The 54879-nt window shown below is 66.1% G+C and carries 57 protein-coding genes, 1 other RNA gene and 3 pseudogenes (1 of these 61 only partly in view); 25 read left to right on the plus strand and 36 right to left on the minus strand.

Annotation, left to right across the window (positions count from 1 at the left end; genetic code table 11):
* A pseudogene (locus AC6RV7_RS15400) lies at positions 1 to 110 on the minus strand (transposase); the annotation flags it as partial.
* On the opposite strand from AC6RV7_RS15400, the pseudogene AC6RV7_RS15405 reads away from it, so the two are divergent.
* From AC6RV7_RS15405 to AC6RV7_RS15415, 3 genes and pseudogenes are all read left to right on the plus strand, one after another.
* Positions 111 to 392, plus strand: a pseudogene (locus tag AC6RV7_RS15405) (DEAD/DEAH box helicase family protein); the annotation flags it as partial. It abuts the pseudogene before it with no gap.
* 22 nt (positions 393 to 414) lie between these two features.
* Positions 415 to 510, plus strand: a pseudogene (locus tag AC6RV7_RS15410) (TIR domain-containing protein); the annotation flags it as partial.
* Between the two features lie 113 nt (positions 511 to 623).
* Positions 624 to 1028 (plus strand): hypothetical protein, encoded by a 405-nt coding sequence (locus tag AC6RV7_RS15415; RefSeq protein ID WP_500094916.1) that lies wholly within the window; start codon positions 624 to 626, stop codon positions 1026 to 1028.
* 230 nt (positions 1029 to 1258) lie between these two features.
* Here the strand turns inward: AC6RV7_RS15415 and ssrA are convergent.
* Positions 1259 to 1613, minus strand: a transfer-messenger RNA (tmRNA) gene (gene ssrA / locus AC6RV7_RS15420).
* A 199-nt stretch (positions 1614 to 1812) separates the two neighbouring features.
* Here ssrA and AC6RV7_RS15425 point away from each other — a divergent pair.
* The 6 genes from AC6RV7_RS15425 to AC6RV7_RS15450 all read left to right on the plus strand — a co-directional run bounded on the left by AC6RV7_RS15425 (position 1813) and on the right by AC6RV7_RS15450 (position 7818).
* On the plus strand, positions 1813 to 2145 hold the full coding sequence (locus AC6RV7_RS15425) for a PadR family transcriptional regulator (RefSeq protein WP_500094917.1): 333 nt from the start codon (positions 1813 to 1815) through the stop codon (positions 2143 to 2145).
* A gap of 19 nt (positions 2146 to 2164) precedes the next feature.
* On the plus strand, positions 2165 to 3334 hold the full coding sequence (locus AC6RV7_RS15430; RefSeq protein ID WP_500094918.1) for a PspC domain-containing protein: 1170 nt from the start codon (positions 2165 to 2167) through the stop codon (positions 3332 to 3334).
* A gap of 74 nt (positions 3335 to 3408) precedes the next feature.
* The gene (locus tag AC6RV7_RS15435; protein WP_500094919.1) at positions 3409 to 4623 is read left to right on the plus strand and encodes an efflux RND transporter periplasmic adaptor subunit; all 1215 of its coding nucleotides are present in this window, start codon (positions 3409 to 3411) and stop codon (positions 4621 to 4623) included.
* A 46-nt stretch (positions 4624 to 4669) separates the two neighbouring features.
* Positions 4670 to 5368, plus strand: coding sequence for an ABC transporter ATP-binding protein (locus AC6RV7_RS15440; protein WP_500094920.1), 699 nt, complete (start codon positions 4670 to 4672; stop codon positions 5366 to 5368).
* Positions 5369 to 5464: 96 nt separating this feature from the next.
* Positions 5465 to 6616, plus strand: a complete 1152-nt coding sequence (locus AC6RV7_RS15445; RefSeq protein ID WP_500094921.1) for an ABC transporter permease — start codon at positions 5465 to 5467, stop codon at positions 6614 to 6616.
* A 2-nt stretch (positions 6617 to 6618) separates the two neighbouring features.
* Positions 6619 to 7818 (plus strand): ABC transporter permease, encoded by a 1200-nt coding sequence (locus tag AC6RV7_RS15450; RefSeq protein ID WP_500094922.1) that lies wholly within the window; start codon positions 6619 to 6621, stop codon positions 7816 to 7818.
* A 240-nt stretch (positions 7819 to 8058) separates the two neighbouring features.
* On the opposite strand, the gene AC6RV7_RS15455 is transcribed toward AC6RV7_RS15450, so the two are convergent.
* From AC6RV7_RS15455 to AC6RV7_RS15465, 3 genes are all read right to left on the minus strand, one after another.
* Positions 8059 to 9591 (minus strand): aldehyde dehydrogenase family protein, encoded by a 1533-nt coding sequence (locus AC6RV7_RS15455; RefSeq protein WP_500094923.1) that lies wholly within the window; start codon positions 9589 to 9591, stop codon positions 8059 to 8061.
* A 356-nt stretch (positions 9592 to 9947) separates the two neighbouring features.
* On the minus strand, positions 9948 to 10439 hold the full coding sequence (locus tag AC6RV7_RS15460) for a TlpA family protein disulfide reductase (protein WP_500094924.1): 492 nt from the start codon (positions 10437 to 10439) through the stop codon (positions 9948 to 9950).
* A gap of 64 nt (positions 10440 to 10503) precedes the next feature.
* A complete protein-coding gene (locus AC6RV7_RS15465) occupies positions 10504 to 10857 on the minus strand; it encodes an energy transducer TonB (RefSeq protein WP_500094925.1) in 354 nt (117 codons plus the stop codon).
* Between the two features lie 158 nt (positions 10858 to 11015).
* Here AC6RV7_RS15465 and AC6RV7_RS15470 point away from each other — a divergent pair, with 158 nt between their 5' ends.
* From AC6RV7_RS15470 to AC6RV7_RS15485, 4 genes are all read left to right on the plus strand, one after another.
* Complete coding sequence (locus AC6RV7_RS15470) at positions 11016 to 13364, plus strand: Tex family protein (protein WP_500094926.1); 2349 nt, start codon at positions 11016 to 11018, stop codon at positions 13362 to 13364.
* A gap of 82 nt (positions 13365 to 13446) precedes the next feature.
* Positions 13447 to 13770 (plus strand): hypothetical protein, encoded by a 324-nt coding sequence (locus AC6RV7_RS15475; RefSeq protein ID WP_500094927.1) that lies wholly within the window; start codon positions 13447 to 13449, stop codon positions 13768 to 13770.
* Positions 13771 to 13785: 15 nt separating this feature from the next.
* Positions 13786 to 14901, plus strand: a complete 1116-nt coding sequence (gene cax, locus AC6RV7_RS15480) for a calcium/proton exchanger (protein WP_500094928.1) — start codon at positions 13786 to 13788, stop codon at positions 14899 to 14901.
* Between the two features lie 134 nt (positions 14902 to 15035).
* Positions 15036 to 15737: a choice-of-anchor K domain-containing protein gene (locus tag AC6RV7_RS15485; RefSeq protein ID WP_500094929.1), complete on the plus strand. Its 702-nt coding sequence runs from the start codon at positions 15036 to 15038 to the stop codon at positions 15735 to 15737.
* Between the two features lie 159 nt (positions 15738 to 15896).
* Here the strand turns inward: AC6RV7_RS15485 and AC6RV7_RS15490 are convergent, their stop codons facing one another.
* The 4 genes from AC6RV7_RS15490 to AC6RV7_RS15505 form a co-directional block, all read right to left on the minus strand.
* On the minus strand, positions 15897 to 16655 hold the full coding sequence (locus AC6RV7_RS15490; protein WP_500094931.1) for a TerC family protein: 759 nt from the start codon (positions 16653 to 16655) through the stop codon (positions 15897 to 15899).
* Positions 16656 to 16738: 83 nt separating this feature from the next.
* Positions 16739 to 17701: an AEC family transporter gene (locus tag AC6RV7_RS15495; protein ID WP_500094933.1), complete on the minus strand. Its 963-nt coding sequence runs from the start codon at positions 17699 to 17701 to the stop codon at positions 16739 to 16741.
* A gap of 55 nt (positions 17702 to 17756) precedes the next feature.
* On the minus strand, positions 17757 to 19019 hold the full coding sequence (locus AC6RV7_RS15500) for a BaiN/RdsA family NAD(P)/FAD-dependent oxidoreductase (protein WP_500095653.1): 1263 nt from the start codon (positions 19017 to 19019) through the stop codon (positions 17757 to 17759).
* A 150-nt stretch (positions 19020 to 19169) separates the two neighbouring features.
* Positions 19170 to 19577, minus strand: a complete 408-nt coding sequence (locus AC6RV7_RS15505; protein ID WP_500094934.1) for a Spy/CpxP family protein refolding chaperone — start codon at positions 19575 to 19577, stop codon at positions 19170 to 19172.
* Between the two features lie 91 nt (positions 19578 to 19668).
* Here AC6RV7_RS15505 and AC6RV7_RS15510 point away from each other — a divergent pair, with 91 nt between their 5' ends.
* The 4 genes from AC6RV7_RS15510 to AC6RV7_RS15525 all read left to right on the plus strand — a co-directional run bounded on the left by AC6RV7_RS15510 (position 19669) and on the right by AC6RV7_RS15525 (position 23369).
* Positions 19669 to 20400 carry an ABC transporter ATP-binding protein gene (locus AC6RV7_RS15510; protein WP_500095654.1) on the plus strand — a complete coding sequence of 244 codons (732 nt, stop codon included), beginning with the start codon at positions 19669 to 19671 and terminating at the stop codon, positions 20398 to 20400.
* A gap of 6 nt (positions 20401 to 20406) precedes the next feature.
* Positions 20407 to 22191 (plus strand): putative ABC exporter domain-containing protein, encoded by a 1785-nt coding sequence (locus tag AC6RV7_RS15515; RefSeq protein WP_500094935.1) that lies wholly within the window; start codon positions 20407 to 20409, stop codon positions 22189 to 22191.
* The gene (locus AC6RV7_RS15520; RefSeq protein WP_500094936.1) at positions 22188 to 22559 is read left to right on the plus strand and encodes a metallopeptidase family protein; all 372 of its coding nucleotides are present in this window, start codon (positions 22188 to 22190) and stop codon (positions 22557 to 22559) included. Before AC6RV7_RS15515 ends, AC6RV7_RS15520 begins: the two co-directional genes overlap by 4 nt.
* Positions 22560 to 22691: 132 nt before the next feature.
* Complete coding sequence (locus tag AC6RV7_RS15525) at positions 22692 to 23369, plus strand: lipid-binding SYLF domain-containing protein (protein WP_500094937.1); 678 nt, start codon at positions 22692 to 22694, stop codon at positions 23367 to 23369.
* A gap of 58 nt (positions 23370 to 23427) precedes the next feature.
* Here the strand turns inward: AC6RV7_RS15525 and AC6RV7_RS15530 are convergent, their stop codons facing one another.
* Both AC6RV7_RS15530 and AC6RV7_RS15535 read right to left on the minus strand, forming a co-directional pair.
* Positions 23428 to 23928: a CinA family protein gene (locus AC6RV7_RS15530; RefSeq protein WP_500094938.1), complete on the minus strand. Its 501-nt coding sequence runs from the start codon at positions 23926 to 23928 to the stop codon at positions 23428 to 23430.
* Positions 23929 to 23952: 24 nt separating this feature from the next.
* The gene (locus AC6RV7_RS15535; protein WP_500094939.1) at positions 23953 to 24711 is read right to left on the minus strand and encodes an exodeoxyribonuclease III; all 759 of its coding nucleotides are present in this window, start codon (positions 24709 to 24711) and stop codon (positions 23953 to 23955) included.
* A 148-nt stretch (positions 24712 to 24859) separates the two neighbouring features.
* Between AC6RV7_RS15535 and AC6RV7_RS15540 the strand changes: the two genes are divergently transcribed.
* Both AC6RV7_RS15540 and AC6RV7_RS15545 read left to right on the plus strand, forming a co-directional pair.
* Positions 24860 to 26356 carry a PLP-dependent transferase gene (locus AC6RV7_RS15540; protein ID WP_500094940.1) on the plus strand — a complete coding sequence of 499 codons (1497 nt, stop codon included), beginning with the start codon at positions 24860 to 24862 and terminating at the stop codon, positions 26354 to 26356.
* 10 nt (positions 26357 to 26366) lie between these two features.
* Positions 26367 to 26672, plus strand: coding sequence for a DUF167 domain-containing protein (locus AC6RV7_RS15545; RefSeq protein ID WP_500094941.1), 306 nt, complete (start codon positions 26367 to 26369; stop codon positions 26670 to 26672).
* Between the two features lies 1 nt (position 26673).
* On the opposite strand, the gene AC6RV7_RS15550 is transcribed toward AC6RV7_RS15545, so the two are convergent.
* Complete coding sequence (locus AC6RV7_RS15550) at positions 26674 to 27996, minus strand: MATE family efflux transporter (protein ID WP_500094942.1); 1323 nt, start codon at positions 27994 to 27996, stop codon at positions 26674 to 26676.
* A 135-nt stretch (positions 27997 to 28131) separates the two neighbouring features.
* Here AC6RV7_RS15550 and AC6RV7_RS15555 point away from each other — a divergent pair, with 135 nt between their 5' ends.
* Both AC6RV7_RS15555 and AC6RV7_RS15560 read left to right on the plus strand, forming a co-directional pair.
* Positions 28132 to 29055, plus strand: a complete 924-nt coding sequence (locus tag AC6RV7_RS15555) for an EamA family transporter (protein ID WP_500094943.1) — start codon at positions 28132 to 28134, stop codon at positions 29053 to 29055.
* A gap of 5 nt (positions 29056 to 29060) precedes the next feature.
* The gene (locus tag AC6RV7_RS15560) at positions 29061 to 29372 is read left to right on the plus strand and encodes a hypothetical protein (RefSeq protein ID WP_500094944.1); all 312 of its coding nucleotides are present in this window, start codon (positions 29061 to 29063) and stop codon (positions 29370 to 29372) included.
* Positions 29373 to 29383: 11 nt separating this feature from the next.
* Here the strand turns inward: AC6RV7_RS15560 and AC6RV7_RS15565 are convergent, their stop codons facing one another.
* The 5 genes from AC6RV7_RS15565 to AC6RV7_RS15585 form a co-directional block, all read right to left on the minus strand.
* Positions 29384 to 30277, minus strand: a complete 894-nt coding sequence (locus AC6RV7_RS15565) for a hypothetical protein (protein WP_500094945.1) — start codon at positions 30275 to 30277, stop codon at positions 29384 to 29386.
* A 67-nt stretch (positions 30278 to 30344) separates the two neighbouring features.
* Positions 30345 to 30767: a YcfL family putative periplasmic lipoprotein gene (locus AC6RV7_RS15570; protein WP_500094946.1), complete on the minus strand. Its 423-nt coding sequence runs from the start codon at positions 30765 to 30767 to the stop codon at positions 30345 to 30347.
* A gap of 34 nt (positions 30768 to 30801) precedes the next feature.
* Positions 30802 to 32010 carry a COG3014 family protein gene (locus tag AC6RV7_RS15575; protein ID WP_500094947.1) on the minus strand — a complete coding sequence of 403 codons (1209 nt, stop codon included), beginning with the start codon at positions 32008 to 32010 and terminating at the stop codon, positions 30802 to 30804.
* Between the two features lie 32 nt (positions 32011 to 32042).
* Positions 32043 to 32666 carry a penicillin-binding protein activator LpoB gene (locus AC6RV7_RS15580; RefSeq protein WP_500094948.1) on the minus strand — a complete coding sequence of 208 codons (624 nt, stop codon included), beginning with the start codon at positions 32664 to 32666 and terminating at the stop codon, positions 32043 to 32045.
* Between the two features lie 56 nt (positions 32667 to 32722).
* Positions 32723 to 33373: a glycine zipper 2TM domain-containing protein gene (locus AC6RV7_RS15585; RefSeq protein ID WP_500094949.1), complete on the minus strand. Its 651-nt coding sequence runs from the start codon at positions 33371 to 33373 to the stop codon at positions 32723 to 32725.
* Positions 33374 to 33487: 114 nt separating this feature from the next.
* Here AC6RV7_RS15585 and AC6RV7_RS15590 point away from each other — a divergent pair, with 114 nt between their 5' ends.
* Positions 33488 to 33850: a flagellar motor protein MotB gene (locus AC6RV7_RS15590; RefSeq protein ID WP_500094950.1), complete on the plus strand. Its 363-nt coding sequence runs from the start codon at positions 33488 to 33490 to the stop codon at positions 33848 to 33850.
* Positions 33851 to 33971: 121 nt separating this feature from the next.
* Here AC6RV7_RS15590 and AC6RV7_RS15595 read toward each other — a convergent pair whose 3' ends face one another.
* The 5 genes from AC6RV7_RS15595 to AC6RV7_RS15615 form a co-directional block, all read right to left on the minus strand.
* The gene (locus AC6RV7_RS15595) at positions 33972 to 34580 is read right to left on the minus strand and encodes a penicillin-binding protein activator LpoB (RefSeq protein ID WP_500094951.1); all 609 of its coding nucleotides are present in this window, start codon (positions 34578 to 34580) and stop codon (positions 33972 to 33974) included.
* A 12-nt stretch (positions 34581 to 34592) separates the two neighbouring features.
* Positions 34593 to 34997, minus strand: a complete 405-nt coding sequence (locus AC6RV7_RS15600; protein ID WP_500094952.1) for a YcfL family putative periplasmic lipoprotein — start codon at positions 34995 to 34997, stop codon at positions 34593 to 34595.
* A complete protein-coding gene (locus AC6RV7_RS15605) occupies positions 34994 to 36571 on the minus strand; it encodes a COG3014 family protein (protein WP_500094953.1) in 1578 nt (525 codons plus the stop codon). The genes AC6RV7_RS15600 and AC6RV7_RS15605 overlap by 4 nt, the downstream gene beginning before the upstream one ends.
* Before the next feature lie 76 nt (positions 36572 to 36647).
* Entirely contained in the window at positions 36648 to 37541 is an 894-nt protein-coding gene (locus AC6RV7_RS15610; RefSeq protein WP_500094954.1) for a CsgG/HfaB family protein, read from the minus strand.
* Between the two features lie 37 nt (positions 37542 to 37578).
* Complete coding sequence (locus tag AC6RV7_RS15615) at positions 37579 to 38682, minus strand: PEGA domain-containing protein (RefSeq protein ID WP_500094955.1); 1104 nt, start codon at positions 38680 to 38682, stop codon at positions 37579 to 37581.
* 306 nt (positions 38683 to 38988) lie between these two features.
* Here AC6RV7_RS15615 and glpK point away from each other — a divergent pair, with 306 nt between their 5' ends.
* Entirely contained in the window at positions 38989 to 40485 is a 1497-nt protein-coding gene (gene glpK / locus AC6RV7_RS15620) for a glycerol kinase GlpK (protein WP_500094956.1), read from the plus strand.
* Positions 40486 to 40592: 107 nt separating this feature from the next.
* A complete protein-coding gene (locus AC6RV7_RS15625; protein ID WP_500094958.1) occupies positions 40593 to 42272 on the plus strand; it encodes a LysM peptidoglycan-binding domain-containing protein in 1680 nt (559 codons plus the stop codon).
* A gap of 83 nt (positions 42273 to 42355) precedes the next feature.
* Here the strand turns inward: AC6RV7_RS15625 and AC6RV7_RS15630 are convergent, their stop codons facing one another.
* Positions 42356 to 43324, minus strand: a complete 969-nt coding sequence (locus AC6RV7_RS15630) for an AEC family transporter (protein ID WP_500094959.1) — start codon at positions 43322 to 43324, stop codon at positions 42356 to 42358.
* 101 nt (positions 43325 to 43425) lie between these two features.
* Between AC6RV7_RS15630 and AC6RV7_RS15635 the strand changes: the two genes are divergently transcribed.
* The gene (locus AC6RV7_RS15635) at positions 43426 to 43959 is read left to right on the plus strand and encodes an FKBP-type peptidyl-prolyl cis-trans isomerase (protein ID WP_500094960.1); all 534 of its coding nucleotides are present in this window, start codon (positions 43426 to 43428) and stop codon (positions 43957 to 43959) included.
* Between the two features lie 138 nt (positions 43960 to 44097).
* Here the strand turns inward: AC6RV7_RS15635 and AC6RV7_RS15640 are convergent, their stop codons facing one another.
* From AC6RV7_RS15640 to AC6RV7_RS15700, 13 genes are all read right to left on the minus strand, one after another.
* Complete coding sequence (locus AC6RV7_RS15640; RefSeq protein ID WP_500094961.1) at positions 44098 to 44865, minus strand: M48 family metallopeptidase; 768 nt, start codon at positions 44863 to 44865, stop codon at positions 44098 to 44100.
* A gap of 37 nt (positions 44866 to 44902) precedes the next feature.
* Positions 44903 to 45478, minus strand: a complete 576-nt coding sequence (locus AC6RV7_RS15645) for a CDP-alcohol phosphatidyltransferase family protein (protein WP_500094962.1) — start codon at positions 45476 to 45478, stop codon at positions 44903 to 44905.
* Between the two features lie 116 nt (positions 45479 to 45594).
* The gene (locus AC6RV7_RS15650; protein ID WP_500094963.1) at positions 45595 to 46167 is read right to left on the minus strand and encodes a CDP-alcohol phosphatidyltransferase family protein; all 573 of its coding nucleotides are present in this window, start codon (positions 46165 to 46167) and stop codon (positions 45595 to 45597) included.
* Between the two features lie 39 nt (positions 46168 to 46206).
* Entirely contained in the window at positions 46207 to 46647 is a 441-nt protein-coding gene (locus AC6RV7_RS15655; protein WP_500094965.1) for a metallophosphoesterase family protein, read from the minus strand.
* 38 nt (positions 46648 to 46685) lie between these two features.
* Complete coding sequence (locus AC6RV7_RS15660) at positions 46686 to 47084, minus strand: rhodanese-like domain-containing protein (RefSeq protein ID WP_500094966.1); 399 nt, start codon at positions 47082 to 47084, stop codon at positions 46686 to 46688.
* 62 nt (positions 47085 to 47146) lie between these two features.
* On the minus strand, positions 47147 to 47545 hold the full coding sequence (locus AC6RV7_RS15665; RefSeq protein ID WP_500094967.1) for a DUF302 domain-containing protein: 399 nt from the start codon (positions 47543 to 47545) through the stop codon (positions 47147 to 47149).
* A gap of 76 nt (positions 47546 to 47621) precedes the next feature.
* Positions 47622 to 48224 carry a class I SAM-dependent methyltransferase gene (locus tag AC6RV7_RS15670; protein WP_500094968.1) on the minus strand — a complete coding sequence of 201 codons (603 nt, stop codon included), beginning with the start codon at positions 48222 to 48224 and terminating at the stop codon, positions 47622 to 47624.
* Between the two features lie 331 nt (positions 48225 to 48555).
* Positions 48556 to 48936 carry a rhodanese-like domain-containing protein gene (locus AC6RV7_RS15675; RefSeq protein ID WP_500094969.1) on the minus strand — a complete coding sequence of 127 codons (381 nt, stop codon included), beginning with the start codon at positions 48934 to 48936 and terminating at the stop codon, positions 48556 to 48558.
* Positions 48933 to 52247 (minus strand): efflux RND transporter permease subunit, encoded by a 3315-nt coding sequence (locus AC6RV7_RS15680; RefSeq protein ID WP_500094970.1) that lies wholly within the window; start codon positions 52245 to 52247, stop codon positions 48933 to 48935. Before AC6RV7_RS15680 ends, AC6RV7_RS15675 begins: the two co-directional genes overlap by 4 nt.
* Positions 52244 to 53269: an efflux RND transporter periplasmic adaptor subunit gene (locus AC6RV7_RS15685; RefSeq protein WP_500094971.1), complete on the minus strand. Its 1026-nt coding sequence runs from the start codon at positions 53267 to 53269 to the stop codon at positions 52244 to 52246. The genes AC6RV7_RS15680 and AC6RV7_RS15685 overlap by 4 nt, the downstream gene beginning before the upstream one ends.
* 17 nt (positions 53270 to 53286) lie before the next feature.
* Positions 53287 to 54591, minus strand: coding sequence for a TolC family protein (locus AC6RV7_RS15690; protein ID WP_500094972.1), 1305 nt, complete (start codon positions 54589 to 54591; stop codon positions 53287 to 53289).
* A 29-nt stretch (positions 54592 to 54620) separates the two neighbouring features.
* Positions 54621 to 54803, minus strand: a complete 183-nt coding sequence (locus tag AC6RV7_RS15695; protein ID WP_500094973.1) for a DUF6132 family protein — start codon at positions 54801 to 54803, stop codon at positions 54621 to 54623.
* 5 nt (positions 54804 to 54808) lie between these two features.
* Positions 54809 to 54879, minus strand: the end of a protein-coding gene (locus AC6RV7_RS15700) for a YgaP family membrane protein (protein WP_500094974.1). It continues 163 nt past the right edge of the window; only the last 71 of its 234 coding nucleotides appear in the window; its start codon lies beyond the right edge, outside the window; the stop codon is at positions 54809 to 54811.

Here is a 54879-nt window from a genome sequence, read left to right on the forward strand (position 1 = left end):
TTGGTCGTGTAGATCACTTTTCGGACCTCGGCCGGATACGCAAAGAACGGGATGACTTGCTCCCAGTTTCGTTGCCAGGACGGCACGATGGCCGGGTATTTTTTCGCCCACGGTTCACCAACCGCACGGTCAAAAAGAACTACGAGATTTACCTTTGCCTCTACCAAGCGGTCACTGGCACCGAGGAATGGAAACAGATCTACCGCCAGTTTCCGGCCGATTTCTTCGACCTGGTTGTCATTGATGAGTGTCACAGGGGTAGTGCGACCGAGGACTCTGCGTGGCGCGAGATTCTCGATTACTTCAACGCCGCTACCCATCTCGGCCTTACCGCAACGCCACGTGAAAAGAAACCCGAAGAAGGCGAGAAATACGTCAAGGATCCGGAGTTTAATCTGAAGTATTTCGGCAACGTTCGATGTCTTCATTTCGCACGCCAGCGAGGACAAGGACGCCTTTGTCAGGCCGCTTGCGGCTGAGCTGACAAGGTTAGGGCTTCGCGTCTGGTATCCACCGCGCAGGCATGTTTTGAGGATTTTCGAATTCGTGCCGGAATCGGGCATCCAGTCCCGGAGGTCGGGAAGGAAGAAATCTTCAGCGAGATTCAGTTCCTTCATGCCGCAATGCTCTCGGTAATTGAGGACGCAGCAAAGCTCTCACCAGGGGATCGACTGCCTTTGCGCCTGATCGTAGCCCTCTTGGAATACGGTCGCGGACAACACCCCGAAGACCCTAAAATGCGCTTCCCCCAGATCGCCCCGAACATCCACCACACATTGCGCGAGTATCTCACGGAAGCATTTCGAACTCAGCTCAACGTCACGGTGCCCGATATGCTTGAGAACGTTTGGAGCGGGGACGTGCGTGTCTATTGCCGCTCGTCATGGGAAAACCTCCAACAAGAGAACCGAAGCGGACCACGATTCGCTCTTGGTTTGCTCTGGGATACGGTCCGCTCGTGGTTTCAAATGCGCCGAGTCAAAGTCGTCACCGGCAAGGAACTGGTGGACGAAATGCTGAGGCAATAGCATGAAGGCCCGCCCTCCTGTTTGGATAATGGTGCGAGAGCCGGCGTCAGCTCTCGGCGACGCCACGATGCGCCCCTGCCATGGGGCCTAACGGGAGATCCGAAGCGGACGATGTATTTCGCGCGTGTAAGCCCCTAGTTGGCACAACGCGGAGTAAGCCCCTAGCTGTCAATTTGTGCCAAGTCAGGGCTACCCGGACAGTCCCGCTTCGCTGGCTTGCACTCGGGAAATGGTGGAGGTGAGGGGAGTTGAACCCCTGTGCCCCTGACCTTCGCACACCGCGTCTACCGTGTTTAGTGCAACTTTAAATTCGCCGAAACCAAGCCATCGCACGCGCTAAGGCTTCAGCTATTCCCCGGATGAAGATACGGCGCGCGGTCCGCGGACCGCTCCGCGCGCTATGCCTGCTGTCGACGTCGGTCACGGCTAGCAGGTGTCGCCGGACCAACGTAGCAGCCTAATTAGGCCGCCATGGGCATTTCTTCGTAGTTGCCTCTTATTGGTTTCGAAGGGGATTAACGAGAGACCTCGACTCTCGACAGGCAGCGGCGCACTCCAACCAAGGGTAGAATCCGGAACACCCCCGAAATTTTTTAGCGACCGCGCCATACCGCGCCGTCGCTCGATCGGGTCGATCGCGCATCCGAGTGCAAGCCAGTCAAAGAACGGACCGGGCACCATGCGGCCCTCGGCGAAAAACTCAAGCCGCGTCGCAGGGCATTTCAGCGCTTGACGCCTTTTACCGCAACGCTACCTTTATTTAACAAGGTAGCTTGCCTCTTCGATGAGCATCGACGAAAAATTCTCCGCGATCCGCAAAGGCCTGCTCGAGTTTCTCGTGCTCAAGATCATCGCCGCGGAAAAGGTTTACGCGGCCGACATCCTGAAGCAGCTCGCCGAAACCGAGTTCGCGACCCAAGAGGGCACCCTCTACCCTTTGCTCAGCAAGATGCGCCGCGAGGGCCTGCTGGATTACGAGTGGAAGGAATCCGAGGCCGGTCCGCCGCGAAAATATTACGAGCTCACCGCCAAAGGCCGCGACCAGCTGCGCGAAACCGCCGCGTATTGGCAGAAGATCAACAGCACCGTGAAAGGCCTCGGCCCGCGTTCCGTCTGAATTTCAGCCCCGCACCCCGATGAACAAAGTCGTCACGATTCACCTCAACGGCACCGCCTACCAGCTCGAAGAAGCGGGCTATGAAGCGTTGCACGCCTACCTCGAAACAGCCGCCCGCCACCTCGCCGCCAATCCCGACCGCGACGAGATCATCGCCGACATCGAACAGGCCATTGGCGAGAAATGCCGCGCGCGCCTGAGCGGCCATCGCACCGTCGTGCTCACGAAAGACATCGAAGCGATCATCGCCGAGATGGGTCCCGTCCACGACACGTCTCCCGCCGACGCCGGCCCGGCAAACGCCAGCGCCACCACCGGCGCGACGTCCGACGCTCCGCCGCCGGGGACCGAAGCCACTGCGGGCGTGAAGCGACTCTACCGCATCTACGACGGCGCCATGATCAGCGGCGTTTGCAACGGCATCGCCGCTTACTTCAGCGTCGACCCCACGCTCGTCCGCGCCGGCTTCGTCGTCGTGGCGGTGCTCTCGCTCTTCGTTTCCTTTGTTCCATTCTTTGCGGTCGTCCTCGCCTACCTCGCACTCGTCCTCCTCATCCCGGCCGCCAAGACCGACTCCGAGAAAGCCGCCGCGCACGGCATTCCCGCCACGGCGCAGGAATTCATCCGTCGCGCGCAGGAAGGTTACTACAACGCGACGAAAAACTTCCGCGACAAACACGTCCGCCGTGAATGGCAGCGGACGTTTCGCCGCGAGATGCGCCAATGGCGCCGGCAATTTCGTTTCACCTCACCGGTCACTACCGGCGCCGTGTCCGCGCCCGCGCCGGGCTTCTGGCTGGCAGTCGGCTTCTTCGGACTGCTCCTGTTTGCGCTCACGGTGGCCTGGCTGGTCGCCACGCTCTCGCTGCTCGTGAAGGGCAACCTCCTCGGATTCGCGTTGCCGGAGGGCATGCCGGTCTGGGTCGCCGTGCTCCTCCTGTGCGTTCTTTTCCAATGCCTGGCGTGGCCGCTGCGCGTGTCGCGTCACGCCTTGCACGCGCAAGCCGGACTTCCGTGCGGCAGCCGGCCCGGCGGACCGATCGAGATGCTGACCGGACTGCTGTTCCTCGGTTTCGGCGTGTGGCTGCTCGACCGTTATGTCCCCGGCGTCCACGAGTTTCTCGTGCAGGTGCCACCGACGCTCGAACGATTCACCGACAACGTGCAGGCATGGTGGGCGCGACGCTGACGGTTCGTCTATTGTCGCGCCCAGCTTTGGATTGAGCCGGCCCCGCAGACGCGGTTTCATGTGAGCCTCTGCCTATGAGCGCCGACCGCCCCTCGCTCGAAGGCTTGCGCATCGATCGCGCGCAAGCGACCTCCCGCCGCGTCTCCGGCAAATGGATCGTCCTGCTGATCGCGCTGGCGCTCGCCGCCGCCGCGGCGTGGTGGTGGTTCGCACGCCCCCAGCCCGTGCCCGTGCGCACCGCCGCCGCCCGCGAGATCGCCGCCGGCGACACCACCACCCTGCTCAACGCCTCCGGCTACGTCACCGCCCGCCGGCTCGCCACCGTTTCCTCCAAAATCACCGGCAAGATCGTCGAGGTGCTCGTCGAGGAGGGCACGCGCGTCGACGCCGGCCAGATTCTCGCGCGTCTCGACGCTTCGAATACGGAGGCCAGTCTGCGGCTCGCCGAAGCGCAACTCGCCGCCACGCGCACCGCGCTCGCCGAGAACGACGCCAACCTCTCCCTCGCCGAAATCGATCTCCGCCGCCAGACGGAACTCGCGGGCAACAAGATCATCAGCATCGCCGATCTCGATCGCGCCGAGTCGACTGCCCGTGCGCTCCGCGGCCGCCGCGAACGGCTCCTCGCCGAAGTCGCCGTCGCGGAACGCCAGGTCGATGTCTGGAAACAGCAGCTCGACGACACGGTCATCCGCGCGCCCTTCACCGGCGTCGTCACCTCGAAAAACGCCCAGCCCGGCGAGATGATTTCACCGATGTCCTCCGGCGGCTACACGCGCACCGGCGTCTGCACGCTCGTCGACATGAGTTCGCTCGAAATCGAGATCGATGTGAACGAGAGCTACATCAACCGCGTCGAGCCCGGGCAACCGGTCGTCGCGACGCTCGACTCCTATCCGGATTGGAAAATTCCCGCCCGGGTCATCGCGATCATCCCGACCGCCGACCGGCAGAAAGCGACCGTTCGCGTCCGCGTCGGTTTCGACCAACTCGATCCGCGCATCCTGCCCGACATGGGCGTGAAGGTCGCGTTTCAAAGCACCGGCACGGCATCGTCCACGACCGCGCGCACGGTCTCGGTTCCGCGTGCGGCCGTTCGCCTCGCCGACGGTCACGACATCGTCTTCGTCGTCCACGACGGCCGCGCCGAACGCCGCGCCGTCACCGTCGCCGCGCGCAATGCCGACGAGGTCATCGTTTCGGCCGGCTTGTCCGCCGGCGAGCGCATCGTGGTCCAGGGACCGGCCGATCTCGTCGACCGCACGCCTATCACCGACACCATGAAATAGTCCTGTCGCTCGCGGCGAACCGCCGCACCCCACCCCCTCGCCTCCCATGCCCAGCGATTCGTCACCCCTCATTCACATCGCCAACGTCGAGAAACTTTACCGGCGTGGCTCCGAGGACATCCACGTCCTTGCCGGACTCGACCTCACCGTTCACCGCGGCGAATTCCTCGCGCTCATGGGGCCGTCGGGCTCCGGCAAATCGACGCTGCTCAATCTCATCGGCGGTCTCGATCGCCCGTCGAAGGGCTCCGTCCGCGTCGGCGAGGACGACATCGACGCGCTCTCCGATCGGAAGCTCGCCGCCTGGCGCGCGCGTCATGTCGGATTCGTTTTCCAGTTCTACAACCTGATCCCCGTGATGACCGCCGAGCGCAACGTCGAGCTGCCGCTCCTGCTCACGCACCTGTCGAAAGCCGACCGCCGCGCGCACGTCGGCACCGCGCTCGGCGTCGTCGGCCTCTCCCACCGCGCCGCCCACTACCCGCGCCAGCTTTCCGGCGGCGAACAGCAGCGCGTCGGGATCGCGCGCGCGATCGTCACCGATCCGACGCTGTTGTTGTGCGACGAACCCACCGGCGACCTCGATCGCAAGTCCGGCGACGAGATCCTTGCGCTTCTCCAGGCTCTCAACCGCGAGCACGGGAAAACCATTCTCATGGTCACCCACGATCCGCACGCGTCCGCGCGCGCGAGCCGCACCGTTTATCTCAACAAGGGTCAGCTCTCGACCACCAAACCGGAGTAACGCCACGCGTTCTTCCCGCCGCAAACCGGGAGCCCCCGACCCACCCTCGGCCTTTCGCGTTTTCGTGTGCTTCGCGGTTCAGCCCCGAATCCTTCGATGAAATTCTTTCCCCTCATCTGGCGAAACCTCACGCGGAAAAAGCTCCGCACTTCGCTCACGCTGCTGACGATCATGGTGGCGTTCGTGCTCTTCGGCATCCTTTGCGCGGTGCGCGAAGCGCTTGTCGGCGGCGTCGCGCTCGCCGGCGCCGACCGGCTCATCGTCCGCCACAAGGTATCCATTATTCAAATGCTCCCGGAGAGCTACCAGGCGCGCATCGCGCGGATCCCGGGCGTTGCCGCCGTCACGCACCAGACGTGGTTCGGCGGCACGTATCAGGATCCGAAGAACTTCTTCATGCAGAACCCCGTGGAGCCGGAGGCTTTCATGGCGATGTTTCCCGAGTTCATCCTGCCGCCCGAGCAGATGAAGACATGGCTCGCCACCCGCACCGGCGCGATCGTGGGCCGCAAGACCGCAGAGCGCTTTCATTGGAAGATCGGCGACAAGATCCCGATCATGTCGCCCATCTGGCTGCGCAAAACGTGGGAATTCGATCTCGTCGGCATCTACGACGGCGCGAAGAAGGGCACCGACACGACTTCGATGTTTTTTCGCTACGACTATTTCGACGAAAGCCGGCAGGCGCAGAACTGGGGCGCCGGCCAGGTGGGCTGGTATACGATCCGCGTGAAGGATCCCGCCCAGGCCGCCGAGGTCGCGAAGCTCGTTGATCGGGAATTCGAAAACTCGCCCTACGAAACGAAGACGGAACCCGAAGGCGCGTTCGCCCAAGGCTTCGCCAACCAGATCGGCAACATCACGGCGATCGTTTCCGGGATCCTCGCCGCCGTGTTCTTCACCATCCTGCTCGTGACCGGCAGCACGATGTCGCAGGCGATCCGCGACCGCATCGGCGAACTGGGCGTGCTGAAGGCGATCGGTTTCACGAACGGCCGGCTGCTGTCGCTCGTCCTCGCCGAGTCCTGCCTCCTCACCGTGCTCGGCGGCGGGCTCGGCCTCGCGCTCGCCGCGCTCGTCACCGCCGGCGGCGATCCCACCGGCGGCATGCTGCCGATGTTCCGGCTCCCCGGCAGCGACGTGCTCGTCGGGATCTTCATCAGTCTCGCGCTCGGGCTCGTGACCGGCGCGTTGCCTGCACTTCAAGCGATGCGTCTCCGCGTCGCGGACGCGGTTCGGAGGATTTGACCATGGCCGGCCCCCTCAACTGGTTCTCGCAAATCGCCGCCGTCACCAAATTCGGGTTGATGAGCATCCCGCAACGTCGCGGCTCCGTCGCGGCCACGATCTTCGGTGTCGCCGGCGTGGTCCTCGTGTTCGTCGGCGTGCTCTCGATCGCGACGGGGTTTCGCCGCGCCATGACCGCATCCGGTTCGCCCGATGCCGTGATTATCCTGCGCAGCGGCGCCGACACCGAGATGGTGAGCGGATTCAGCCGCGAGGAAACGCGCGTCATCGCCGATGCGCCGGGACTTGCCCGCGACGCGCGCGGCCCGCTCGCGTCGGCCGAGCTCTTCGTGATCGTGAATCTCCCGAAGCGTTCGACCGGCACCGACGCGAACGTCCCGCTGCGCGGCGTCGAGGGCGCCGCGATTTCCGTCCGCGACGATCTCAAGATCACGGCCGGCCGCATGTTCGAATGGGGCAAGAACGAAGTCATCGTCGGCGTCGGCGCCGCACGCGCCTTCGACGGGCTCGAGGTCGGCGGCAGCGTCAAGGTTGGCAGCGCCCACTGGCCCGTCGTCGGCGTGTTCACCGCCAACGGCGGCGTCGCCGAGTCGGAGATCTGGACCGACGCGCGCGTCCTCCAGGATGCGTATCACCGCGGCGATTCGTTCCAGTCCGTCTATGCGCGGCTCGCCTCGCCGAATTCGTATCAGTCGTTCAAGGACGCGCTCACGACCAATCCGCGGCTCAACGTGAAAGTGGAACGCCAGTCCGAGCATTTCGCGGAGCAATCCACCGCGCTCACCACGCTGATCACGACGCTGGGATTTCTCATCGCCACGCTGATGGCGGTCGGTGCGGTCTTCGGTGCGCTGAACACGATGTATAGTGCCGTGGCGTCACGGACGCGCGAGATCGCGACACTCCGCGCGCTCGGCTTCGGCCGCGGCGCCATCCTGGTGGCGATGATGATCGAATCGCTCCTCGTCGCGCTCGTGGGCGGTGCGATCGGTGGCGCGGCGGCGTTTCTGGCGTTCAACAATTTCCACGCCGCGACCATGAACTGGCAGAGCTTCAGTCAGGTGACCTTTGCGTTTGCGGTCACGCCTGCGCTGCTCGGGCAGGGCATCGCGTGGGCCACTGCGATCGGCCTGCTCGGCGGCCTCTTCCCCGCGCTGCAAGCCGCGCGCCTGCCGATCGCCGCGGCATTGCGAGAGACGTGACGACTAGGTCGGAGAGGAAACCACGAAAAACACGAAACACACAAAAATCAATTCAAGGCCAACCCAAGGAACACACGGGCTACATTGAACTCGGACCTTCGGCGCCGACAGATTTTCCGTTACGCGTAGAACCTAGAGGATGGGTTTTGTTCTCTGTGCAATCCGTGCATTCCGTGGTCCCTGCGGGGATTGGATTTCGTGTCCTTCGTGTTTTTCCCGGTTCCTCCGTCTCCGCGCTCCTCAGCCGCCACCCCACGGGCCACCGAGCGCGTCCGCGTTTTGTGGATACTGCCGTGGTTCGTGCTGGACCGTGATCCAATGATCGGTGGTGAACGCATCGACCGCCCAGCGGCCGTTGAATCGTCCGACGCCCGAATTCTTTTCCCCGCCGAACGGGCTGAACGGCAGATCGTTCACCGGCTGGTCGTTGATGTGCGTCATGCCCGCCTGCACGCGTTGCGCGAAGCGCAGCCCGCGCGCCACGTCGCGCGTGAACACCGCGCTCGACAGGCCATATGGCGTGTCGTTCGCCAGTTGCAGCGCGTGCTCCTCGCCGTGCGCGCGAATCACCGGCGCAATCGGGCCGAAGATCTCCTCGCGCGCGAGCGGATGATCGTTGGGCACGTCCGCAAACACATGCGGCGGCAGCACCAAGCCTTCCGGATCGCCGCCGACCCGTTGGGTGAGCCCCGTGTCGCGCGCATGGCGGATTTTTTTCCACAAGCCCGCGAGCTGCGAATGATTGATGATGGGGCCGACGAGCGTTTCGGGATCGTTGGGATCGCCCACTCTCAAGGCCTTCACCCGCGCGACGAACCGTTCGAGAAACGCATCATGCACGGCGTCGTCCACGATGAAGCGGTTCGTGATCATGCAAATCTGTCCCTGATGCAGAAACTTCCCGAACAGCGCCGCGTCGACCGCGCGTTCGAGGTCTGCGTCGTCGAGCACCACGAACGGGCTGTTGCCGCCCAGCTCGAGTTCGACGCGCTTGATCAGCGGCGCCTCCATCGCGAGCCGCCCGATGCGACGGCCGACCGGCGTCGACCCGGTGAACGAAATCACGCGCGGGACGGGATGTTGCACAAAAGCGTCACCGATCTCGCTGCCGGCGCCCACGACGATGCTGACCACACCTTTCGGCAGACCAGCTTCCTCCAGCAGTTTCCCGAACAGTAAGCCGCCCGTGATCGGCGTGTCGCTCGCGGGCTTCACGACCACCGCATTGCCGACCGCGAGCGCCGGAAAGAGTGAGCGTGCCGTCAATTGCAGCGGCCAGTTCCACGGGCTGATCACGCCCACCACGCCGACGGGGCGCCGGTAAACGCGGCTCTCCTTGCCTGGCAAATCCGCCGGCACGATGCGCCCTTCAACGAGGTGCGGCAACGTCGCGGCCTCGAGCGCCACGGCGTGCACCGAGCTCCATTCGAGTGCCGCCTTGATCCGCGTGCTGCCCGCCTCGCGCACGAGCCAGTCCATGATCTCGCCACGCCGCCGCTCCATCACGTGCGCGACCTCGCGCAGCAACGTCGCGCGCTCGCCCGGTGGCCGCGCCGCCCACTCCGGCTGCACCTCCGCAGCCGTGGTGTAGGCGGCGTCGAGGTCGTCCGCATTCGCCTGCGGGATTTGAAGGATCTCGTCGCCCGTATAGGGATTCAAATCGCTCAGCGTCCGCTGGCTGCTCCCGCGTTGCCAAAGCCCGCCAATGAATTGCTGGTCGAGGTGCGTGTAAGGATCGGCCGTGCCGACCTCGGCATGCGTCAAAGTTTGCATCGCACAACCTACGCGCGATTGCGCCGCCTTCCATCGAGCGCCTCGCGACCCCGCGGGTAGTGAAACCGGTTGCGGCGCCCTGGGGTAAACGCCCTGCGGTCAGGGACCTTCAGCGCCGTTAAGATGGGAAATCACGAAATACACGAAAGACACGAAATCCAATCTGTGTCAGGACCACGGATTGCACAGAATGCACAGAGAAGAAAAACCGGCCTTTAGGATCTACGCACTGCGCAAAAGCTGCCGCGCGCGCCGAGACCTGATCTCCGTGTGTTCCGAATCTTTCCGTAGGTAGATCCGGATTCGTTTTCGTGTGTTTCGTGTCTTTCGTGGTTTCCATCCCGGAACGTCGGCGCTCACCACTTGCGCGACGCGTCGTCGACCATCTGTTGCAGCATCTCGAAACGCACTTCGCCGTAATTGAGCGCGTAGCGCTGCTTGCCGTCGCGGAAAACCCACGTCGTCGGCACCCAGCCCACCGGCAGGTCGAGCAAGCGGCTCAACTGCTCGCCTTTGCGGCGCGACGGATTCGGGTGCGTCATCGCGATGAAGTTCGGCTGACCGCCGAGTTTTCCCGCGGCGAGCTTCGGCGCGGGATCGAGCCCGCCGTGCCAGATGTTGAGAAACACGACGGTCACGTTCGAGTTGTCGGCGACAAACTTCGCCCAGCCGTCCGGCCGCATCTCGCGCTGACAATTCGGACACCACGGCGCCCAGAAATGCACCACCGTGACTTGCGGACGCTGCACGAGCTCCCGCACTTCGCGCTCGAACGTTTCCTCGGCCGGCGTGGCCGCCCATGCCACCACTCCGGAAAAAGCCAGCAACAGTGAAACCAAAATCTTCATACGTCCGGAGCATAGGCGTCTTGCGCCTCAGCGCCAGTCCGCCGCTCCGGACGATGACAAGAAATCAGGCGCCGCTCGCGAAACGAATCGGCACCGTGATCTGCACCTTCACGGCCGCGCCATCTTTTTGCGCGGGCTTGAATTTCCATTTCGCCACGGCCGCGAGCGCCGGCTGCTCGAATTCCTCGCGGCTCGATTTCGTGATGCTCTGCTCCACGACCTCGCCGTTTTCGTCGACGACGACCGTCACCATCACGAGACCCGAAATGCCCTCGCGTTCCATGGCCGCCGGATACACCGGAGCGACCGCCTTGATCGGAACCGGCGGGTCGTCGAATTTTGCCGTTCCCGCCAGGAGCGAGGAACCGCTGATCACCAGGAGGCCCACGAGGGCGCGCAAAAGCGTGCGGAGTTGCATAAGGATGGTGCGACCCGGGGGCCGCGCCTCCGCTTACGGCACGTGGCGGCGGCACTTGAGCTGACGGGCGCGCTTATCAAGGCGGCTTCACCACACATTTACTTTCGCTTTCAACTTGCTCGTTTCGTCCACGCGATTGCTATCGGCGATTCTTTCAAATGGCCCTACCCAATCCGGATCACGTCCTGCGCCTGTCGCAGGAATTGAACGTCAAGGTTTTCCAGGTCGCCGCCACGGCGCAGCTCCTCGCCGAGGGCGCCACGGTGCCGTTCATCGCCCGCTACCGCAAGGAAGTCACCGGCGAGCTCGACGAGGTCCAGGTGCTCGCGATCCGCGACCGCCTCGAGCAACTCAACGCCATCGACGAACGCCGCGCCGCGATCGTCGCTTCGCTGAAGGAACGCAACCTTTTGACCCCGGAGCTGGAAAAGGCGCTCGCCGCCGCCGACAGCCTCACCGCGCTCGAGGACATTTACCTGCCCTTCCGCCCGAAAAAGCGCACCCGCGCCACCATCGCGAAGGAAAAAGGCCTGGAGCCGCTCGCCGACCTCATCTTCGCGCAGGATCCGGCGACCGACGCCCGCGCCGCCGCCGAAGCGTATGTCGGTCGTGAATACGTCGCGGACGACGGCAAGAACCAGAAGTCGAAGATCGAGTCTGCCGACGAGGCCCTCGCCGGCGCCCGCGATATCATCGCCGAGCGCATCAGCGACGACAAGGACGCCCGCGCCCGGCTGCGCGCCCGTTATCAGAGCGACGCAATCGTTTCGTCCAAGGTGCTCATCGGCAAGGACGCCGTGCCCGAGGCCGCCAAGTTCAAGGACTACTTCGAGTGGAGCGAGCCGCTCGCCAAGGCTCCCTCGCACCGCATCCTCGCGATGCGCCGCGGCGAGAAGGAATCGTTCCTGATGATGCGCATCACGCTGCCCGACGAAGCGCTCGCCATCGCGGAGATCGCGCCGTTGTTCGTCAAGGCGGCGCCGGGCGCGCAGGCCTCGTCCTGCGCCGCGCAGGTCAATCTCGCCGTCACCGACGCCTGCAAGCGCCTGCTCTGCCCCGCGATGGAAACCGAGATGCGCCTCGATTCCAAAAAGCGCGCCGACGAGGCGGCGATCAAGGTCTTCTCCGACAACGCCCGCGAGCTCCTCCTCGCCCCGCCCCTCGGCCAAAAGGCCGTGATGGCGATCGACCCCGGCTTCCGCACCGGCTGCAAGGTCGTCCTCCTCGACCGCCAGGGAAAGCTGCTCCACAACGACGTCGTTTATCCAGACCGCCACGAGGAGGAAGCGAAGGGCAAGCTCGCCGGCTTCGTGCAGTTCTTCAACGTCGAGGCGATCGCCATCGGCAACGGCACCGCCGGCCGCGAAACGGAAGCCTTCATCCGCAAGCTCGGCCTGCCCACCACGATTCCGATCGTGATGGTCAACGAATCCGGCGCGTCGATCTACTCCGCGAGCGAGGTCGCCCGCGAGGAGTTCCCCGACCACGACCTCACCGTCCGCGGCGCCGTATCCATCGGCCGGAGACTGATGGACCCGCTCGCCGAGCTCGTGAAGCTCGATCCGAAATCCATCGGCGTCGGCCAGTATCAACACGACGTCGACCAGCTCGCGCTCAAGCGCTCGCTCGACGACACCGTCGTTAGCTCCGTCAACGGCGTCGGCGTCGAGCTCAACACCGCCTCGAAGCAATTGCTCAGCTACGTGTCCGGCCTCAACGCCGCCACCGCCGCCGCGATCGTGGCACGTCGCAACGAGAAGGGGCCGTTCAAGTCCCGCGGGGAATTGAAGGACGTGCCGCGGCTCGGTCCGAAGGCCTTCGAGCAGGCGGCCGGCTTTTTGCGCATCCGCGACGCCGCGCACCCGCTCGATGCGAGCGCCGTGCACCCGGAGCGTTATGCGCTGGTGGAAAAAATGGCGTCGGATCTCGGCGCGACCGTTGCCGATCTGATGCGCGACGGAAAACTCCGCGCGAAGATCAAGCTCGAGAACTACGTGACCGCCGACGTCGGCCTGCCGACGCTGAACGACATCATGGCTGAGCTCGCCAAGCCCGGCCGCGACCCGCGCGAGAAGTTCGAGACCTTCGCCTTCGATGCGACCGTGCACGAGCCGAAGGATCTCAAGCCCGGGATGCGTTTGCCCGGCATCGTGACCAACGTCACCGCCTTCGGGGCGTTCGTCGACGTCGGCGTGCATCAGGATGGCCTCGTGCACATTAGCCAGCTCGCCGACACGTTCGTGAAGGATCCGGCGGCGGTCGTGAAACCGCAGCAGAAAGTGATGGTCACCGTCGTGGAGGTCGACCTGCCCCGCAACCGCATTGCGCTGTCGATGCGCAGCAAACCGGAGATCGGGCCCCGTTCTGCAGGTGCACCCGGGGCGGGTGCTCGCACTTCGCCCGGGCCGCGTCCCGGGGCGGGTGGTCGTCCGTCCGCACCGGCGCCCCGCGCGCCGCAGTCGCTCAATGGCGACTGGTTCAGCGCGGCGCTGAACAAGAAGCGCTGACGCTTCTCCTCCGCCGGCGGGCCGGAGAAACGTCCCGCCATTTTCCAGCAAACTCTTTCCGTTTGGGCAGGTCCATCTGCTCATGCAAACGCTTTTGCCGCCCCCGCCCGCCGCCGTGATCGAGCTGCGTGGCGTTAACCTGGATCTGCCGGAAGCGGCGCGAGTCTCCGCCCAGGAGCGGGCCTCCCGCTTGATCGCCGCGTTTCGCGGCATCGCCGCGGTACATGCCGAGGTGGAACGTGTGAAAACTTCGGATACGGAGGGGCCCTTCGTGGCCAAGGGGCAGATCGACGTCGACGGCTCCGCCCTGCTGGCGAGCGTCACGAGCGACGATCCCAGCCGCGCCCTGGAGTTCCTGCTGGCGAAATTCGAGCAGCTCCTGCGGCGCCGCCGCGCCCGGGCTTAGGCTGCGGAGGATGCCGTGACCGCTGCGGCTGCGCTCCGCTCACGGCTGCGGCCGTCGTTGAACTGGCTCGCGGTGTTCGTTCCCGCGGCATTCGCGTTGCGTTATGTTCCGGGATGGCGGCATGAGACGGCGCTCTTTGTGGTCGCAGGCATCGGACTGATTCCGGTGGCCGGCTGGATGGGCGAAGCCACCGAGCAGCTCGCGCACCGGCTGGGCGAAGGCATCGGCGGCCTGCTCAATGCCTCGTTCGGCAACGCCGCGGAGCTGATCATCGCGCTGATGGCCCTCCGCGCCGGGCATCTGGAAGTCGTGAAGGCTTCGATCACCGGATCGATCATCGGCAATCTTCTGCTCGTGCTCGGCGCGGCGATCCTCGCGGGCGGACTTCGCCACCGGCACCAAGCCTTCAACAAGGCGGGCGTGCGGGCCAGCTGCACGGCCTTGCTGATCGCCGCGGCGGCGCTGGTCATTCCCAGCGTGTTTCACTACACGGCCGCGCGTCAGCCCGGAGGTTGGACGCCCGCCGCGGAACAGACGCTCTCGCTGGTGATCGCGTTGATTCTCCTCGCGAGCTATGGCGCGATGCTGGCCTTCACCTTGATCACGCACCGCGAGCTGTTTTCGGGTGGCGCCGGGGCCGCGGCGGCAAAAGCGGAGGCGGAGTGGTCGGGCCGCAAAGCGGTCATCGTCCTGGTCGGCGCGACGGCGCTGGTCGCGTGGCTCTCCGAGTTTCTGGTCGGCGCGGTCGAGGCGGCCCGCACGTCGCTCGGCGTCACGGAAACGTTCATCGGCGTGATCGTGGTGGCGATCGTCGGCAACGCCGCCGAGCACTCCACCGCGATCACGATGGCGATGAAAAACAAAATGGATCTCGCGTTCGGCATCGCAGTGGGATCGAGCCTGCAGATCGCGCTGTTCGTGGCACCGGTGCTCGTGTTCTCGAGTTACCTTTTCGCCGAACGCTTGAATTTGGAATTTACCATCCCGGAGATTGTGGCGGTGTTGTTTGCCGCTTTCCTGGCGGCGCAAATCTCCGGCGACGGCGAAAGCAACTGGCTGGAGGGCGTGCAGTTACTGGCGCTGTATGCCATCCTTACCGTCCTATTCTACTTCCTGCCCATGGCAGGTTGACCCGGGTGCCGGTCGGGGAAAGTGCGGACCCCCCAGTCAGCGTACAAGTTGCGATCCGTTCGTTGGCAGCGGTGTCGTACGGTGCGACAATCCAACCATCGCGCGCGGCGTCCAGCAGCCGTGTCCTTCGACCAATGAAAACATCCCTTAAACTCCTCCTCACCCTCCCTGCGCTCGGACTCGCCGCCGCGCTGCCGTCGGCGAATGCCCAACTCGCCCTCAGCGGCTCCGCCTACGGGACGTTCCTGGACCCTGGCGTGGCTCACACGACGGTGACGAACGGCTCCGATTTCTCGTCGTTCGCCTCCGGCCTCGCCTATCGTCCCAGCGCTCCCTACAACGACACGCAAACCTCGCTCTCGTTTGACGGCAATAGCTTCAGCGGGCTGGGGAATGGTGACCGGATCGATTTGGGGCTGCTCAACATCACCAACGGTCGCACGCTCGTCGGCACCACCGCGCACGATGCGTCGATGGACATCTTCCTCAATCTCGACGGCCAGGCCTCTCCCTTCAAGCTGGGCACGCTGCTGTTCACCATCGACAGCACCGTCAATCAGGGCGGCCTGATCCCGGACCAGTTCCTCGTCGACGCGACGACGGCCAACAGTCTGAACTTCGGCGGCCGCAACGTGACGTTCGACGTCGGCTTCACCAATCCGGCTTTCGGCACGGGCATCTCGATCGGCGAAGGCACGTGGGCGGAAACCGGCCTGTTCGCGACCATTCATTTCACGCCGGTTCCCGAGGCCTCGACGTATGCTCTGTGGGGTGCCGCGTTGCTTCTCGGCGTGGTGGCCGTTCGCCGTTTTCGGCGCCCGGCGGTTGCCGCTTGAGCGCTGACGCGAGGGCCTGAAACCGTCTTCACCATTCCGCCCAAACTCGAAGAATCCGGATGCGATCACCGCTGATCGTCACCTGAAATTCCGAGCGTCGTTCGGAATGAACCCCAAAAAGCAGGTCTCACGACCTGCTTTTTTTGTGCACTCCTCGCGTCACCGTTTTTCCCCTACATAGGGCTGGTGCAGCTCGACCGGCTTGCTCGCGCCGGTGACCTTGCGGAGGCGCAGGTTCAGCATTTCCACCCCAAACGCGAAGGCCATCGCGAAGTAGATGTAGCCCTTGTTGATGTGCTGGTGCGTGCCTTCGGCGACGAGGGTGACGCCGATCAGCAAGAGGAACGACAACGCCAGCATCTTCAGCGTCGGGTGCCGGTTGACGAAGTCGCTGATGGCGCCCGCGTATTTCAGCATCACCAGCATGGAGATCACGACGGCCGCGATCATCACGGCGAGTTCGTTGGCCATGCCCACGGCCGTGATCACCGAGTCGAGGGAAAACACGATGTCGAGCAGCAGGATCTGCACGATGATCTTCGAGAACTTCGGCACGACTTTTGCCTCGGCGCGCCCCTCCTCGCCTTCGAGTTTCTCGTGGATCTCCCTCACGCTTTTCACGATCAGGAAAAGGCCGCCGCCGAGGAGAATCAGATCGCGACCGGAGGCGGCGAAACCGGCGATCGTGAACAGCGGCGCCGTCAGCTTGATCATCCACGCGAGCGAGCAGAGGAGCAGAATGCGCGTGATCAGCGCGAGGCTGAGGCCGATCTGCCGCGCCTTGGGCTGCTGCTCGCGCGGCAGCTTGCCTGCCAGAATCGAGATGAAGATCACGTTGTCGATCCCGAGCACGATCTCGAGACCGGTGAGCGTCAGCAGGGAGATCCAGATCTGCGGATCGGAAAGGGCTTCGAGCATGCCGCCCGAAAAAGCGCAAGCGGACCGCAGGCGTCAATGCGACCCGGCGTGGAAACGGCCGCACCGTTTCGACGCGCCTGCCGCTACACGCCCACCCAAGCCAGCCCCGCCCGCAACCACAAGGGCGTCGCGACCACCGCCAGCGCCGTCGTTCCAAGCACGACCTGCACGGCCACCAGCGGGCGGCCGCCGAAGTGTTGCGCAATGATGATCGGGATCACCGCGCACGGCATCGCCCCCTGCACCACGATCACGCGTTTCAGCTCCACGGAACACGGCAGCCACCGCGCGAGCGCGAGAAACGCCAGTGGCAGCAGCCCCAGCCGCAGCAGCATGGACCCGAGCGACACCTTGGGCTCGAACAATGCCTGCGGCTCGCCAAGGTGATTCGCAAGATTCACGCCGGTCATCAGCAGGCCGAGCGGAATTGCACAACCGCCGAGCGCGCGCACTAGGTCCATCAACCAGCCCGGCAATTGGGGCCCGAACCCCAGCAGGTTCACCGCCACCGAAACGACCAGCGCGATCACGATCGGACTCAACAAGCGCCGCCAGCTCTCCCGCAAAGACAGTCCGCTCAAGACCAGCACGCCCACCGTCCAAACCGCCGCCTCGACGCCGATGTTATGCACGAGCAGCACGCCGCGGCTTTCGGGTCCGAACATCGCCGCCATGATCGGCAGCGGCAGGTAACCGTAATTCGCCAGACCCGCCGACAACGCGAACGTCCGCCGGCCCGAGCCCACGCCGAGTCCGAGCAACTTCCCGAAATAGAATGCCGCGCCGATCGTGAGCACGCTGGTGCCGAAACCCACCAGCGGCGGCAGGAGCAGGTTGCCCGCCCCGCGCAAGGCCTCGTTGCCCACCACCGAATCGAAAATCAGGCACGGCATGCAAAGATTGATGACGAGCCGGATCATGCTCGCCTCCGCCGCGCCTTCGACCCAGTGCACGCGACGCAGCACCACGCCGATCGCGATCAACACGAAGACAGGAAAGATCAACAGCAGGAGCTGGAGATAGGAGAGCACCGGTCGAGCAGGCACGAGCTGCCCGCGAACACGCAAAACAAAATCGCCGCGTGGCGCCCCGGTCGCACCGTCAGTCCGTCTCCGCCCCCGCCATCGCCTGCCCTGCCAGCCAACCGGTCGTCCAGGCCGCCTGAAAATTGAAACCGCCCGTGACGCCGTCGATGTCCAGCACTTCGCCCGCAAAGTGCAGGCCCGGACAAATCCGGCTCTCCATCGTCCGGAAATCCACCTCGCTCAGGCGCACGCCGCCGCACGTCACGAACTCGTCCTTGAACAAGCTTTTGCCCACCACCTGAAACTCCGCCGCGGTCACGTCGCCGGCGAGCTTCGCCAGCGCGGCGTTGCCCACCTGCGCCCACGGCGTGGCCGCCGCGATTCCGCTCGCCGTCACCAATCGCTCCCACAACCGCTGCGGCATCGGCAGCGGACTCCAAGTGGTGATCTGCTTCTTGGGGTTTTTCGCGCGCACCTCGCCGAGCTCCCGCACGAGCGATTCGCGCGTCTGCGTCGCCGTCCAGTTCACCACGAGCGGAAACTCGTAATTAACGCTGGCCAGCTCTCGCGCGCCCCACGCCGAGAGCTTCAGGATCGCCGGACCGCTCAGGCCCCAGTGCGTGATCAGCAAGGGGCCGCCGTCCTTCAACTTCGTGCCGCGCACCGCGACGGACGCATTCTCGACCGACACGCCTGAGAGGCCTTCCAACCGCCGATCGTCGATGTGGAAAGTGAAGAGCGACGGCACCGGCGGCTCGATCGTGTGCCCGAGTTTCTGCGCGATCGCCGGGCCCGCGGAGGCCTTGTTGCCGCCGGTCGCGATCAGGAGTTTTTCGCAGCGCAGTTCCGTCCCGTCCGTCAGCGTAATCCAAAAAGCACTACCCGCCGCCTCCCCGCCGCCCGGACGCGCCTCCGCGGTGCGCACGCCGAGGCTCGTCACCACCCGCACCCCGGCCCGCTCCGCCGCCTGCTGCAGGCAATTCACGATCGTAGCCGAATCGTCGGTCGTCGGAAACATCCGGCCGTCGTCTTCCGTTTTCAGCTCCACGCCGCGGTCGGCGAACCACGCGATGGTGTCGCGCGGCTGGAACCGGTGAAACGCGCCCAGCAGTTCGCGACCGCCGCGGGGATAACGTTTCACGAGCTCCCGCGGTTCGAAACACGCATGGGTGACGTTGCACCGCCCTCCACCGGAGACCCGCACCTTCGCGAGCGGATGCGCGGTCGCCTCGTAGAGCGTCACGGTCCCGCGTCCGCCGAGCTTCTCCGCGCAGGCGATCGCCGCGAAAAAGCCGGCCGCTCCGCCACCGACAATCACCACGCGTTTCGTTTCGCCCATGCCCGCGGACATGGCGACGCCGACGCCTTCCGTCCATTCCGAAAACCGCGCGGTCCGCTCAACCATGGTCGCTGGCGCGGTAGAAAAAAAAGGCCGCCGCGCGTCCTGTTCGCGCGGCGGCCACTGATGATATCCCCCAACCTGACAAATTTACTTTCGATCGTCGCTTCCGGCGCCCGGACGGCCGGGCCGCTCACGCGGCATCGCGTCGAAGATTTTCTTCTGATCCTCGGTCAGCACGTCGCGAATCTGTGCGTGCGTGGCTTTCATTTCGTCCCGCTGCTTCTGGCGCAGCTCACGGCGGCTTTCCGCGGTCTCCTTGCGATTATTCATCGCCTGCTTCCCGGCATTGTCCCAGATCGCGTTGATCTTGGTTTTTTGCTCCGGGGTGAGATGAAGTTTCTCGTCGAGCTGCTGCATCCGGCGCTCGCGCATTTCCTGCATCCGGGTCTGTCGGGTCGGCGCGCTCGCGTTCGTGTCCGTGGCGGCTCGCATCATCGGCGCGGTGCCCAGCAGGGCGAGGGCGGCGAGGGCTGCAACCTTCAGATAAGTTTTCATGGTAGCTCCCCTCGAGACGCGCGATCGCCGGCCGGGTTACATCGTCCGCGGGAAGCTTGCTGCGATGTGCTTTGCCGACCACCGTCGCGAGATGATCGACGTGTCGGGGCTGACGAAACACTATGGCGCGTTCACCGCCGTGCGGGACCTTTCCTTCGCGGTGCAGCCCGGCCAGGTCCTCGGCCTCGTGGGCCCGAACGGCGCGGGCAAAACCACTACCCTCCGCTGCATCGCGGGCATCATCCCGCCCAGTGCGGGCCGCATCGCCATCGCGGGCCACGACCTCGCCGCGACGCCGGTGGCGGCGAAACGCGCGCTGGCGTTTTTCCCTGACGAGCCCCGCCTGTTCGATTATCTCACGGTCCGTCAGCACCTCGCGTTCGTGGCAAAAATCTACGGCGTCGCCGATCACGAGCGCCTCGCCGGGCCGTTGCTCGAGGAGTTCGAAATCGCCGACAAGGCCGACGAGCTGCCCGGCGCGCTCTCGCGCGGCATGAAGCAGAAACTCGCAATCGCGTGCGGGCTGCTCCACTCGCCGTCGGTTCTGTTTTTCGACGAGCCGCTGACCGGACTGGATCCGCTCGGCATCCGCCGCATGAAGCGTTCGATCGTGAAACGCGCGGCCGATGGCGCCGCGATCGTGCTGAGCTCCCACCTGCTCCACCTGCTCGAGGAGGTCTGCTCGCACGTGTTGATCCTGAAACGCGGCGAAAAACTGGCCGACGGCACGATCCCCGAAATCACGGCGCAGTTCAGCCAGGGCGAACCGGACGTTAACCTGGAAGAGATTTTCATCCGCGCCACCGGCGGTTCGGAAAACTGAACGGCGATGGTTCGCGCCATCCTTTATCTGCGACTGACGTCGCTGAAAAACTTCCTGCTCTCGCGGCTGCGGCGTCTGCGCCAGCCGAAGTATCTGACGGGCGCCATCGTCGGTCTCGCCTACTTCTATTTTTTCTTTTTCCGGCATGTGCAACACCTCGGCGAGCGACCGGGTGTCGCCAGCGTCTCGCCGTTTTTGCCGCCCGACGCCGGCGCTTCGATCGCGGCGGTCGGATCGATCGCGCTCTTCCTCGTTTTCCTGCTGATGTGGGGCGCGCCGTCCACGAAACCGGGACTGAATTTCAGCGAGGCGGAAATTGCGTTCCTCTTTCCCGCGCCGCTCACCCGCCGCGGTCTCGTGCACTACAAGGTGCTGAGCGCGCAGTTCACCGCGCTGCTGCAGTCGCTGCTCTACGCACTCCTCTTCAACTCGCGGCGGCTCTTCAGCGGCGATGCCGGCTTCGTGATCGTCGCATGGTGGGCGCTGCTGGCGATCGTCACCCTGCACTATCAAGGCTCCTCGCTCACCCTGGCGCGGCTGGTCGAGCGCGGAGCCCGACCTGGCCGGCGGCGCGCGGCGATTTTCGCCCTGCTGGCAGGAGTGCTCGTCGCGACCGGCTATTCGTTCTGGCATGGCCTGCAGAAACTTCCCGCCAGCGCCGATCTCGGCGATTACTTCAGCCGCTGGATCCCGGGTGTGGTCAACGAGGGTCCGTTGCGCTGGCTGTTCTGGCCGTTTCGACTGCTCGTGCAGCCCTTTCTGGTTCACGACGCGGCCGCCTTCGCCCTCGCGCTGGCGCCGGTGGCGGGCCTGCTGGTTTTGCATTATTTCTGGGTGGTGCGCATGAACACCGCGTTTGAGGACGCCTCGATTGCCCACGCGCAACGTCAGGCCGACCGTGTCGCCGAGCTGCGTCGCACGGGCGTGCTGCGGCTCGGCGAAGCGCGGCGTCACGCCCGCCGTGCCCCCTTCGATCTCGCTCGCGTGCGCGGCCCCGAGCTGGCGTTTCTCTGGAAAAACCTGCTCTCCACCGCCCGCCCATGGTTCACGTTGCGCAATTGGGGCGCGGTCGCGCTCCTGCTCATCGCCACGGCGGCCGGATTTCACGCGCTCCTGGGCCCGGCCTATTGGAAAGCCGGCGGCGTGCTCGCGGCGGGAGGTGCGCTCGCGGGCGCGATGGCGTTGCTTTACGGCCCGCTGCTGACGCGGCTCGACCTGCGCCACGATCTCGCGAACGCCGACATCCTCAAAACGTATCCACTTCCTGGATGGCGGATCCTGTTGGGCGAGTTGCTCGCGCCGATCGTCGTCCTCACCGGCATCGCCTGGCTGAGTTTGCTGGCGTGGTTTCTCGGTCTGCAAGGACACCAGCCGCCGGCCCTCTCCCCCAAGTGGTTCGGACCCGAAATGCGCATCGTGTTCGGCCTGTGCGCCGCGGTGGTGACGCCGGTCGTGATCGCGATGGAGCTGCTGATCCCGAACGCCGTGCCCCTGCTTTTCCCGAGCTGGTTTCAAACCCTGCGCACGCCGGGCGGCGGCATCGATTTGATGGGCCAGCGATTGATCTTCGGCTTCGGCCAGGTGCTGGTCGTGGTGCTGGCGCTGCTGCCGGCAGCGGCGGCCGCGGCGCTGCTGGTGTTCGTCACCCAATGGCTGATCGGCCCCGCCCTGTCGGTGGTGTTCGCCACGATCGCGGTCGCGTTGGTGCTTCTGGCCGAGCTCTGGTGCGGACTCTGGTGGCTCGGCCGCCGTTTCGAAAAACTCGACCTTTCCTCGGAGCCCCGCCCGTGAATTTCGATCGACTCGTCCACCTCGCCGCCGATGTCGTCGGCGCCACGCAGCGAAAACTCCCGCCGCCGCTTCGCCCGCTCGCGCGCGGCGTGCCCGTGCATTTCGAAAAAATGCCCGACGAGGACGTCCTCGCCGACGGCTTTCCACCCGACATCCTCGGCCTTTTCACCGGCAGTGCGCACGGCCACGAGTTGGACCACACCAACCCCGCGCCGCCGGAAATCATCCTCTACTTGGAGAACCTGTGGGATTTCGCCGAACAGGATCCGGAAATTTTCCGGGAGGAAACGCGGCTCACCTACCTTCACGAACTCGGCCACTATTTCGGCTGGGACGAGGACGACCTCGCCGCCCGCGGGCTCGATTGAGACGCCGTCAACCGCGCGGAACATCGCGCAACCCGCTTTGTCCCGGCACAGCCAGCGCACCTCATACTCCGCGCTTTCCAACTCCGCTTCACCGTGCTTAGTTCGCGTCGGATTATCGTTTCTGCCACGTCCATGAAAAAACTTCTTTCGTTGCTCCTCCTCGCGCTCGTTTCCGCCGCCACGGCGTCCGCGGCCGTCAAACGCGCCGAATGCGTCACCCGCATCGAGACCTGCGAGGCGATCCTGCAGGAATTCATGGCGAATCCCGCGGAGGCCATTCCCGCCGATATCTTGCGACAAGCCAAGGCCATCGTGATCGTCAACCAGTTCAAGGCCGGCTTCCTCTTCGGCATCAAGGACGGCTACGGCGTGATCATGGTGAAGAAGCCCGACGGTCAGTGGAGCATTCCGGTGCTCCTCTCCGCGGGCGAGGCCAGCCTCGGGCTCCAGGCCGGCGCCAAATCGGTCGAAACGGTGATGATCATCACCAACGAGCAAACGCCCAAGCTGCTCTTCAACCAGCGCTTCAACGTCGGCGTCGACGCCAAGGCCGTCGCCGGTCCCAAAGCCGCGGAACGCGAACGCGACAACCATCCGATCATCGACGCACCGGTGCTCGTCTATTCGAAATCGAAGGGGCTTTTCGCCGGCGCCACGGTCAAGGCGGGCTACCTCAGCCGCAACGACGAAGCCAACTTCGTGCTCTATAACACCCGCTATACGCTGCCCGAGCTGCTCTACAGCGACTGGGTGCAACCGCCGCAGGAAGTCGTGCCGTTGATGAACTACGTCCGGCGCCTCTCGCCGTAAGGCGCGCGAGCCTCCCACTTCCCCAGGCCGGCTTTTCGCCGGCCTTTTTTGTGCCCGGTCAGCGCTCGCTCCGGATCGCCCGCAGCACCACGATCAGCTCGGCCAGTGCCGCATCCGCCACGATGGCCTGCGCCTGCACGCGGGACGCGCCGGGACATGCGACGCGTCCCTGCCGCACCTGCCAGCGCCGCGCTCGCGGCTCGCGCCATGCCACGGCCCACCAGGCAAACGGCACGTCGACGCCGACCGCCGGCGCCGGCTCCGCATAGCCGGTCGTGGCCACGCCGACGTCCGCACCGAAGAGCGCGCACGCGCCCCGCGCCATCTGACCGGCAATCTCCGCCGACACGCAATTCACTTCCGCCGCCGCCGCGCGATCGACGCCGAGATGCTTCACCTTCTGCTCCAGCGTGTAGGCCGTGATTCCGCCGAGGAAGAAATTCGACGCACCCGACACCGCCGCGACGCGCGCTTGCACGTTTCCTGCCGTGAGACTCTCCGCGACCGCAAGGGTCAGCGGAGGCGTCCGCAGCATCAGCTCCTTCAGCTCAGCGCTCATCGGGCCTCGCGAATCGTGGCCGGATTACTTGAGCTCGAGGCCGACCGGACAGTGATCGCTGCCCATCACCTCGGGGCTGATCCACGCGCGCTTCAGTCGCGCCCGCAGCTTCTCGCTCGCGACGAAATAATCGACGCGCCACCCGATGTTCCGCGCGCGGCAGTTCATCATCTGGCTCCACCAGGTATAATGGCCGGGTCCTTTCTCGAACTCGCGAAACGTATCCACAAAACCACTCGCGAGGAGCTTCGAGAAATTCTCGCGCTCCTCATCGGTGAAGCCGGCGTTGCGGCGGTTCGTTTTCGGATTGGTCAGGTCGATCTCGGTGTGCGCCACGTTCAAATCGCCGCAGAACACCACCGGCTTTTTCTTCTCGAGCTTCTTCAGAAACGCCAGAAACGCCGGATCCCACGCCTGCGTGCGATACTCGAGCCGCGTCAGTCCACGCTGCGAATTGGGCTGGTAAACATTGACCAGATAAAAGTCGGCAAACTCCATCGTGATCACGCGACCTTCGTCATCGTGATCCGGCAGCCCGATGCCGAACGTCACGCTCAACGGCGGCACGCGCGTGAAGGTCACCGTGCCGGAATAGCCTTTCTTCACCGCCGAATACCAGTGCGGCGTATAGCCCGCGACCCATGCGACATGCTGCACATCACCGGGATGCGCTTTCGTTTCCTGCAGGCAGATCACGTCGGCGTCGACCTTGGCCATGTAATCGAGAAACCCCTTTTTCAGGACGGCGCGCACGCCGTTGACGTTCCAGGAGACGAGCTTCATGCGCGCCGATCAATGCACGGACGCCCGCCGGTGCAAACCGTTTCTCCACGGTTCGACTAGCGCCGAAATCGAGGCCGCCGGTAGCGCCGCTGACGCAGCTTCCGGTTGCAAACCGGAACGTCCGTCGCCGATCTTCGCTCCTCCTTCCATGCCCGCCTTCGTGCCCATTCCGCTCGGTCAACGCATTCCGGCATCCCTTCACGCCGTCTCGTGCAGCCTGCCCACGATGCGCGCCGTGCGCGGCTACGAGGAGAAGGATCCGGAGATCGTCCGCGCGATGACGTCGGGCTACCCGCGCTTCGTCGTGCACCCGTTCCTGCAACAACTCGCGTCGCACGTCGCCCAAACCCGCGGTCTTGACGGCCACACATTGTGGGCCGCGTCTTCCGAGCGCATGGCGCGGCGGCTCGCCGAACATCTGGGCGCCGCCCACGCGACGCTGCTGTCCGACGGCGACATCCATTTCGTGGCGCATCCCGCTGCGACGGAACTGGCCAGCCGCGCCAAGACCTTCCTCCAGCACACGGGCGGCTTTCTCTCCTCGCGCGCCGCCGAAGACCGCCTCGCCCAACACGGTCTCGTCCGCCCGACGCCCGAGCTGCGGTTCGCCGGCGATGCGCTCGCCGAGGTGCGGCGGCATCTCGCGCCGCTGTTCACCGGCGTGCCTACGGATCAACTGTTCCTCACGAACTGCGGCATGAGCGCGGTCGACGCCGCGTTCCGCGCCGTCGCCGAACTGCAGGCTTCCCGTGGCCGGACCATCTGGGTGCAACTCGGCTGGCTGTATCTCGACACGATCGCACTGCTGAAAAAGTTCACCGCCAGTCCGGTGGACTACGTGCACGTCCGCGACGTGTTCGATCTCGCCGCTCTTGAGCGTCTGTTCGCGGAACGTGGCGATCGCATCGCCGGCCTCGTCGCCGAAGCGCCCACCAATCCGCTCGTGCAGATGCCCGATCTCCCGGGGCTCGCGGCACTCGTGCACCGTCATGGTGCGCGCCTCATCCTCGATCCCTCGATCACCTCGTCGCACAACATCGACGTGCTCCCGCATGCGGATGTGGTGGTGTCCAGCCTGACCAAATACGCCGCGAGCGAAGGCGATCTCACCGCCGGTCTCGTGGTCGTGAATCCCGCGGGCAGCGATGCCGCCATCTTGCTCCGTCATCTCTCCGCGAAGATCGAGCCGCTCTACGCCCGCGACCTCGCACGACTCGCCGCCCAGATCGGCACCGCTCCGCAGGTGCTCGCACGCATCAACGCCAACGTCCGACACGTCGTCGACTTCCTCCGCAGTCATCCGAACGTGAAGGAGATCCACTGGGCGCTCGCGCCGGCCTCCCGCGCCAATTACCTGCGCGTCGCCCGCACGCCCGAGAGCGTGGGCTGCATGATCACCTTCACGCTGCACCTTCCGCTCGAACGCTTCTACGACCGCGTCCGCCTGCCGAAAGGCCCGAGCTTCGGCATGAAAACGAGCCTGCTGTGCCCGTTCATGTATCTCGCGCATTACGACCTCGTGACCACGCCGACCGGACGCGCCGAGCTTCAAGCCAGCGGCCTCGATCCGGATCTGCTCCGCCTCGCGGTCGGTGCCGAGCCGATCGAGGACATCCTCGCCGCGCTGGCCGAGGCGCTGGCGTAGTGCTATTTCCATGACACGCCCGCGTTCGCAACCTTCACGCGCATCGGACCCGGCGCCCGGTTGCACGATCGCCGTGAAGGCGATCCCCAACGCCCCGCGCCACGAGATCGTCGGCTGGCTGGGCGATGCCCTGAAGGTCAAGGTCCACGCGCCCCCGGTCGAGGGCCGCGCCAACGAAGCGCTGTGCGAGTTTCTCGCCGACACCTTCGGCCTCCCGCGACGGGCCGTTACCGTCGTTCGCGGCGACACCTCGCGCCAGAAATACGTTCGGCTCGAGGGCGTCAGCCTCGAGCAAGTGAAGGCGCACGTGGGCTGACTCAGCGCGTCAGCCGCCGGAAGCGCAGCGCCAGGAAAAACGCGGCAAACGCGAGCCCGGTCGCCAGCCCCGCCCACACGCCGACCGCGCCGAGCTCGCGCACGAAGCCGAGCCAGAAGCCCAGGCCGATGGCGAAAATCCAGTAGGCGACGAAGGTGATCGCCACCGGCACTTTGACGTCTTTCAGCCCGCGCAGCAGCGCCGCGCCGATCACCTGCCCGCCATCGAAGAACTGGAACAGCCCGGCGACCACGAGCAGTTGCGCCGCCAGCGTCACCACCGCCGCATCCGGCACGAACCAACCGGCGATGCGGTTTCCTCCCAGCAGAAAGCCGGACATGCACACCGCCGCGATCACACCGCCCGAACCGAGCGCCGCGTATCCGATCGGCCGCAGCCGCTCGCGCTCGCCTGCTCCCGCCGCCGCGCTGATCTGCATGCCGGCGGCCATCGAGAGACCGAGCAGAAACATGAAGGTCGTCGCCGCACAGGTGATCGCGATCTGGTGCGCCGCGAGCGGCACGGCGCCCAGCCAGCCCATCATCACGGCCGCCGCGGCAAACGCGCCGCTCTCGAACAGCAGCATCCCCGCCGCCGGCAGCCCCAGCCGCAACATCTCGCGCAAACGCTGCCCCGACAGCGGCGCCAACCAGCGCGACGGCAACGCGGCGCGCAGCCGCGGATCGTTCCAAACCCACGCGAAGATGACCGCCGCAGCCAGCACGCGCGCGATCAGCGTCGCCACGCCGGCTCCGGTCAGTCCCATCGCCGGCGCGCCCCAATGCCCGTAGATAAAGATCCAGTTCAAGCCGGCGTTGAGCGCGACGCCGCCGAGCATCACCGCCATCGGCATCCACGGTCGACCGAGCGCCTCAGCGAATTGTCGGAGCGCGAGATAAACCAGCACCGGCGTGATCGAGCCCGCGATCAACAGAAAATACGGTATCACGATCGCGAGCACCTCGGGCGGCTGGCCGAAGCGATGTAGTTGAGTGGCCATGACGCCCAACCCCATCGTCTCGAGCGCGCCAAACGCCAGCGCGAGTGCGAGGCCATGTCGCAGGTATTCGCCGCATTCGTTTTCCTCGCCGGCACCGCGGGCATGCGCGACGAAGACCGCCACCGGGGTCATCAAGCCGATGCCGAGCACGTAGAACACCCCGAACACGCTCCCGCCGAACGACGACGCCGCGAGCGGCACCGCGCCGGTGCGCCCGATCATGACGCTGTCGGTGATGCCGATCAGCATCTGGCTGAGCTGCCCGATCACAATCGGCAGGGCGAGCGTGAGCATCGGCCGGACTTCGCGAAGGGTGCGTTGCATGAGGAGACGAGGCTCCATGGCATCGCGAGGCGTCCCGGATGAAAACGCAACCTCTCCGCCCAAGCGGAACAATGCCGGGAAATTTCGCCGCGCCACTGTGGACCGACCCCAGGCGTTCACCTACAAACACGCCGGATGACCGCCTTCGCTCTGACTCTCGTGCTCGCCGCGGCGGCGCTGCACGCCGTCTGGAATTACTGCGCCAAGCGCGCGGGCGGCGGCCTGCCGTTTGTCTGGATCGTGGGCGTCGTGATCTGCGCCGGCTACCTTCCGGTGCTCACCGTTTATGTTCTTTGGCAGGCACCGACGCTGCCTCCGGGCTCGGTGGCATGGATCCTCGGCAGCGGTCTGCTCAAGACCAGCTACTCGCTCTTCCTGCAACGCGGCTACCGCACGGGCGACTTTTCGCTGATCTACCCGCTCGCCCGCGGCACGGGACCGCTGCTCTCCACCTTCGCCGCGATCGTGCTGCTCGGCGAGCGCCCGAGTGGCCTCGCCTTTGCGGGCGGGCTGACAATCGTCGCCGGCATCTTCCATCTGACCGGTGGCACCGGGAAACTGGGCGCGCTGTTCGCCCGCAGGCCGCGCCCCGGCGACGTTTCGTCCACGTCGCAGCCCGCCTCGTTTCAGACGCGGCTGTTCTCCTCGGTCAACTACGGGATCGCTTCGGGCGTTTTCATCGCGGCCTACACCGTTTGGGACCGCCACGGTGTCGCCACGTTGCGGATACCGCCGGTGCTTTACGACGGCGGCACGGCGTTTACGCAGCTCGCCTTGTTGACTCCGTTCGCCCTTCGCCGCCGTGCGGAAGTGGCGCGCGAATGGCGCGAGCACAAGCGTTGGATTTTCGGCGTCGCCCTGCTCTCGCCGCTCGCCTACATCCTGATCCTGACCGCCATGACCTTCACTCCTGTCAGCTATATCGCGCCGGCCCGGGAGATCAGCATCGTGATCGGCGCGTTCCTCGGCGCGCGACTCCTCAACGAGGGACAATCGCGGCGCCGCCTGCTCGCCGCCGGTGCCATCGCGATCGGCGTCATCGCGCTCGCCCTCGGCTGATTCTCATGAAGCGCCCGCTCATCCTTTTATTCCTCATTGTCGGGGCGGTCGTGCTCGCCGGGTGGTGGTTCAATCGCCACCGTGCGCCGCAGTTCACTCCACGACCGCTTTCTCCGGCGGAGATCGCGCTGCGCGATCGCGCCACGATCGATTTTTCCTCCGGCAAACCCGTCGTCATCGATGACGCCGGCGAAAAAGCGCTGATCGATGCAGCCGCGAAAGAAATCGAAGCCGCGGCGAGAAACATCCAATTCGCGCCGCTGGTGCCACCGAAGCCGGAACTCGCGCCCGAAGTCCGCGCGAAACCCGGCAGCTAAGCGAATCGCCGTTACGGCGCTGCCGCCGGCTCGGCGTGGCCCGTGAGCATGTCTTCCATGAGGACAAACGCGGTCGCCTCGGTGATGTCAGGCGTGCCGAATTGACGGGCAACGTTGCGCGCCTGTCCGCCGCCGCCCAGCACGTCGCTCGACGCTGCCTGGCCGACGATGGCCGAGTCGCTCAACCGAATCGCCGTGGCCTGGATGTCCGGGACCTCGATCGTGCGATCGCCGGAGAGTTCACGCACGGTGAGACTCCGGCTCGAAATGAGCACCTCGATCGCGTAATCCGCGACCTGTTTCAATGCCTCGCGCTGGCGCACCGCCTCCCGACCGGCCAATCGCTGGGCGGCTTGGTCGGCGAGCAGACTCGCCGCGATCTTCGGATCGGCCAACCGCGCGCCCGCGTGGCGAAACACCCGGCCGAACAAGCGCTCGATCTCGCGCACCGTCTGCTGATCCGCGAGGTTCGGAGCGGACGCGTCCGTGGCCGCATAAGTGTTTTCGCCCGTCGTGTTCACGGTCGAGGTCGCACCCGCGCCCGACTCGTTCGTGGTGGTGGTCTCGTTGAACTTTTCCGTGCGCCCGGTCAGGCGCAGACCGCCGGTTTCAACCAGCGCGCGATTCACGTAAACCACGATCCGAGGCGCAGCCTCCTTCGCATACGTGGCGCGAAACCGCGCGCTCAAGTCGCGCGCCTCTTCCAAAGAAATGAGCGCCGACTGCGTGGACCCGTAGACGCGCTGATTCTCCCCTTCCGGCGGCGTGAGCAGCGATTTGTCGTGCTGATTCGGCGGCGGCGAATCGACCGGGACCGGAGCATGCGGATCGCGGCCCGGCTGGGCGGCGAGACTCGACGCCAGGGCGCCGACGAGGGAAACCAAAACAAGAGCGCGGACGTTCATGGCGGGAGCGAGGACGTCGTCGGCCGGGAAGCGTCACGCGAAGCAACGGCGCGGGCGCGCCGCGCGTTCAACGCGCCTGGCGGACGCGAATGGTATAGCGTTTGGCGAGTTGATTTGCGGCCGTGAAACGCACGGCTTGCGTGGAATACTCCGCCAGCACGAGCGTCTGGAACGGCGTTTCGTCGCCCGTGCTGAAACCCTGCGCGTCCTTGAAGACGCAGTTGATCTGGACCTGCAGCCGGCGGTTTTCGCGATTCTTCACGTTGGCCACCACCTCGAGCCGGCCGTCGGGCAGCACGCGCTCCTGCAAGCCGGTGCAGGTGATCGAATACTGCGTGGGTTTGTCGAGCAGCACGAACTTTTCCGTGTTCTCCACCGTGTATTTGGTGCTGTCTTGCGGAAGGTAGGGGCCGGGCTCGGTGGCGCAGCCGGCGAGCAGCAGCAGCGCGGCGCAGGCGGCGATCACGGAGGAGCGGTGCGTCAAGTTCATGGTCGGTTGGCTTGGGAAGGGGTGAGACTGCGGGTCAGCGCTTTAGTTCACTGAGAAAAACCACGGTATCTCGCGCTCCATCATCGACAACAATCGTCAGCATTTGCGTCAACGCCGGGATCCGGGCTCCCGTCGCGTCGAAAAACTCCAGCGTGGCGGGATGAGCGCCGGGCGGCAGACGCAACGCGGCGAAACTCAGCCGTTGCGGCAGGTTGTTCCAGGACCTCGTGTCGGCTTCCGGCGTGGTCGCCGCCGAGGCGAGCTTGCTGATCAAGGCGACCGCGCCGAGCGCGAGCGCCGTGTTCTGCGACCCTTCGCTGCGGGAACCGTCGGGCCGATACGCGCGGTTTGCCGCGATCACGGAGCCGACGATCGCCGCGTCGCCGACGCCGCTGGTCGTGCTCTTGAACACGGCCTTGTTGCCGAGGATGTAGTCCATCACGCGCCCGCCGCGCGTCGTCGCCTGAAAATTGAGATCGTCGTAAGCCGGCAGCGCGATCGTGCGGCCGTCGACGCTCAGCGCCGCGGAATGCGCGGGGGAATTCCACACGCTGAAGCGGAGCTGTTCACCGTATTCGCCACCGGCATACTTCGTCGGGCCGCGGCCGAATTCCGCGAACACCAGCACGTTCGACTGGGCGTCGTAGCGCGGCAGCGTCTGGCCCTTCGCGTTGGCGACGGCGCGACGATAGGCATCGGCTCCATCGCCGCCGAGTTTCTCGGTCGCAAACCCGTCGAGATAATCGAGCAGCACGTAATCGCTGCGATAGCCGACGCCCGCGTCGCTGTCGATGAACTGCGCCGTGCGAAAACACGCCCGGGCATTGTCCGGCTCGCCGTCGCGCCAATACAGCAGGCCGCGATAATAATAGGCCATCACGCGCTCGTAGGGCTCGCCGATGAACACCTTCGAACTCTCGGGCGAGAACAGCCCCCGGGCCTTCGCTGCATCGGTGGAGTCTGTAATGATTCCTCCGATACTCAGGATCGCGTCGTCGAGTTTCGCGCGGGCCTCGGCGAAGTTCCCCAGCCGCAGCGCCGTCGCCGCGAGGCGATACTCCCACAGCACGCGATCCTGCGGCCGGGCCGCCGCGATCTGCGCGTTGCCGTCGACAATCGGATCGCCGGTGTAACGGATATCGGGCATCCGCGACGCGGTGTAGCAGCCGGCGAGCGGCCCCAGCGCAAGCGCGGCGAGAACGGCCGGCAGGCGGCGTCGCGCATGGAGCAGACCCGGAGTCATGGCCGCATCGCTCCGGTTTCGGGCGGACGCGTTCAACGATACGCCGCGTCTTCGAGGCCCTGCTTCTTGATCTCGGCAGAGTCCTCCCAGACAATCTCGCTCGTGCGCGCATCGATCAGCTGAAAGCTGTAGAGCACGTAATCGCTCGTGCCCGCGCTGGTGCGCGTCGTCAGCCCCGCGAGTTTCCCGGTCAGGAAATAATCGGCACCGCGAAACTCGGTGACATTCGGATCGGCGCTCGCCGTCACCTGGCCGCTTTGCTTCAGGTCGCGCTCGCGCTCGAGCGCGGCCATCCGATCCCGCGCGAGAAAGCGCACGCGCCCGGCGGCCTGTTTGTTCAACTCGATCCGGATGCGGTCGGTGAAGATGTCCTTGTTGATCGGGAATCGCGTGTCGTTGAGCACGGGATCGATGACCACGCGCGGGGCGATCTGCGCCCGCGCGATTTCAGGGATGCCGAGGATGCTGCGCGCCATCCGATCGGTCACGGTCACGAGATCCTGGGATTCGACACCGGTGCCGGCGACGAACCCGCGTTCGTCGGGGTTCATCTCGGTGACGGGCACGCCCGATGGATTCTTCACGCCTTGCGAGGCACAACCGGCGAAACCCGCGCCCAGCGCGAGCGCGACAAGAATGCGAGGAAACGTAGTCATTTGAATAGGACGCGCGTTGACCCCGCCGTCGCGGGTGCGGTGCCGCGAAATCTGCTTCACCGCCCGAACAGCCGGTTCGCGTCCGCCATCGAAGACGACCGGCGCGACGGTTCGGTGACAGCTGGCGTGGAGGGCACCGACACCGGTGGAGCGGGCGTCGGGGTGACAACGGACGACGTGGTTTCGGCGGAAACGGCGGCGACCGACTCCGCGGCGCGGGCTTCCGCCCGACGGTCGGCGATCGCGCCGAGCACATAACCGCCGAGTGCGCCGTAAGCTGCACCGCGCCACGCGTTGTGACCCAGGTCGCCGCTGTTGTTGCCGATCACCGCGCCCGCCAGCGCGCCCCAGAGCAGCCCGTTGGTCGCGTAGTTCGCGCGCGCGGGATAGGCGGACGAAACGTAAACGTCGTCGTAAACGCCGAAGCTGTAGCCGGGATAGCCATAACGATACGAAATCACCGTCCCCGAACGATAGGGCCAACCGTAGCGATACGGCGCGCGCCACGCCGGCCTCCATGCGCCATAGCGATGCCCGCGCCAGACCTGCGGCGTCGAGTGAAACGCCAAGCGTCCGGACGCAGGGGAATGCGCCCAGCGATGCGAGTGGGAAAAATTCCGCGTCGGCCGATCGTGAACGCCGGCGAACGCCGGCAGCACCACCGTCGCGAAGACGATCAGCAGCCGCGGCCATTTCAACGTAAGCATGGTTCGGGAGACAGGAGGGTCTCCGCGAAGTTTCACCCGCGTGCCCAAGTGGCGCTCAGCCGGCCAGATCGGCCTTGCCGGCTTTTTCGCCAAAACCTAGCCTGTCGCCCGCAAATGAAAACGTCCTCTGTCTTCGTCGTGACCGGCGTCGTGTTGATTGCTTCGTTCGCAAGCGGCTGCGCCACCCAGCCGGCGGAAACCCGGATCACCAATCCGAAGTCGCCCGGTCCGGCCGTGGGCCACGCCGTCGGATCCGCGGTGGGCGCGGTGGCCGGCGGTGTCGCCGGCGCGGTGGTCGGCGGCGCGGAAGGCGCGACGGCCGCGGCGAAGGCGCCGTTCAAGAACGAACGCCGCACGATCCGCACCTGGCGCACGGAAACGACGGCCGACGGCCGCACCATCCAGGTGCCGGTCGAGACCGAGGTCGACGAATACGGCCGGCCGATCGGCCCGGCGACGACGCCCGCGACGAAGTAAGTCGCGCGGCGGCCCGGGGCAGCGGCAGCGCCGCCCCCTTTCTCATTCGCAAAAAACAAAAGCCCCGGCCGAAGCCGGGGCTTTGCTGTTGGTAGTCAACGTCGCGGACGACGGCGGTGCTTTACCAGCCGACGGTCGGGCGCTTCGAGAGCTTCGCGATCGTGCGCTCCTCTTCCCAGACCGTGTAGCCCGTCTTCACATCGACGAGCGACATCTGGAACGCGTAGGTATTCTGCGTCTTGCTGCCTTCGCGATCCGTTTGCTGGATCAGCTTCGCATAAAGCGTGTAGTTGGGCGCCTTCAGCTTCTGCTTCTTGCCCGTGGTCATCTCCTCGAGCTCGGCCGCTTCGGACGCGACGACGGCGCGCTCGCCCAGGCCCATGGTGTTCGTGATGACGACCTTGCCGGTCTGCGTGAGCGCGACGCGGATTTTCTTGATCAGCAGGTCCGTGTCGATCGACAGCGTGGTGTTGTTGATCACGCGGTCCACCGCGAGCACGGCGGGCTGCACGGGCGCGCGCTCCAGCGCGTTGGACGAGAGCAGCGACGCCACCAGTTGGTCGGCGGCGTTGGCCCAATCCTGCGAATTGATGCTCGAGGTGTTGAGCGCCTCGGGCCCTTTCGCGTCGATCGTGCGCGTGGTCGGCGCGGTCTCGCAACCGGCGAGGAAGAGAGCGGCCGCGGACAGGGCCGCGGTCAGCGTGAGTTGATGGAAGCGGATGTTACGCATGGTGAAAACGGGTTATTCCTTGAGTTTGAGAACGAAATCGACGGCGCGCGGGTTGATCGAGACGGTCGAGAGCATGATCGTCTCACGCGGCTGGATACGGACCTGCTTCCAGGTCTCGTTCGGCGAATCGATGCTCATGCCGCTGGCGTCGACCCACTCGAACTTGTAGCTCAGCGCCTTGGTCGAGCTCTTCATGTTTTCCACCGCGACCTGCACCTTCAGGAGGTTGCCGGAGACGGTGGCCTGGTTGACGGAGGCGACGCGGAAAGTCGCGGCGAGCGAGTTGTCGGTGACGACGCGTTTGTCGGCGACGTAGCTGGGCGCGGCCTGGGGCTGCGCGCGCTCGACGGTATTCACCGTCGTGGCACAACCGCCGGCGAGAAGGCCGGCGGCGAGGAGGAGAAGGCAGGGTTTCATTTGAGAGCGAATTGGTTGACGAGCAGCGGAGCCGACGTGGAGGCGCTTTTCACGTAGACGACGTTCACCGTGCCGGGGACGAGCTGGAGCGTCTGCGTCGCGGTGCCCGCGGTGAGCGTGAGCGTGCGATCGGCGGGCGTGGCGATGCGCGCGTATTGGAACTCCTTCGGGAGGCTCGACCAGGTGCGCGTGTCGGCGATGTTCGTGGCGGAATTGAGCGCGGTCATCGCGACCGCACCGACCACGCTACCGAGGAAACCTGCGCGGTCGTCGAGCTGTTTCTGCACCGCGGCTTGGACGATGGCCTTCGTCGCCGTGGTGATGAGGGTCTTGGTCACCACGCTGGGCCACTCGTTCTTGAAATCGTTGGCCACGATGCTGTCCATGCTCGCGATGGTCGCGGTCGAGAGCGTCTGGTCGCCGCAACCGATGCCGAGCGCGGGCACGTAGTCGCTGCTGAAATTCAACTTGGGAAACGCGGCGCCGACATACGCGAGCTTGCTGGTGACGAGGAAGGTCGGGATGTCGATCCGGACTTGATCGCGGCTGGGCGCGCTGCCGGTCTCGAAGATCACATACGTCACGCCCTCCGCCATTTTGCCTTCCGCAGCTTCGGCGGCCATCGTGAGGTCGGCGGTGAGATACGGATTTTCGGGCACGATGGCGGCGACGCGCTCGAGCGATTTGCGTCCGCGCTCCCAGTCGGCGCCGTTCTCGCCGAGCGTCGCGAAGAACAACCCGTCGAGCCAGACGGCGAACGGATTCACGTAGTCGCCGTAGGGCTTCATCGGCGCGAGCGACGCGTTCAACGCGTCCTGCAGCGCGGAGCCGGTCTTCGGATCCGACATCGCCTTGTCGGCATCGTAGGCGACATGTTTGCCGTCCTCGGTGCTCGCCTCGCCGGTTTTGGCGCGGGCGGCGACATCCTGCGCTTCCGCGATCCGCTTTTCGTTCTCGGCCACGGCGTCACGTTGACGCTGGAGCGAGCGGTTCAGCTCGAGCCGCACGCCGTCGCGATTGCCCTGCGCCAGGTGATTGAGCGCCTTGTAGGTGTTCATCATCACCTTGTCGTAAGACCGTCCGCGATACGGCAGGGTGGCCTGCGAAGTCAGGGCCGCGCCGATTTCGGAGCCGACCTTGACCTTGGCCTCGTCCTCGTAGCGATTGATCCGCTCCTCCGCCAGATCGAAGGCCTCCAGCGAACGGTTGAAATAATACGCGTGAATCTCCTCGGCGGTCGGCAGCACGGGAGCCGGCGCGGGCTCCTGGCCGGGTTGGGGTGCCGGCGCCGCGGGCGCGGGCGGCGGTGGCACGAGCGACGGGTCCGCCATCGCGGCGGCGCGCAGGCTCGCGCCCTGTTCCAGACGCCAGACGATTTCGTCCTTCGACCCGCGGGCCGATTCGGCCTTCTTGTCGATGCTGGCGACGGCCGCGGCGAAGCTGCCGCTCTTCGTGGACTGCGCGAAATCGCGCGACTGTTCCTGATACGTGGCGCAGCCCGCCAAAAGCAGGAGCGCAAGACTGCTGACAACGGCGCGGACTGCAGGCCGCGCCGGGACAAGCGAATGATTCATGCCGGAGTTGGGTTGATGCTGGAGGAAGATGGGCGCGGTTCGCCGACGCGATCCGCGCAAAACGAAGGGCAGCCGCTTACGGCTCCTCTTCTTCTTCGGCGACGTCGTCCTTTAGCCGGACCAAGGCGCCGCGCTCGATGCCGCTGTCCTCGATCACCTGGGCCTGGGAATTCTGCGGCGTCACGCGCGAGATCTTCACCTGGCCAACGAAGACCTCCTCCTTGCTCTTTTCGCCCGTATCCGGATCTTCGATATCGTCGCCGAAGACGAACACGTCCCAGACCTGGCCGACCTTGACGCCGGACTGATCGTTGCGGTTGATCGTCACGACCTTGTCGCGTTTCGCGAGAATGCGCGCCGGGAAAATGGCGTCGGCGGCGCGGAGCGCGATCTTCTGCGCCATCTCGCGCGTCGCGTCGATCAGGAGCGCATCGTCGGCCTCGCCGACGCGCTCGACGGTGTTCTCCGAGCGGTTTTCCGCGGCGCGCCGGGAAACCTGGAAGTTCGTGCTGGCGATCGCGCGCTGGGTGGCGACCTCGGTGATTTTGGCGACCGCCGAAAGCTCCACCGTGCGCGCAGAGACGGTCTTGTTGAGCGAAGCGAGCCGGCGCGTCTCGAGGCGATCGTTGAACGAGTCCACGCGGATCGTGAGGAGGTAATCGGCCTGGTTGAACTGGAACGCGCTGCCCGCGGCGGCGGCTTCCGTCGCCAGCGCATCGGCATCGGTGCGCTCCAGCACGTCGAACCGGCGGGTGTTGAGCACGCGGTCGTAGACCTGGGAGTCGAGCGCCTGAAGGACGCTGTCCAGCGAGAGCGTCACGCCCTGCTTCGACATGCGCAAACGCAGCGCGTCGGTCGCGGTGATCTTGGTGATCGCGATCTTCTTTTTGCCCGGCGCGTCCTGGGCAACGGCGCCGACGGCGCAGAACGTCGCGGCGAGCGTGAGCGTGATGAAGCGGAAGAATTTCATGACGTTAAAACAGGCGGAAAAATAAGGGGCGGCCGTTTCAGTTGAAGATCGAGTTCTGCTTGATCGTGATGCCTTCCTTCGTGTTCACGCGAAAGCCGCTTTGCTCCAGCATCTTCGCCTGGCCCTCGAGCACCTTTACCTCGGCATCGGTCAGCTTGGCGCCGTTCTTGAGCACGTTGAGGAAGGCGGTGGCATCCTGCCAGCGGGCGTAACCCTCGTCGCTCATGGTCATCGCGACGTTGAGCGTCAGACCCTTCGTGAAATTCACGGTGCGCTCCCACGGCGCGAAGCCCTCGCGCGTCACCCGCAGCTTGTGCAGGCCCGGCCGGACTTCGATCGTGCCCGGCGCGGAGCCGACCGCGAAACCGTCGACCTCGACCGTCGCGGAAAGCGGCGAGACCTTGAATTTGCTCTGCGAGATCGTGACTGTATTCTCCACGCCGATACGCACGTCGGGGATGACGAGGTCAGCCACCTCGGTGGTGATGGTGATGTTGACGAGCCCGGCGGCGGCCGCCGGGGCGGCGATACGGCCGCGATCGATCCGGTTCTTGAGACTGGCGGCCACCTTCTGGCCGGCCTCGGCGAGCAGATCGTCCCACACGCCCTGGTTGTCCTCGGTGGCGTTCGCGGTCGTCTGGACCGTGCGGCTGGCCTTGACGGTGTCGGCGGTGAGGCTCGCGCCGGTGTTGCCGTCGAGAATCTTGTAGCTGACACGCACGGTGCGCTCGTCGTTTATGGACTTCACGCCGTAGGCGTTGACGGCGTTCTTTTTCGAACCGAGTCCGGAAAGCGAAACCTGCAGCAGGTAATCGGCGCCGAGCGCCTGGGCCAGCCGGACGGCCGATGCGTTTTGCGCCAGCTGCTGGTCGAGGGCGTTCTCCTTCGCGTCGGGATCGATCCCCTGGACCGCATTGAGCGCCGTCTGCCGGCTGATCACCGAAACGCCAAGATCCGTCACGCCCGAGGTGACATAATCCTCCAGCGGTTCGAGCTTCGCATCGTTCTGCGGCCCCGCGCTGTTGGTCACGAAAATCGCGGCCGTGTAGGTCTTCGGCTGCGGTTTCGACGGATTCTCCTGGGCGAGAGCGGCCGCCACGAGGGCGCTCGCGAACACGAGGCAAAGACGGAGGAGTTTCATATGCAAAGAAAGGGGTGGCGCCGGCCCGGTGCGGAATCGCTCGTCGCAGGTTCGCGCGCGGCTTGGCTCAGCCGCCCGTCGCCACAGCCGCCGCCACCGCGGCGCACGGAATCGATCGGCGATGAAGCTGGAACCACATGTCGAATGAGGGCCTGAGGCTTATCCCTGATCCATCGAATCCAAGTCAAGACGAGAGACCTCCGCTCCGCTGCACATCTTGGCGACCGCACGGCCGCTCGACCACGCGGCCGCGCTGGGCTCGCCACTTGCCGCCGGCGGCGGCTCGCCCCATTCTGCCGCCACCCCATGAGTGCCGCTTTCGTTCTCGCCCTCGACCAGGGCACGACTTCGTCCCGCGCGATCGTATTTGACCGGCAAGGACGCGCCCGCGCGACCGCGCAGCAGGAGTTTGCCCAACATTTCCCCCGACCCGGCTGGGTCGAGCACGACCCGCGCGACCTCTGGGAAACCACCCGCCGCGTCGCGCTCGCCGCCGTCGCCGAGGCCAATCTCACCGTCCGCGATCTCGCCGCCGTCGGCCTGACGAACCAGCGCGAGACGACGCTGCTGTGGGACCGGCGCAGCGGCGCGCCCGTCGGTCCGGCCATTGTCTGGCAGGACCGCCGCACCGCCGGACTTTGCGAGCGGCTGAAGCACGCCGGGCTCGAGCCGCTGTTCCGGCGCCGGACCGGGCTCGTGCTCGATCCGTATTTTTCCGGAACGAAACTGCGGTGGCTGCTCGATCGCGTGCCCGGTGCCCGTCGTCGCGCTGCCCGCGGCGAGCTGGCGTTCGGCACCGTGGATACCTGGCTGCTCTGGCAGCTCACGGGCGGCCGGGTGCACGCCACGGATGTTTCCAATGCCTCCCGCACGCTGCTCTTCAACGTGCGCACCGGCACGTGGGACGAGGAGCTGTTGCAAGCATTACGGATTCCCCGGGCCGTGCTGCCGGAAGTGCGCGCCAGCAGCGGGCACTTCGGCGAAATCTCTACGTTGCCCGCGCTGAACGGCCTGCCGATCTGCGGTATCGCCGGTGACCAGCAGGCCGCGCTGTTCGGCCAGGCCTGCTTCCGTCCGGGAATGGCGAAGAACACCTACGGGACCGGCTGCTTCCTGCTGCAGCACACCGGCACGAAACCGGTGGTATCCAAAAACCAACTCCTGACGACCGTCGCCTGGCGGATCGGCGCCGACGGCCCCCTCGAATACGCGCTCGAGGGCAGCGTGTTCATCGGCGGCGCCGTGGTGCAGTGGCTCCGCGACGGGCTCGGGCTGATTCAACGTTCGGGCGAGGTCGAAGCGCTCGCCGCCCGCGTCCCCGACAACGGCGGCGTTTACCTTGTCCCGGCGTTCGCCGGGCTCGGCGCGCCGCACTGGGACGCCTCCGCCCGGGGCGCCATCCTCGGACTGACCCGCGGCACGACCGCCGCGCATCTCGCCCGCGCCGCCATCGAGAGCATCGCGTTTCAAAGCGCCGATCTCCTCGCCGCCATGCAGGCCGACTCGCACGCGCGGCTCCGCGAGTTGCGCGTCGACGGCGGCGCCTCGATCAACAACCCGCTGATGCAATTCCAGAGCGACTTGCTCCGCGTGCCGGTGATCCGGCCGCGCACCACGGAGACGACCGCCCTCGGTGCCGCCTACCTCGCCGGGCTCGCGACGGGGTTTTGGAAAGACCGGGCTGAGATCTCACGACTTTGGGCCGCCGAGCGGACGTTCCAGCCGGCCGCGCCGCTACGGTCCATGCGCCCGCTGCAACGCGACTGGCAGCGTGCCGTTGAACGAGCCCGGCACTGGGTGTAAATTCGGCGGCGTCAGCGCCCCCTCGGCGATGTTGCACGGTTCGTGCGCACTCTCACTCGCGGATTGTGTCAAAGCCGTAGAACGCTACGTTTTACCCCTTTGTCGCCATGACATCCCTCGCCCGCTTCACCGCGCTCTGTCTCATTGCGTCGCCGGTTCTCACCGGCGCGACCGCCCGCGCCCAGGATCCCGTCGTGATCGAACGCGCCCCCGACGATTCCGCCTCGGCCGAAGTCGACGCGCTGCGCACCGCCAATCGCCGGCTTGAGGCGGAACTGCAGAACGCCCGCGCCGCCATCGAGCGGTTGAACACCGATCTCTCCACCGCCCAGTCCGCCCGCACCCAGCAGGAAGCCGCGCTCAAGGACAGCGCCCGCGAGCTCGCCACGCTCCGCGCGAGGCTCGCCCGCCTCGAAAACGCGCCCAAAGTCGCCGCTCCGGCGCCTGACACCGAGACGCTCAAGAAACTCGAAACCGCGCAATCGACCATCGACGTGCTGGTGGCAAAGAACCAGCAGCTCGACTCGAACCTCGCCAAACGCACCACCGAGCTGCACGACGCCCAGTCCGCCCTGGCCGCCGCCCGCACCGCTTCCGCCGAGTCCGCGCAAAAAGCGAACACCGACGCCGTCGCCGCCGCGGCGCGCGAGAAGAGCCGCGCCGACGAGGCCGTCGCCCGCCTCAACACCCTCGTCGCCGGCTCCGCGCGGCTGCAGGAGGAAAACCAAACCCTGAAAAACCAACTCGCCGACCTGCGTCGCGCCGAGACCGGTCTCCGCGAGCAGCTCGCCGCGACCGCGACCGAGAAACCTGACCCCGATCTCTCCGCCAGGCTCGCGGACACCGAGGCGAAACTCACCACGGCGTTGCGCGCCCAATCCCTCGCCCGAGCCGAGAACGAGCTGTTGAAAACGAAAGCCGCCGAGCGCGGCCAGGCCGCCGCCGCGTCCGCCACGCTGCAAAAGGAGAAGGCCGCGCTCGAGTCTCAGCTCGCCGACGCTCGGGCCAACGCCGAATCGCTCCGCCAGCAGCTCGACGCCGCCACCTCCGCCGCGCCCGACCGCTCGCGCCACGTCGCCGAGCTCGAAAGCAAGCTCGAGGCCGCACTCCGCAGTTACACGCTGCTGCAGCAGGAAAACGACAACCTCAAAACCAGTGCGGACGAGCTCGCCACGCTCCGCGACCAGGTGAACACGTTGCGCGACGAAAAGGCCGCGCTGGAAAACCAGCTCGCCGCCACGGCGGCGGAAGAGCCTTCGCCTGAAACCACCCGCAAACTCGCCGAGGTCGAGGACAAGCTCGCCACCACTCTGCGCAGCTTCTCGCTGTTGCAGGAGGAAAACGACCGTCTCAAGGCCGACGCCGCCCAAACGGTGGAGGCAGCCCACACCGCCGCCGCCAAGTCGGCCGCAGACTCGGCGACGCAAATTTCCGCGCTTTTCAACGAACTCCGGCAAACCCGGGCGCAACTCGCCTCGCTCGCGGCGGAAAATTCCGAACTGAAAACGCGCCTGGCCCTCGCACGGCCCGCGCCCGGCGGCGCGTTCGCGGCCCCGTCGCGCCCCGGCAATGCCGCTGCCGCTCCCGCGGAACCGGTCGCGACTCCGCCGCCGGCCGCCGACCCCGCGCCGCGCACCCACGTGGTGATCCTCGGCGACACCCTCGCCGGCATCTCCCGCCAGTATTACGGCACGCCGAATCGCTGGGAGGAAATCCTCCGCGCCAACGCCGCCACCGTCAGCAACCCCAACGCGCTGACGGTCGGCATGGCTCTCCGCATCCCCTGATCGCGGAAGGCCCCCTCCGATCCTATAGGGCGGGCTCTCCCGCTCTACAGAGAGGGCTGACTTCGCGCCCGCAGTCGCAGCCTTCAGAAGAACCCAATCACCGCCGCCAACGCCGCAATCGAGAGCAACACGCTCGATACGATCGAGGCCGCCGCGAGCGTCTCGTCGCCTTTCATCTCGATCGCCATTACGTAGGAGACGATCGCTGTCGGCGTGGCCAGGAAGATCATGACGAGCTTCGTCTCCGCAGCGCCAAGTCCCAGCGCCCGCCCCGCCACCCAGCCGAGCGCCGGCCCGGCGAGAGTCTTCAACCCCGCCGCAGCCCACGCGCCCGCGCCCGTTGCGGCCTTGTTCACGGTCGCGAGCGAGCCACCCACGCCGAGCAGTCCGAGCGGGAGCGCCATTTCCCCGAGCGCCGACATGGCTTTGTCCACGGCTGACGGCAGCGTCCAATCGGCGAGCGCAAAACCGATACCGGCGATCGTGGCGAGCAACGGCGGCGTCGTCAGCAACTGACGCAAAAACGGCCGCACCATGCTCCACCCAAGCCGGTGCTGGCTGAGCAGGAGCACAACCACCGCGATGACATTGTAAGCGACCATCATCGGGGCGACCACCACCACGCCGGCCGCTCGCGGCGACACGCCGCCCGCCAGCGGCACATCCGGCAGCGCAAAGACGATCGGGAGCCCGATGAACGCCAGATTCCCGCGAAACGCCCCCTGCACAAACGTGCCCAAACTCGCGCCCGGGACCCGCACCAACGCGCCGACGACATACGCCGCGACGATCACGCCGCCGGTCGCCAGGGCCATCGCCGCCAGCATCGTCTGCGCCTCGCCCGCCTCGTGAAACGAATGCGTGAGCTGGCTGAACAACAGCGCCGGCAGTCCGAGCCAATAGCTGACGCGATTCGCCTCCTTCAAAAAGGCCGACGAAAAAAAACCGCCGCGCTGCAGCAGCGCGCCAAGCCCGATCAGCAGGAAAACGGGCGCAAGCGTGTTGAGGACGAGCACGAGCGAACGCTCGCAACCTTCGTTCCGGCCGTCCACGCGAAACCGGCCGCATCCACGCGCCACCCGAGATCCGATATTCTCTGCTGCCGCTGCTTGCGCCGGGGCGCGGAGCAATTTTGATCCTACGCGGCAAACCCATGCGCAGCTTCATCTACCTCGCCCTTCTCGGAGTCATTCTCGTGACGATCGCCTTCGTCGTCCGATCCGGCATGCTCGCGCGGAAAGATCCCGGGCGACCGATCAACAGCGCGATGCGCGAAGCGCTGGAGAAAGGCGGCACTCCCGAAGTGAGCAGCGCCGATGCCGCGATCATCCGCGAACGTTACCCGAACGCGCAGCACACGAAATCCGGCCTGCTTTACTCCGTCCGCGCGCCCGGCACCGGCGGCACGCCGCATATCGGCGACGAAGTCATCGCCCACTACGACGGCCGGCTGCTCGACGGCACGCCGTTCGACAGTTCCTACAGCCACGGCGCGCCGCTCACGTTTCGCGTCGGCACCGGCGCCGTGATCAAGGGCTGGGACGAGGCGTTTCTCACGATGCACAAGGGCGAGAAGCGCACGCTGATCATCCCCTACTGGCTCGCTTACGGCGTGCAGGGCCGCCCGCCGAAAATCCCGCCGCGCGCCACCCTCGTCTTCGAAGTCGAGCTGATCGATTTTCGTTAAGCGGGAGATCCTGACCGCCCACGGAACACACAGAAAACACAGAAGCGGGATCGGTCTCGTTCCGGAGATTTCCTGCGAGGCCGGACGCTGGCAGCCCGGTTTTCCTCTCGTGTGTTCCGAGGGCCCGCCAACCGACGATCACAAACCGACCAGCGAGCCGTTGCGCTTGATCCAGTGTTCGGCCTCGCGCCAGCCGGGACACACCTCCTCGACTCGCGCCCAGAAACGGTCGGAGTGGTTCATCTCCCGCAGGTGCATGAGCTCGTGATAGACAATATAGTCGCGCACGGAGTCCGGCGTTTGCACGAGCCGCCAGTTGAGCGAGATCGTGCCGTTCGCCGAACATGAGCCCCAGCGCGAACGCTGATTGCGCACGACGACCTGCTTCACTTCCACGCCCGTCACCGCGGCCAGTTCCCAGGTGCGCGCCGGCAACTCGACCTTGGCGCGCCGCAGAAAATGCGCCTCGAGCGTGGGCCGGAGATCGCCGTCGAGCCGCGCCACGCGAAACACATCCGCGGCCAGCGCCACCTGCGGCTTTTCCCCCGCCACCGCCGTTCGGATCTCCGTCATCGCCCCGCGCCAGAGCACATGCGTGCCCACGGTCCAGACATCGGCGCCGCGCGGCCGGCTGCGTTGCCGCTCCCGCGCGCGCTCGAGCCAGTCCTGATGTTCTTCGACGAACCGCCGCGCCTCCCGCTCCGACCCGCGGAGCGGAATCGTCGCCACCGCGGTGCCGTCGCGCTTCAACGTCAGCCGATAGCTCTTCGCCTGATGGCTGCGGCGATATACCACCGACGGTTCTCCCGCCGCGGCAGGCGCGGCGACCGGCGCCGGTGGCGACTTGTGGACGCCCGACTCCGGCGCAAACATCCCGAACAGATCCTGCTGCAGCTCACTGCTCATGCGCGACGCGGCGAGCCTCACGATCCGCGGGCAGCCGTCAACCTTCCGCGCGCGCCTGCCGCATGCGCCAGGCATGCCAGGCCGAACGCATTTCGCCGCGATGCCAGGGAACGAGAAACGCGATCGCGATTTGCTCGAGCCCCACCAGCACCTCGAACACCGCCACGCTCCGCGCCGGCACCGGCGTCCACCCCGCCAGCAACGGCACCATCGAAAACACGATCCCGAAGACCCCCGCCTTCGTCATCCAGGTGTGATAACACGGCACGCGTCGCAACCGCACCCCCGTGACCAGCAGCGCGAGGGCAAACGCGCCGATCGCCGCCGCAAACCACGGCCACTCGCGCCGCATCATCTCGGGCCACAACAGGCACAGTCCGGCGAGCCCGGCCGCCAGCGTCACGTAATCGGAAATGCTGTCGAGTTTGCGTCCAAGTTCTGAATACGCCTGCAGGCGGCGCGCCAGGTAGCCGTCGAGGACGTCCGTGAAAAGCGCGAGGCCCAGCCATCCCGCAAACCACAGCCGGCTGCCGGCAAACGCCGCGGCGACGATCGCCGGCGCGAGCGCGATGCGGCTGGCGGTCGCAAGATTCGGCCAGATCGAGCGGTTCACGCCGACCATCCTGTCGACCCGCTCCGCCGGCTCAAGCCGGGCCGCCCTTCGCGAACGGTCTCGCGTTGTCGCCCGTTCGCCGGATGCGTCGCTCATCGCCTCGTCCTTCGCCAGGCTCAGGGCTGCGCGGCGGCGCGCCCCGGCGTTTCCACCTGCCGGCCGATGCGGCCCGACAGTTTCCAGATTCCCGCGATCGCCTGCAGTCCTGCCGCGACGCGAAACGGCCACGGCGAGGTCTCCAGGATCAGCGGCACCAAACTCACCGGCACGGCCAGGCTGAGCAACTTGAAGATCCAGGACGGCCGGCTTTTCGCCTCGGCGGGCAGGAGCGCGCGCTGAACTCCAATCAATCCGTAGCCCGCCAGCGCCAGCAACATCCAACGCCATTCCCGCTCCGCCACTTCTGGCCAGAGAAAGAAGACGCCGGTTGCGCCCATCACCATCGCCAGCCCGTCGCCCCAACGGTCCAGCCGTCGGCCGAGCTCGCTCTCCGCCCGCCAGCGCCGCGCCAGCACGCCGTCGAACAAATCCGTGAGCAGCACCACCGCCAGCAGCACCGCAAAACCGATCTTCGCATTCGAATACGCTGCTCCGAGCATCGCGGGAGCCAGCGCGATGCGAAGGCTGCTCAGCAGATTCGGCAAATACGGCAGTCGGCGCATGTCGGTCCGGCCGGGTCGTCCTCTCACGGTCGAAACCGTCGACGCGGCGGCGCGGGGTGAGTCAGGCTAAACCCGCACCAGTTCCCAGCCAAAACGACCGCCCTCGATCGTCAGCCACGCGAAGCTCGCCGGCGCCCCGCGGTTGGGACGCGTGATGCACCCGGGATTCAGCCAGCGCACCGCGCCGATCGTTTCGTCGCGCGGCACATGCGTGTGACCGTGCAAAACGGCGTGCGCGCCCGGCGGCACCCGCGCGGGATGAGGCGGGATGTGCACGATGTGAAAGCTCAAGCCGCCGCGCTCCAGCGTCAGCGACGGCGGCCACGGATGCGCATCGCAGTTTCCCGCGACGACCTGCAACGGCACGCCGAGTTGCTCGAACTCGACCAGCGTCGTTGGATCGCACACATCGCCGAGATGCCAGATTTCGTCGGCGCCGCTCAACCGCGACGGCAGCGAGGCAGGGAAACGATCGTGGGTATCGGAAATGACGGCGATGCGGATCACGCGGGAGGAAGCTGCACGAGCGAGCGCGGCGCGAAAAGCTACTTCTCCACCTTCCGCACCGGCAAACCGGCCTCTTCCCAATCGCGAAACGCCCCCGCGTTCGCCACCCGCTTTCCCTGAGCCGCGAGCTTCGCGGCGACCTTGCCGGACCGATTTCCGGAGCGGCAGTAAAGGACGAGTTCCTTGCCGGCGTTCTGCGCCAGAAACGGTTTCCACAGTTTCTGCTCGCCGTTGAAATCGCTCATCGGGAGCAGCATCGCCGGCTCGGCCACGCCGCTCTCCGTCCACTCGTCCGGCTCACGCACGTCGATCAGAATCGCCTGCCCCGACGCCACGCGACGGGCCGCTTCGACCGAGGAAATCTTCGCCACGTCCGCCGCCCACCCCATCGTCGCCGAGACCAGAAGCAGCGCGAAAAATGCCAGCATCGCTTTCATGGCGCGCAACGTGACCGGCTTTTCCCCGCTGGCAACCGTCGATCGGCGTCGCATGCGTGCGCCTAGTCCGCCACCGTTTCGTCCATGATTCGCACGAGGGTCTTCTCGACCGCCTGCGCCACGTCCGCCGCGCCGGGCGCGCCGAACAGCGTGAGCAGGCGGGTCGGCTTCAACGTGGCGAGCACCGTCCGGCCGTTTTCCTCATAGACCGAGATGCGGCACGGGAGCGCGGTCGAAACTTCCATCGCCTGTGTGAGCACCGCCTGCGCCTGCTGCGGATTGCAGACCTCGAAGACGCGACACTCGCGCGGAAACGGCACGCCTTTGCTTTCCATTTTTTGCCGCAAGTCGTGCGTGCCGAGAACGCCGAAACGATGGCGCTGCGCAACCTCGGGCAGCCGCTGACAGATGGTCTCGAGCGGCTGGAGGGAAGTGCGAAGAATGACGAATTCGTGGCTCATCCCCGAAAATAAACGCGCGCCCGCCAAAGTCGAACGCCCACGCTGGGCGCGGCTCGCTCGCCACCGCACCGCAACCCTACCGTTTTCGTCCGAGCACCTGCACCACCGCGGCCAGCCCACGATGGTGGTTGCCCTCGTTGACTTCCCTTTCGAGCTCGCGCGCCACCAGCAGCTCCAGATCGGCCAACTCGGTTTTCAGATCGGCAAGCTGCATCAACAACTCCGGCTGATCGACCGGTCCGCCGGTGCGATACTTCACCTGCGCAGGCGTGTAGGCTTCGAGAATGAAAACGCCCCCGGGGCGCAAGCCCGCCACCACCCGGCGGTGCACGTCGGCGCGCAGGGGCTTCGGCAGGTGCACGAACGTCGCCACGATTCCGCTCCAGGCCGCGGGTGCGATCGCATAATCCGCCAGATCGCCCGTCTCGGTGTGCAACGCGACGCCCGTCGCCGCCGCCAGACCGCGCGCTTTCGCCAAACCGACGGGCGACTGATCCATGGCCGTGACCGCGTGACCGCGACTCGCCAGAAACACCGCATTGCGGCCCTCGCCTTCCGCGAGGCAAAGCACCGGTCCAGCCGGAATCAGCGCCGCGGAGTCTGCGACGAACGTGTTCGGCTCCGTCCCATAGAAATATTCCGCACCGGAATAGCGGGCGTTCCAAAAATCGGAGGTCATGCGGGCAGTCTGGACGAAAGCAATTCGCCTGATGCGTCCGCGGATACCCGCGCCTCACGCAATCCCGCCAGGCCTGGCGAAAACCAGCGGCACTCGTGCGTCTCGGCCCGCACCCGCACGGACGCAAACGGATGATGGCACCAAACCCAGCCGACGTAGTCGCCGCGCAAGGGTTCCGCGAAACGACAGCTGCCACCGCACGGCACCAGCACATTTTCCCGGCGCGATTCCGAGTTTTCCATTCCAGCGGCCATGGCACAGCAACATGTCCCAAAACCGGAAGGAAGCGAGCGTCGAAAGCCGTCGCCAGCCGCTTTCAATCTTCCGTTTTTCAGCGCTGCGTTACGTCCGGTCTCACCTCGACGGGCCAGCCCGCCGCCGCCCAATCGCCGAGCCCGCCGGCGTTGATCGCCCGCACGCCCGCCGCCCGCAACTGCCGGGCGGCGAGCCCGGAGCGCATTCCCGACGCGCAATAGAGCAGCACTTCGCGCGTTCCCGCACCCGCGAGAAACTCCTGCCAGCGTCCGCCGCCCGCCCGCAGTTCGCTGAGCGGCAGCAACACCGCCCGCTCCGCCACGCCGCCCGCCCACTCGTCGGGCTCGCGAACGTCCACCAGCAGCACTTCGCCGGATCGCACCCGCGAACCGTGCTCCGCAGGCGTGGCGCGCGGCGCCGGTTGCAGGAAAGATGTAAGTTTTTTCAGGATACTCATGAGGAGGAGGGAGACGGCGCCGTCCCGGCTTCGCGCCGGGCGTGCGTCATGTAGTAGATCAGTGGCACCGCGATCGGGCTGATGACGAGCGACGCGATCGCACCGAACAGCAGCGAAATCGCCAGGCCCTGGAAAATCGGATCCGCCAGGATCACGAGTCCGCCCACCACGACGGCAAGCGCGGTCAGCATCATCGGACGAAACCGCACCGCGCCCGACTCGATGCACGCGTCGCGCAACGATCGCCCGTGGCTCAGCCGCAGCTCGATGAAATCGACGAGGATGATCGAATTGCGCACCACGATGCCCGCGCCCGCCATGAAACCGATCATCGACGTCGCAGTGAAAAACGCGCCCAACGCCGCGTGCGCCGGCATGATGCCGACGAGCGAAAACGGAATCACCGTCATCACGATCAGCGGCGTCGCATAGTTCTTAAACCATCCGACCATGAGCATATAGATCAGGATGAGCACGGCGGCGAACGCCAGGCCGAGGTCGCGAAAAACTTCGATCGTCACCTGCCACTCGCCGTCCCATTTCAGCGCCAGTTCGCGCGTGTCGTCCGGCATCGTCGCATTATAGATCCGCACCGGCCGTGATTCGCCGCCTGCGACTCCTGCCAGCGCCACCGCGTCGAGTTTCGCCAGCTCGCGGTTCATCGCGAGGATCGCGTAAACCGGACTTTCCACCGCGCCCGCGACATCGGCCGTCACGTAGGTCACGTTCTGGAGATTCTTGTGATAAATGTTTCGATCGCCGGTCGTCATTTCGACCGTGACCAGTTCGCGCAACGGCACCAGCGGCGCCTGCGGGTTCATTTCGGAGCCGATCGGCAATGCCAGCAGATCGTCGACCCGCGCCCGCATCGCCCGCGGTAGCTCGAGCACCACGTTCACATCCTCGCGCTCGGCCGGTGCGTGCAACAACGTCACCGGCAATCCTTGCGCTCCCATCTGCACCGTGCGCGCGATCGCGGCCTCGGTGATGCCGTGCAGCGCCGCCTTCTCCTTGTCGACGCGCAGCACGGCCTTCGGCTGCCGCTCCTCAACATACCAGTCGACATCGACGACGCCCTCCGCCGTCCGGAAAATCTCCCGCACCTTCTCCGCCAGACGCAACCGCGCTTCCTCGGTCGGGCCGTAGATCTCGGCGACGAGCGTCTGCAATACCGGCGGTCCCGGCGGAACCTCCGCCACGGCCACCGACGCTCCGTAGTTGGCCGCGATCGCCGCAACGCGCGGCCGGATGCGTTTCGCAATGTCGTGACTCTGCGCCGCGCGCCCGTGCTTCGGCAGCAGGTTCACCTGCAGGTCGGCGACGTTGCTGCCGCGGCGCATGAAATAATGCCGCACCAGGCCGTTGAAGTTAAACGGCGACGCCACGCCCGCGTAGACCTGGTAATCGCGCACCTCGGGCTCGACCCGAATCGCCGCCGCCATCTCGCGCGCCACGCGCGCCGTCTGCTCGAGCGTGCTGCCTTCCGGCATGTCGATGATCACCTGAAACTCGGATTTGTTGTCGAACGGCAGCATCTTCACCTTCACCGCGCCGAGGCCCACCAGGCCCATCGCGCCGACCGTGAGCGCCGCGACTCCGGCGACGAACGCCCAGCGCCAGCCGCGATGATCGAGGAGCGGCCGCATCACCCGCTGGTAAACGCGCGCGAACCATGTGTCCGGCACCGCCTCGTCCTCCGCGGCTTCCTCTTTTTCACTCAACGGCGCATCCACGAACGCGGCCGCTTCACCAGCCGGTCGGGCGTGACCACGCAACATTTTCACCGCCGCCCACGGGGTGACGGCGAATGCCACCAGCAGCGAAAACAGCATCGCCGCGCTCGAGCCGATCGGGATCGGCCGCATATACGGGCCCATCAATCCGCTCACGAACGCCATCGGCAGCACTGCCGCGATCACCGCCCACGTGGCCAGGATCGTCGGATTGCCGACTTCGTCGACCGCCTCGACGGCGATCTGCAACAACCGCTTCCGGCGGCAGCTCGGCAGTCCCATGTGCCGCACGATGTTCTCCACCACCACGATCGCGTCGTCCACCAGGATGCCGATCGAGAAGATCAGCGCGAACAGCGTGATCCGGTTCAACGTGTATCCATAAAGGTAAAACACGAGCAGCGTCAGACCGAGCGTCACCGGGATCGCAAGCAGCACGACGAGCGATTCGCGCCAGCCGAGAAACAACAGGATCAGCACCGCCACGCCGAACACCGCCAGGCCCATGTGGAGCAGGAGCTCGTTGGACTTTTCGGCCGCGGTCGCGCCGTAATCGCGCGTCACCGCCACCTCGACCGCGGCCGGGATCACGCGGCCTTTCAGCGAATCGACTTTCACCAGCACCGCCGCCACCACGTCGACCGCGTTGGCGCCAGGCCGCTTCGCCAGGCTCAGCGTGACCGCGGGCTGTTCGCCCGGCGCCGCCCCGGAGCCGTGCAGCACGTAGTTCGCCGGCTCCTCCGGCCCGTCGACGATGGTCGCGACGTCGCGCAAATACACCGGACGTTGCTCATGCACGCCGACCACGATCGCGGCGACGTCGTCGGCATTCCGGAAAAACTCGCCGGTCTGCAGCAACGTTTCCGCGTTGGCCGCGGCTTGCGCGCCGGCCAGCACCTGCGCGTTCGCCTGCTGCAACATCGGCACGAGCATCGCCGCGCTGAGATTGCGCGACGCGAGCCGCTGCGGGTCGAGTTGCACACGGATCTGCCGGCGTTCGCCGCCGATCAGCGTTGTTTCCGCCACCTGCGGCACGGTTTTCACCTCTTCGTCCACCTGTGCGGCGATCCGCCGCAACATCGCGTGATCGTAGCTGCCGCTATGAAACGTCAGCGCGAGGATCGGAACATCGTCGATCGTGCGCGGCTTGACGAGAGGCGGCGTGACGCCGAGAGGAATCCGGTCGAAATTCGTCTGCAGCTTTTGATTCAGCCGCACGAGTGCCGCCTCGAGATCCGTGCCGACCTTGAACCGCACGATCGTGAGATTCCCGCCCGGGCTCGCCGTCGAATAGAGATACTCCACGCCGGGGATTTCCCACAGCAGCTTTTCCATCGGCCGGGTGACGCGATTCTCCACCTCCGCCGCCGATGCGCCGGGCATCGCGACGAGCACGTCGATCATCGGCACCTTGATCTGCGGCTCCTCCTCGCGGGGCAGCATCAGCACCGAGAACGCGCCGAGCAGCAGCGACGCCGCCACGAGGATCGGCGTCAGCTTCGAATCGATGAACAGCGCCGCCATCCGACCCGCGAAACCATAGCGTTTCGCGCCGGGAAGCTCCGCTCTCCCGCTCATGACTTCACCTCCAGCCGCTGGCCTTCGCGCAGATCGGCGGGCGGCGCTATCACGACGCGCTCGCCATCGTCGAGTCCGCTCAGAATCTCCACCTCGCCCGCGGCGCGCGCGCCGGTTTTGACCAGACGAAGCGCCGCGCGGCCCTGCGCATCGGCGACGAACACGCGTTCCAGTTGACCGACCGCCGTCACCGCCGATACCGGGACGCGCAGCCGTTGCGCGCTGCCGCTCGGCACGCTCACCCGCGCGAACTGGCCCGAACGCACGACGGTTTGCGCCGGCACCACGATTTTCGCCAACACCGTGCGCGCGGCGGGATCTGCGGCCGACGACAGTTCCGTGAGTTTACCCGTGAATTCGAGTCCGGCCGCGGGGACCGCCACCCGCAGTTCGCTGCCGGGGGCAAGACCTGACGCCAGCGAATCGGGCAAGCCACACTCCACCTCGAAATCGCGCGTGCCCTCGATCTCGAGCAGCGGCTGTCCGGGTGCAGCGAGATCGCCGGCATTGACCCATTTTCGCGCGACGACGCCGTCGAACGGCGCCCGCACCGCGGCATAGCCAAGCATCGCTTCGGCCTCGCGCACCATCGCCTCCGTCATCGCAAACCGATCCTCCAATCCCCGCACCATGTCCGCCATGCTGGCGCCTTTTCCGAGCAGCTCGCGTTCCCGCTCGAGGTCGCGCCGCGCGAGATTGAGCTGCGACCGCGCCTGCACGACTCGCGCGTTGATCTCGCCGGCCGCGATGCGCACCAGCACGTCGCCGGCCTTGACGCTCTGGCCCAGCGTGACGGGCAGCTCCTCGATCGCGCCCATCCACTTGGCGGCGAGCACCGCGCGTTGCCGCGGACGCAGCGTGCCGGTGATTTCCGTAAACATCGGCGACGACTCCAAGCGAACGGTTACGACCTGCACCGGCCGCGACGGACCGCTTTCCGCGGAGATCGGTGCCGGCGGCGATTTGTGACAACCCGCGATCAACGCGAGCGCGAGCAACGGAAGGAAGCGGCGGACATTCATGGGCAGATGACGAAGGTTTACGGCAAAGGATCGAGTCCGAGCGCGCGGCGCAGTTCGACCAGCGCGAGGCGTTCGTCGAACGCCGCCACGGTGCGCCGCAGCCGCGCCTCCAGCAGCCGGCTCTCGGCGCCGATCACGTCGGCGGTCAGCACCGCCTGTTGTTCGAAACGCGCGCGGGTCAGCGCCGCCGCCTCGTCGGCCTGCGCCACCGACTGGCCGGAAACGGCGAGCCGCTCCTGCGCATCGGCGTGGGCGAGTCGCGCCTGCTCGGCCTCGAGTTCCAAACCGAGCGTGGTCTTGCGCAGCGCTTCCTTGAGCTGGGCGACGTTGGCGCGACTCTCGCGGATTTTCCCGGACGTCTGGCCGCCGTCGAAGAGGTTCACATCGACCGACACGCCCGCGAGCCAGCCCGTGGCGTCGCGGTCGAGTTCCCAGCCGCGGTCGTATTGATAGGAGGCGAAAGCGTTGACGGTCGGACGGCGTCCGCTCCGCGCGGCGTCGACCATCGCCTCGGCGGCGCGCAGGCGGGCCTGTAAAGCGAGCAGTTCGGGCCGGCGCGAGATGTCGCGCGTATCCGGGATCTGGAGATGGTTGAGCGCCGGATCGTCCGCCGCGAGTTCGATGGCTTCGTCCGCGGCGTCGAGGCCGAGCACGAAACGAAATGCCCGGCCGGCGAGTGCCTCGCCATGTCTCGCCGCCGAGAGCGTCTCGCGCGTCTGGGCGAGCTGCACCTCGAGCGCGAGCAGGTCGGACTTGAGCATCTGTCCGGCGTCGAACCGCGCGCGGGCGACCTCCACCGCCGCGGTGTAGGCTTTCACGCCGCCTTCCACCGCCGCGAGGGCTTCGCGTGCCTTGCGGAGATTGAGCAACGCGCGAATCACCTCGGCGGTGAGTTGCTGCTGCGCGGAGCGCAAGTCGAGTTCCGCCGCCTCGACGCCCGCGCGCGCGGCCTTGCGTCCGGCGGTGGCACGGCCGCCGCTGTAGAGATTGTAGGCCACGGTCCCGGTGGCGTTCAGATTGTCGATCTGGCCCGGGTGATTGAAATCGAGGGCGGAGCTGAAGGCGCGCTGGTTGAGGATCGAGCCGAACGCCGCCATGGCGTTGTTCGTTTCGGTATAACGTCCCGACAGTGCGAGTTGCGGCAGCCACGCGGCGCCGGCCTGCTGCACCAGCGCCTGCGCGCCCTCCACGCGGGCGCGGGCGAGGCGCGCATCGGGACTGTGTTCGCGCGCGGTCGCGAGTGCGCGCTCAAGCGTCCAGGGCTCGGCGCGAACTCCGGCGACCACTGACAGAATCAAACCAACCAGAATCAGGCGTGACATGAGCGGAAAGGTTTCGGGCTCGCTGGGTTTCAGTGGGCACGCGCGCTGACCGCGAGGAGCAGCCCGAGGCCGCTGCCATACAGCGCTCCGCGCCACCAGGTGGAAGTCAGCGGACACGTTCCGGACGTGCATTGGCCGATGGCGCCGAGCGCGGCGCCCAAAGCGGCTCCGACCAGGATCGGCAGGAGATAACGGAGGATCGGATGATTCACGGCGCTCAGGCGTTCGTCAGCCTCCGGCCTCCCCAGTGGATCACGTCGCTGGCGTCGACCCACCCGAGCTTGCGCA

This window comes from Opitutus sp. sgz309028 (assembly GCF_059821195.1).

Excerpts from the sequence above, each read along its gene's own strand:
- AC6RV7_RS15415 (WP_500094916.1), top strand. The coding sequence starts at position 624 with ATGCTCTCGGTAATTGAGGACGCAGCAAAGCTCTCACCAGGGGATCGA.
- AC6RV7_RS15425 (WP_500094917.1), top strand. The coding sequence starts at position 1,813 with ATGAGCATCGACGAAAAATTCTCCGCGATCCGCAAAGGCCTGCTCGAG.
- AC6RV7_RS15430 (WP_500094918.1), top strand. The coding sequence starts at position 2,165 with ATGAACAAAGTCGTCACGATTCACCTCAACGGCACCGCCTACCAGCTC.
- AC6RV7_RS15435 (WP_500094919.1), top strand. The coding sequence starts at position 3,409 with ATGAGCGCCGACCGCCCCTCGCTCGAAGGCTTGCGCATCGATCGCGCG.
- AC6RV7_RS15440 (WP_500094920.1), top strand. The coding sequence starts at position 4,670 with ATGCCCAGCGATTCGTCACCCCTCATTCACATCGCCAACGTCGAGAAA.
- AC6RV7_RS15445 (WP_500094921.1), top strand. The coding sequence starts at position 5,465 with ATGAAATTCTTTCCCCTCATCTGGCGAAACCTCACGCGGAAAAAGCTC.
- AC6RV7_RS15450 (WP_500094922.1), top strand. The coding sequence starts at position 6,619 with ATGGCCGGCCCCCTCAACTGGTTCTCGCAAATCGCCGCCGTCACCAAA.
- AC6RV7_RS15455 (WP_500094923.1), bottom strand. The coding sequence starts at position 9,591 with ATGCAAACTTTGACGCATGCCGAGGTCGGCACGGCCGATCCTTACACG.
- AC6RV7_RS15460 (WP_500094924.1), bottom strand. The coding sequence starts at position 10,439 with ATGAAGATTTTGGTTTCACTGTTGCTGGCTTTTTCCGGAGTGGTGGCA.
- AC6RV7_RS15465 (WP_500094925.1), bottom strand. The coding sequence starts at position 10,857 with ATGCAACTCCGCACGCTTTTGCGCGCCCTCGTGGGCCTCCTGGTGATC.
- AC6RV7_RS15470 (WP_500094926.1), top strand. The coding sequence starts at position 11,016 with ATGGCCCTACCCAATCCGGATCACGTCCTGCGCCTGTCGCAGGAATTG.
- AC6RV7_RS15475 (WP_500094927.1), top strand. The coding sequence starts at position 13,447 with ATGCAAACGCTTTTGCCGCCCCCGCCCGCCGCCGTGATCGAGCTGCGT.
- AC6RV7_RS15485 (WP_500094929.1), top strand. The coding sequence starts at position 15,036 with ATGAAAACATCCCTTAAACTCCTCCTCACCCTCCCTGCGCTCGGACTC.
- AC6RV7_RS15490 (WP_500094931.1), bottom strand. The coding sequence starts at position 16,655 with ATGCTCGAAGCCCTTTCCGATCCGCAGATCTGGATCTCCCTGCTGACG.
- AC6RV7_RS15500 (WP_500095653.1), bottom strand. The coding sequence starts at position 19,019 with ATGGGCGAAACGAAACGCGTGGTGATTGTCGGTGGCGGAGCGGCCGGC.
- AC6RV7_RS15505 (WP_500094934.1), bottom strand. The coding sequence starts at position 19,577 with ATGAAAACTTATCTGAAGGTTGCAGCCCTCGCCGCCCTCGCCCTGCTG.
- AC6RV7_RS15510 (WP_500095654.1), top strand. The coding sequence starts at position 19,669 with ATGATCGACGTGTCGGGGCTGACGAAACACTATGGCGCGTTCACCGCC.
- AC6RV7_RS15515 (WP_500094935.1), top strand. The coding sequence starts at position 20,407 with ATGGTTCGCGCCATCCTTTATCTGCGACTGACGTCGCTGAAAAACTTC.
- AC6RV7_RS15525 (WP_500094937.1), top strand. The coding sequence starts at position 22,692 with ATGAAAAAACTTCTTTCGTTGCTCCTCCTCGCGCTCGTTTCCGCCGCC.
- AC6RV7_RS15530 (WP_500094938.1), bottom strand. The coding sequence starts at position 23,928 with ATGAGCGCTGAGCTGAAGGAGCTGATGCTGCGGACGCCTCCGCTGACC.
- AC6RV7_RS15535 (WP_500094939.1), bottom strand. The coding sequence starts at position 24,711 with ATGAAGCTCGTCTCCTGGAACGTCAACGGCGTGCGCGCCGTCCTGAAA.
- AC6RV7_RS15540 (WP_500094940.1), top strand. The coding sequence starts at position 24,860 with ATGCCCGCCTTCGTGCCCATTCCGCTCGGTCAACGCATTCCGGCATCC.
- AC6RV7_RS15545 (WP_500094941.1), top strand. The coding sequence starts at position 26,367 with ATGACACGCCCGCGTTCGCAACCTTCACGCGCATCGGACCCGGCGCCC.
- AC6RV7_RS15550 (WP_500094942.1), bottom strand. The coding sequence starts at position 27,996 with ATGCAACGCACCCTTCGCGAAGTCCGGCCGATGCTCACGCTCGCCCTG.
- AC6RV7_RS15555 (WP_500094943.1), top strand. The coding sequence starts at position 28,132 with ATGACCGCCTTCGCTCTGACTCTCGTGCTCGCCGCGGCGGCGCTGCAC.
- AC6RV7_RS15560 (WP_500094944.1), top strand. The coding sequence starts at position 29,061 with ATGAAGCGCCCGCTCATCCTTTTATTCCTCATTGTCGGGGCGGTCGTG.
- AC6RV7_RS15565 (WP_500094945.1), bottom strand. The coding sequence starts at position 30,277 with ATGAACGTCCGCGCTCTTGTTTTGGTTTCCCTCGTCGGCGCCCTGGCG.
- AC6RV7_RS15570 (WP_500094946.1), bottom strand. The coding sequence starts at position 30,767 with ATGAACTTGACGCACCGCTCCTCCGTGATCGCCGCCTGCGCCGCGCTG.
- AC6RV7_RS15575 (WP_500094947.1), bottom strand. The coding sequence starts at position 32,010 with ATGACTCCGGGTCTGCTCCATGCGCGACGCCGCCTGCCGGCCGTTCTC.
- AC6RV7_RS15580 (WP_500094948.1), bottom strand. The coding sequence starts at position 32,666 with ATGACTACGTTTCCTCGCATTCTTGTCGCGCTCGCGCTGGGCGCGGGT.
- AC6RV7_RS15585 (WP_500094949.1), bottom strand. The coding sequence starts at position 33,373 with ATGCTTACGTTGAAATGGCCGCGGCTGCTGATCGTCTTCGCGACGGTG.
- AC6RV7_RS15590 (WP_500094950.1), top strand. The coding sequence starts at position 33,488 with ATGAAAACGTCCTCTGTCTTCGTCGTGACCGGCGTCGTGTTGATTGCT.
- AC6RV7_RS15595 (WP_500094951.1), bottom strand. The coding sequence starts at position 34,580 with ATGCGTAACATCCGCTTCCATCAACTCACGCTGACCGCGGCCCTGTCC.
- AC6RV7_RS15600 (WP_500094952.1), bottom strand. The coding sequence starts at position 34,997 with ATGAAACCCTGCCTTCTCCTCCTCGCCGCCGGCCTTCTCGCCGGCGGT.
- AC6RV7_RS15605 (WP_500094953.1), bottom strand. The coding sequence starts at position 36,571 with ATGAATCATTCGCTTGTCCCGGCGCGGCCTGCAGTCCGCGCCGTTGTC.
- AC6RV7_RS15610 (WP_500094954.1), bottom strand. The coding sequence starts at position 37,541 with ATGAAATTCTTCCGCTTCATCACGCTCACGCTCGCCGCGACGTTCTGC.
- AC6RV7_RS15615 (WP_500094955.1), bottom strand. The coding sequence starts at position 38,682 with ATGAAACTCCTCCGTCTTTGCCTCGTGTTCGCGAGCGCCCTCGTGGCG.
- glpK (WP_500094956.1), top strand. The coding sequence starts at position 38,989 with ATGAGTGCCGCTTTCGTTCTCGCCCTCGACCAGGGCACGACTTCGTCC.
- AC6RV7_RS15625 (WP_500094958.1), top strand. The coding sequence starts at position 40,593 with ATGACATCCCTCGCCCGCTTCACCGCGCTCTGTCTCATTGCGTCGCCG.
- AC6RV7_RS15635 (WP_500094960.1), top strand. The coding sequence starts at position 43,426 with ATGCGCAGCTTCATCTACCTCGCCCTTCTCGGAGTCATTCTCGTGACG.
- AC6RV7_RS15640 (WP_500094961.1), bottom strand. The coding sequence starts at position 44,865 with ATGAGCAGTGAGCTGCAGCAGGATCTGTTCGGGATGTTTGCGCCGGAG.
- AC6RV7_RS15660 (WP_500094966.1), bottom strand. The coding sequence starts at position 47,084 with ATGAAAGCGATGCTGGCATTTTTCGCGCTGCTTCTGGTCTCGGCGACG.
- AC6RV7_RS15665 (WP_500094967.1), bottom strand. The coding sequence starts at position 47,545 with ATGAGCCACGAATTCGTCATTCTTCGCACTTCCCTCCAGCCGCTCGAG.
- AC6RV7_RS15670 (WP_500094968.1), bottom strand. The coding sequence starts at position 48,224 with ATGACCTCCGATTTTTGGAACGCCCGCTATTCCGGTGCGGAATATTTC.
- AC6RV7_RS15675 (WP_500094969.1), bottom strand. The coding sequence starts at position 48,936 with ATGAGTATCCTGAAAAAACTTACATCTTTCCTGCAACCGGCGCCGCGC.
- AC6RV7_RS15680 (WP_500094970.1), bottom strand. The coding sequence starts at position 52,247 with ATGAGCGGGAGAGCGGAGCTTCCCGGCGCGAAACGCTATGGTTTCGCG.
- AC6RV7_RS15685 (WP_500094971.1), bottom strand. The coding sequence starts at position 53,269 with ATGAATGTCCGCCGCTTCCTTCCGTTGCTCGCGCTCGCGTTGATCGCG.
- AC6RV7_RS15690 (WP_500094972.1), bottom strand. The coding sequence starts at position 54,591 with ATGTCACGCCTGATTCTGGTTGGTTTGATTCTGTCAGTGGTCGCCGGA.